60 protein-coding genes and 1 tRNA gene (1 of these 61 running past the window's edge) are annotated in these 54,695 nt (G+C 70.3%); 15 read left to right on the top strand and 46 right to left on the bottom strand.

Translation table 11 applies throughout. The features are described from left to right. Both VLF38_RS01120 and VLF38_RS01115 read right to left on the bottom strand, forming a co-directional pair. Positions 1–441, bottom strand: the beginning of a protein-coding gene (locus tag VLF38_RS01120) for an iron ABC transporter permease (protein WP_325269452.1). It extends 1,197 nt beyond the left edge of the window; only the first 441 of its 1,638 coding nucleotides appear in the window; the start codon lies at positions 439–441; its stop codon lies off the left edge, out of view. A 10-nt stretch (positions 442–451) separates the two neighbouring features. Beyond that, a complete protein-coding gene (locus VLF38_RS01115) occupies positions 452–1,483 on the bottom strand; it encodes an extracellular solute-binding protein (protein ID WP_325269451.1) in 1,032 nt (343 codons plus the stop codon). A 70-nt stretch (positions 1,484–1,553) separates the two neighbouring features. Between VLF38_RS01115 and VLF38_RS01110 the strand changes: the two genes are divergently transcribed. Together VLF38_RS01110 and VLF38_RS01105 are read left to right on the top strand one after the other, a co-directional pair. Next, positions 1,554–1,952: an adenylyltransferase/cytidyltransferase family protein gene (locus VLF38_RS01110; RefSeq protein ID WP_325269450.1), complete on the top strand. Its 399-nt coding sequence runs from the start codon at positions 1,554–1,556 to the stop codon at positions 1,950–1,952. Positions 1,953–2,013: 61 nt separating this feature from the next. Beyond that, positions 2,014–3,531 carry an MXAN_6640 family putative metalloprotease gene (locus VLF38_RS01105; RefSeq protein WP_325269449.1) on the top strand — a complete coding sequence of 506 codons (1,518 nt, stop codon included), beginning with the start codon at positions 2,014–2,016 and terminating at the stop codon, positions 3,529–3,531. Positions 3,532–3,534: 3 nt separating this feature from the next. Here VLF38_RS01105 and VLF38_RS01100 read toward each other — a convergent pair whose 3' ends face one another. The 10 genes from VLF38_RS01100 to VLF38_RS01055 form a co-directional block, all read right to left on the bottom strand. Continuing rightward, positions 3,535–3,957, bottom strand: coding sequence for a hypothetical protein (locus VLF38_RS01100; RefSeq protein WP_325269448.1), 423 nt, complete (start codon positions 3,955–3,957; stop codon positions 3,535–3,537). 90 nt (positions 3,958–4,047) lie between these two features. Continuing rightward, positions 4,048–5,304: a choice-of-anchor P family protein gene (locus tag VLF38_RS01095; RefSeq protein WP_325269447.1), complete on the bottom strand. Its 1,257-nt coding sequence runs from the start codon at positions 5,302–5,304 to the stop codon at positions 4,048–4,050. Positions 5,305–5,492: 188 nt separating this feature from the next. After that, the gene (gene pntB, locus VLF38_RS01090; RefSeq protein ID WP_325269446.1) at positions 5,493–6,917 is read right to left on the bottom strand and encodes a Re/Si-specific NAD(P)(+) transhydrogenase subunit beta; all 1,425 of its coding nucleotides are present in this window, start codon (positions 6,915–6,917) and stop codon (positions 5,493–5,495) included. Positions 6,918–6,919: 2 nt separating this feature from the next. Further along, entirely contained in the window at positions 6,920–8,446 is a 1,527-nt protein-coding gene (locus VLF38_RS01085) for a Re/Si-specific NAD(P)(+) transhydrogenase subunit alpha (RefSeq protein ID WP_325269445.1), read from the bottom strand. Between the two features lie 223 nt (positions 8,447–8,669). Next, positions 8,670–8,933, bottom strand: a complete 264-nt coding sequence (locus VLF38_RS01080) for a BON domain-containing protein (RefSeq protein ID WP_325269444.1) — start codon at positions 8,931–8,933, stop codon at positions 8,670–8,672. Beyond that, positions 8,930–9,673: a metallophosphoesterase gene (locus VLF38_RS01075; RefSeq protein ID WP_325269443.1), complete on the bottom strand. Its 744-nt coding sequence runs from the start codon at positions 9,671–9,673 to the stop codon at positions 8,930–8,932. Before VLF38_RS01075 ends, VLF38_RS01080 begins: the two co-directional genes overlap by 4 nt. Continuing rightward, positions 9,657–10,268 carry a nucleotidyltransferase family protein gene (locus VLF38_RS01070; RefSeq protein WP_325269442.1) on the bottom strand — a complete coding sequence of 204 codons (612 nt, stop codon included), beginning with the start codon at positions 10,266–10,268 and terminating at the stop codon, positions 9,657–9,659. The genes VLF38_RS01075 and VLF38_RS01070 overlap by 17 nt, the downstream gene beginning before the upstream one ends. Positions 10,269–10,272: 4 nt before the next feature. Next, complete coding sequence (locus VLF38_RS01065; RefSeq protein ID WP_325269441.1) at positions 10,273–10,740, bottom strand: DUF5709 domain-containing protein; 468 nt, start codon at positions 10,738–10,740, stop codon at positions 10,273–10,275. Positions 10,741–10,768: 28 nt separating this feature from the next. Next, entirely contained in the window at positions 10,769–11,296 is a 528-nt protein-coding gene (locus VLF38_RS01060; protein WP_325269440.1) for an SRPBCC family protein, read from the bottom strand. Between the two features lie 67 nt (positions 11,297–11,363). After that, entirely contained in the window at positions 11,364–12,293 is a 930-nt protein-coding gene (locus VLF38_RS01055; protein ID WP_325269439.1) for a LysR substrate-binding domain-containing protein, read from the bottom strand. A 75-nt stretch (positions 12,294–12,368) separates the two neighbouring features. On the opposite strand from VLF38_RS01055, the gene VLF38_RS01050 reads away from it, so the two are divergent. Continuing rightward, positions 12,369–13,703, top strand: a complete 1,335-nt coding sequence (locus VLF38_RS01050; protein ID WP_325269438.1) for an FAD-dependent oxidoreductase — start codon at positions 12,369–12,371, stop codon at positions 13,701–13,703. 64 nt (positions 13,704–13,767) lie between these two features. Here VLF38_RS01050 and VLF38_RS01045 read toward each other — a convergent pair whose 3' ends face one another. The 4 genes from VLF38_RS01045 to VLF38_RS01030 form a co-directional block, all read right to left on the bottom strand. After that, positions 13,768–14,415 (bottom strand): GTP cyclohydrolase II, encoded by a 648-nt coding sequence (locus VLF38_RS01045; protein WP_325269437.1) that lies wholly within the window; start codon positions 14,413–14,415, stop codon positions 13,768–13,770. Positions 14,416–14,497: 82 nt separating this feature from the next. After that, on the bottom strand, positions 14,498–15,277 hold the full coding sequence (locus VLF38_RS01040; protein WP_325269436.1) for a DUF3152 domain-containing protein: 780 nt from the start codon (positions 15,275–15,277) through the stop codon (positions 14,498–14,500). Between the two features lie 61 nt (positions 15,278–15,338). Beyond that, a complete protein-coding gene (locus VLF38_RS01035) occupies positions 15,339–15,782 on the bottom strand; it encodes a hypothetical protein (RefSeq protein WP_325269435.1) in 444 nt (147 codons plus the stop codon). A 64-nt stretch (positions 15,783–15,846) separates the two neighbouring features. Continuing rightward, positions 15,847–16,419 (bottom strand): hypothetical protein, encoded by a 573-nt coding sequence (locus VLF38_RS01030; RefSeq protein WP_325269434.1) that lies wholly within the window; start codon positions 16,417–16,419, stop codon positions 15,847–15,849. Positions 16,420–16,547: 128 nt separating this feature from the next. Here VLF38_RS01030 and VLF38_RS01025 point away from each other — a divergent pair, with 128 nt between their 5' ends. Together VLF38_RS01025 and VLF38_RS01020 are read left to right on the top strand one after the other, a co-directional pair. Then, positions 16,548–16,988, top strand: a complete 441-nt coding sequence (locus tag VLF38_RS01025) for a hypothetical protein (RefSeq protein WP_325269433.1) — start codon at positions 16,548–16,550, stop codon at positions 16,986–16,988. A 74-nt stretch (positions 16,989–17,062) separates the two neighbouring features. After that, positions 17,063–17,410: a DUF2200 domain-containing protein gene (locus VLF38_RS01020; protein WP_325269432.1), complete on the top strand. Its 348-nt coding sequence runs from the start codon at positions 17,063–17,065 to the stop codon at positions 17,408–17,410. 13 nt (positions 17,411–17,423) lie between these two features. Here the strand turns inward: VLF38_RS01020 and VLF38_RS01015 are convergent, their stop codons facing one another. The 12 genes from VLF38_RS01015 to VLF38_RS00960 all read right to left on the bottom strand — a co-directional run bounded on the left by VLF38_RS01015 (position 17,424) and on the right by VLF38_RS00960 (position 28,594). Next, positions 17,424–17,609 carry a hypothetical protein gene (locus VLF38_RS01015; RefSeq protein WP_325269431.1) on the bottom strand — a complete coding sequence of 62 codons (186 nt, stop codon included), beginning with the start codon at positions 17,607–17,609 and terminating at the stop codon, positions 17,424–17,426. Between the two features lie 32 nt (positions 17,610–17,641). Next, complete coding sequence (locus VLF38_RS01010; protein WP_325269430.1) at positions 17,642–18,424, bottom strand: prepilin peptidase; 783 nt, start codon at positions 18,422–18,424, stop codon at positions 17,642–17,644. Continuing rightward, positions 18,421–20,514, bottom strand: a complete 2,094-nt coding sequence (locus VLF38_RS01005; RefSeq protein WP_325269429.1) for a hypothetical protein — start codon at positions 20,512–20,514, stop codon at positions 18,421–18,423. Before VLF38_RS01005 ends, VLF38_RS01010 begins: the two co-directional genes overlap by 4 nt. Continuing rightward, on the bottom strand, positions 20,511–21,167 hold the full coding sequence (locus tag VLF38_RS01000; protein ID WP_325269428.1) for a prepilin-type N-terminal cleavage/methylation domain-containing protein: 657 nt from the start codon (positions 21,165–21,167) through the stop codon (positions 20,511–20,513). Before VLF38_RS01000 ends, VLF38_RS01005 begins: the two co-directional genes overlap by 4 nt. Then, complete coding sequence (locus tag VLF38_RS00995) at positions 21,158–21,637, bottom strand: type II secretion system protein (RefSeq protein WP_325269427.1); 480 nt, start codon at positions 21,635–21,637, stop codon at positions 21,158–21,160. Before VLF38_RS00995 ends, VLF38_RS01000 begins: the two co-directional genes overlap by 10 nt. Beyond that, a complete protein-coding gene (locus VLF38_RS00990) occupies positions 21,637–22,842 on the bottom strand; it encodes a type II secretion system F family protein (RefSeq protein ID WP_325269426.1) in 1,206 nt (401 codons plus the stop codon). The genes VLF38_RS00995 and VLF38_RS00990 overlap by 1 nt, the downstream gene beginning before the upstream one ends. Position 22,843: 1 nt before the next feature. Next, positions 22,844–24,577, bottom strand: a complete 1,734-nt coding sequence (locus tag VLF38_RS00985; RefSeq protein ID WP_325269425.1) for a GspE/PulE family protein — start codon at positions 24,575–24,577, stop codon at positions 22,844–22,846. A 5-nt stretch (positions 24,578–24,582) separates the two neighbouring features. Continuing rightward, positions 24,583–25,683, bottom strand: coding sequence for a type IV pilus twitching motility protein PilT (locus VLF38_RS00980; RefSeq protein ID WP_325269424.1), 1,101 nt, complete (start codon positions 25,681–25,683; stop codon positions 24,583–24,585). A gap of 103 nt (positions 25,684–25,786) precedes the next feature. Further along, positions 25,787–26,107 carry a prepilin-type N-terminal cleavage/methylation domain-containing protein gene (locus VLF38_RS00975; RefSeq protein ID WP_325269423.1) on the bottom strand — a complete coding sequence of 107 codons (321 nt, stop codon included), beginning with the start codon at positions 26,105–26,107 and terminating at the stop codon, positions 25,787–25,789. Positions 26,108–26,350: 243 nt separating this feature from the next. Further along, the gene (locus VLF38_RS00970) at positions 26,351–26,623 is read right to left on the bottom strand and encodes a hypothetical protein (RefSeq protein ID WP_325269422.1); all 273 of its coding nucleotides are present in this window, start codon (positions 26,621–26,623) and stop codon (positions 26,351–26,353) included. Between the two features lie 40 nt (positions 26,624–26,663). Beyond that, entirely contained in the window at positions 26,664–27,071 is a 408-nt protein-coding gene (locus VLF38_RS00965; protein WP_325269421.1) for a DUF779 domain-containing protein, read from the bottom strand. Continuing rightward, positions 27,071–28,594, bottom strand: coding sequence for an aldehyde dehydrogenase family protein (locus VLF38_RS00960; RefSeq protein WP_325269420.1), 1,524 nt, complete (start codon positions 28,592–28,594; stop codon positions 27,071–27,073). Before VLF38_RS00960 ends, VLF38_RS00965 begins: the two co-directional genes overlap by 1 nt. A 167-nt stretch (positions 28,595–28,761) precedes the next feature. On the opposite strand from VLF38_RS00960, the gene VLF38_RS00955 reads away from it, so the two are divergent. The 4 genes from VLF38_RS00955 to VLF38_RS00940 are packed head-to-tail and all read left to right on the top strand — an operon-like array spanning position 28,762 to position 32,771. Continuing rightward, on the top strand, positions 28,762–29,586 hold the full coding sequence (locus tag VLF38_RS00955) for a class I SAM-dependent methyltransferase (protein ID WP_325269419.1): 825 nt from the start codon (positions 28,762–28,764) through the stop codon (positions 29,584–29,586). Between the two features lie 14 nt (positions 29,587–29,600). After that, a complete protein-coding gene (locus VLF38_RS00950) occupies positions 29,601–30,485 on the top strand; it encodes a homocysteine S-methyltransferase family protein (RefSeq protein ID WP_325269418.1) in 885 nt (294 codons plus the stop codon). Next, positions 30,482–31,225 (top strand): hypothetical protein, encoded by a 744-nt coding sequence (locus VLF38_RS00945; protein ID WP_325269417.1) that lies wholly within the window; start codon positions 30,482–30,484, stop codon positions 31,223–31,225. The genes VLF38_RS00950 and VLF38_RS00945 overlap by 4 nt, the downstream gene beginning before the upstream one ends. 4 nt (positions 31,226–31,229) lie before the next feature. Beyond that, a complete protein-coding gene (locus VLF38_RS00940) occupies positions 31,230–32,771 on the top strand; it encodes an HD domain-containing phosphohydrolase (RefSeq protein WP_325269416.1) in 1,542 nt (513 codons plus the stop codon). Between the two features lie 62 nt (positions 32,772–32,833). Here the strand turns inward: VLF38_RS00940 and VLF38_RS00935 are convergent. After that, positions 32,834–32,910 (bottom strand) — tRNA-Met (locus VLF38_RS00935). Between the two features lie 137 nt (positions 32,911–33,047). Between VLF38_RS00935 and eda the strand changes: the two genes are divergently transcribed. Then, positions 33,048–33,692, top strand: a complete 645-nt coding sequence (eda, locus tag VLF38_RS00930; RefSeq protein WP_325269415.1) for a bifunctional 4-hydroxy-2-oxoglutarate aldolase/2-dehydro-3-deoxy-phosphogluconate aldolase — start codon at positions 33,048–33,050, stop codon at positions 33,690–33,692. 23 nt (positions 33,693–33,715) lie between these two features. Here eda and VLF38_RS00925 read toward each other — a convergent pair whose 3' ends face one another. From VLF38_RS00925 to VLF38_RS00905, 5 genes are read right to left on the bottom strand one after another with little or no spacing between them, the layout of a single operon-like run. Then, on the bottom strand, positions 33,716–36,697 hold the full coding sequence (locus tag VLF38_RS00925; RefSeq protein WP_325269414.1) for a UPF0182 family protein: 2,982 nt from the start codon (positions 36,695–36,697) through the stop codon (positions 33,716–33,718). Next, the gene (locus VLF38_RS00920; protein ID WP_325269413.1) at positions 36,694–37,248 is read right to left on the bottom strand and encodes a PPA1309 family protein; all 555 of its coding nucleotides are present in this window, start codon (positions 37,246–37,248) and stop codon (positions 36,694–36,696) included. The genes VLF38_RS00925 and VLF38_RS00920 overlap by 4 nt, the downstream gene beginning before the upstream one ends. Then, positions 37,232–38,299, bottom strand: a complete 1,068-nt coding sequence (locus VLF38_RS00915) for a YlbL family protein (RefSeq protein WP_325269412.1) — start codon at positions 38,297–38,299, stop codon at positions 37,232–37,234. The genes VLF38_RS00920 and VLF38_RS00915 overlap by 17 nt, the downstream gene beginning before the upstream one ends. Before the next feature lie 31 nt (positions 38,300–38,330). Then, positions 38,331–38,567, bottom strand: coding sequence for a hypothetical protein (locus VLF38_RS00910; protein WP_325269411.1), 237 nt, complete (start codon positions 38,565–38,567; stop codon positions 38,331–38,333). An 18-nt stretch (positions 38,568–38,585) separates the two neighbouring features. Continuing rightward, positions 38,586–39,089: a molybdenum cofactor biosynthesis protein MoaE gene (locus VLF38_RS00905; RefSeq protein ID WP_325269410.1), complete on the bottom strand. Its 504-nt coding sequence runs from the start codon at positions 39,087–39,089 to the stop codon at positions 38,586–38,588. A 24-nt stretch (positions 39,090–39,113) separates the two neighbouring features. Here VLF38_RS00905 and VLF38_RS00900 point away from each other — a divergent pair, with 24 nt between their 5' ends. Then, entirely contained in the window at positions 39,114–40,442 is a 1,329-nt protein-coding gene (locus tag VLF38_RS00900) for a zinc-dependent metalloprotease (RefSeq protein WP_325269409.1), read from the top strand. Further along, the gene (locus VLF38_RS00895; RefSeq protein WP_325269408.1) at positions 40,439–41,041 is read left to right on the top strand and encodes an NUDIX hydrolase; all 603 of its coding nucleotides are present in this window, start codon (positions 40,439–40,441) and stop codon (positions 41,039–41,041) included. The genes VLF38_RS00900 and VLF38_RS00895 overlap by 4 nt, the downstream gene beginning before the upstream one ends. A gap of 114 nt (positions 41,042–41,155) precedes the next feature. Here VLF38_RS00895 and VLF38_RS00890 read toward each other — a convergent pair whose 3' ends face one another. From VLF38_RS00890 to VLF38_RS00875, 4 genes are all read right to left on the bottom strand, one after another. Beyond that, positions 41,156–41,752: a hypothetical protein gene (locus VLF38_RS00890; RefSeq protein WP_325269407.1), complete on the bottom strand. Its 597-nt coding sequence runs from the start codon at positions 41,750–41,752 to the stop codon at positions 41,156–41,158. An 87-nt stretch (positions 41,753–41,839) separates the two neighbouring features. Beyond that, positions 41,840–42,361, bottom strand: a complete 522-nt coding sequence (locus VLF38_RS00885; protein ID WP_325269406.1) for a M48 family metallopeptidase — start codon at positions 42,359–42,361, stop codon at positions 41,840–41,842. An 18-nt stretch (positions 42,362–42,379) separates the two neighbouring features. After that, a complete protein-coding gene (locus tag VLF38_RS00880) occupies positions 42,380–43,432 on the bottom strand; it encodes a PHP domain-containing protein (protein ID WP_325269405.1) in 1,053 nt (350 codons plus the stop codon). A 303-nt stretch (positions 43,433–43,735) separates the two neighbouring features. After that, entirely contained in the window at positions 43,736–44,539 is an 804-nt protein-coding gene (locus VLF38_RS00875) for an enoyl-CoA hydratase/isomerase family protein (RefSeq protein ID WP_325269404.1), read from the bottom strand. Positions 44,540–44,693: 154 nt separating this feature from the next. Here VLF38_RS00875 and VLF38_RS00870 point away from each other — a divergent pair, with 154 nt between their 5' ends. Continuing rightward, positions 44,694–44,852, top strand: coding sequence for a DUF5679 domain-containing protein (locus VLF38_RS00870; RefSeq protein WP_165872837.1), 159 nt, complete (start codon positions 44,694–44,696; stop codon positions 44,850–44,852). A gap of 131 nt (positions 44,853–44,983) precedes the next feature. Beyond that, positions 44,984–45,904, top strand: coding sequence for a hypothetical protein (locus VLF38_RS00865; protein WP_325269403.1), 921 nt, complete (start codon positions 44,984–44,986; stop codon positions 45,902–45,904). Between the two features lie 17 nt (positions 45,905–45,921). Here the strand turns inward: VLF38_RS00865 and VLF38_RS00860 are convergent, their stop codons facing one another. From VLF38_RS00860 to VLF38_RS00840, 5 genes are all read right to left on the bottom strand, one after another. After that, positions 45,922–46,089: a hypothetical protein gene (locus tag VLF38_RS00860; RefSeq protein WP_325269402.1), complete on the bottom strand. Its 168-nt coding sequence runs from the start codon at positions 46,087–46,089 to the stop codon at positions 45,922–45,924. Between the two features lie 50 nt (positions 46,090–46,139). Further along, a complete protein-coding gene (locus VLF38_RS00855) occupies positions 46,140–46,421 on the bottom strand; it encodes a WhiB family transcriptional regulator (protein ID WP_107699031.1) in 282 nt (93 codons plus the stop codon). Between the two features lie 112 nt (positions 46,422–46,533). Continuing rightward, positions 46,534–46,692, bottom strand: a complete 159-nt coding sequence (locus tag VLF38_RS00850; RefSeq protein ID WP_325269401.1) for a hypothetical protein — start codon at positions 46,690–46,692, stop codon at positions 46,534–46,536. A 159-nt stretch (positions 46,693–46,851) separates the two neighbouring features. Further along, positions 46,852–48,903, bottom strand: coding sequence for an ATP-dependent DNA helicase UvrD2 (locus VLF38_RS00845; RefSeq protein WP_325269400.1), 2,052 nt, complete (start codon positions 48,901–48,903; stop codon positions 46,852–46,854). A gap of 10 nt (positions 48,904–48,913) precedes the next feature. After that, positions 48,914–49,216: a hypothetical protein gene (locus tag VLF38_RS00840; protein ID WP_325269399.1), complete on the bottom strand. Its 303-nt coding sequence runs from the start codon at positions 49,214–49,216 to the stop codon at positions 48,914–48,916. 64 nt (positions 49,217–49,280) lie between these two features. Between VLF38_RS00840 and VLF38_RS00835 the strand changes: the two genes are divergently transcribed. Beyond that, positions 49,281–49,526 carry a mycoredoxin gene (locus VLF38_RS00835; RefSeq protein WP_325269398.1) on the top strand — a complete coding sequence of 82 codons (246 nt, stop codon included), beginning with the start codon at positions 49,281–49,283 and terminating at the stop codon, positions 49,524–49,526. A 23-nt stretch (positions 49,527–49,549) separates the two neighbouring features. Here VLF38_RS00835 and nudC read toward each other — a convergent pair whose 3' ends face one another. The 3 genes from nudC to VLF38_RS00820 all read right to left on the bottom strand — a co-directional run. After that, positions 49,550–50,470, bottom strand: a complete 921-nt coding sequence (gene nudC, locus VLF38_RS00830; protein ID WP_325269397.1) for an NAD(+) diphosphatase — start codon at positions 50,468–50,470, stop codon at positions 49,550–49,552. A gap of 7 nt (positions 50,471–50,477) precedes the next feature. Continuing rightward, positions 50,478–53,633 (bottom strand): ATP-dependent DNA helicase, encoded by a 3,156-nt coding sequence (locus tag VLF38_RS00825; RefSeq protein WP_325269396.1) that lies wholly within the window; start codon positions 53,631–53,633, stop codon positions 50,478–50,480. Further along, positions 53,630–54,695 (bottom strand): PD-(D/E)XK nuclease family protein (locus VLF38_RS00820; RefSeq protein ID WP_325269395.1); only part of this gene is annotated, 1,066 nt, incomplete at its 5' end. The genes VLF38_RS00820 and VLF38_RS00825, both read right to left, overlap by 4 nt.

Below are 54,695 nucleotides of genomic sequence, written 5' to 3'. Positions count from 1 at the left end.
GCCGGCCGTGGTCGAGACGTCGATCGCGACGCCATCCGCCACGTGGCTGCGCAGCCACAGCTGCACGGGCCCCGCAGCGTCGAACGTCGCGAGGAAGACGAAACCGAGGATGTACGCCGGCATGGCCAGCGGCAGCACGAGCAGCCAGACCATGAGGTTGCGCAGGGGGAACGTGTAGGCGGTCACCAGCCAGGCGAGGCCGCACCCGATCACGAGCGTGCCGAGCGCGACGCCGGCCATCAGACCGATCGTCGTGAGCACCATGGCGCCCAGGTCCGAGGGCCACACGCCACCGCCGCCCTCGGCGAGGACAGCCAGGACGGGCAGCGCCGTCAGGACGGCGACCAGCACGACGAGAGCCGACCACCCCGGACGGCCACGGGTGGGTCCGCGGCGCGACCGCGCGGCCGGCTCCAGCGCAGGTGCCAGGGCCTGGGTCAACGGCTCAGGCTCATTTGTAGCCGGCCTCGGCGAGCAGCTTCACCGCGTCGGGGTTGAGCTTGCCGTAGGCCTCGGCGTCAACCGCCATCGGCGTGAAGGAGCCGAACGCCGCAGCGGCCGCGTCGACCGGCACGGTCGGGTTGACGGGGTACTCGTGGTTGCCCTCGAGCATGTCGTCCTGGCCGTCGGTGGCGAGCCACTCGAGGAACTTCTGCGCCTTCGACTTCGCGTCGCTGGTCGCGACCACTCCGGCTCCGGAGATGTTCTCGTGGACGCCGGCACCCTTCTGGGAGGCCCAGTAGAGCTCGACGTCCTCGAGCTCGCCCTCGGCCTGCGCGCGGGCGAGGTAGTAGTGGTTGGTGATGCCGACCTCGCAGGTGCCGGCGGAGATCGCCTCGAGCAGCTCGACGTCGTTGCCCATGATCTCGACGTCGTTGGCGAGCCAGCCCTCGACCATCTCCAGCGTCTTGTCGTAGCCGTGGAGGTCGATCAGGGAGGCGACCAGTGAGGTGGTGTAGGCACCACTGAGGTCGCGCATGCAGAGGCGGCCCTTCCACTTCGGGTCGGTCAGCCCCGCGTAGGTGTCCGTCGCGTCGAACTCCTTGGCGTCCACCTTCTCGGGGTCGTAGACGACCGTGCGCGCCCGGCGTACGAGTCCGAACCAGCGGTCGTCGGCGTCGCGGTACTGCGCCGGCACGGCCTCGTCGAGAACGGGGCTGGTCAGCGGCTCGAGGAGGTCGTCGTCGGCCGCGCTCCAGAGCGGGCCGGCGCTGACCGTCATGTAGATGTCGGCGGGCGAGTCGGCCCCCTCGGTCCTGACCCGCTCGAGCATCTCGGCGTCGTCGCCGCTGAGGATGTCGACCGTGATCCCGGTCTCCTCGGTGAACTTCTTGAAGACCTCCTCGGAGCCGTAGTGGCGACCGGTGTAGACCTGCAGGTCACCGGGCTCGTCACCGAGGCCGAGGAAGGAGCAGCCGGAGGCGACGGTGGCGACAGCGAGCCCGGCGGCGGTCAGGGCGGCGAGGCGGGAGGTACGGCGCATGGCGCGATTCTAAGGTGAGGCTCACCTACGGTGGGTGTGGACCGGGTCACGGACATGACAGAATCCGGACATGGCCCGCACCGTGATCACCTTCGGCACCTTCGACGTCTTCCACGTCGGCCACCTCCGCGTCATCGAGCGAGCCGCCGCGCTGGGCGACCGCCTCGTCGTCGGTGTCTCCGCCGACGCACTGAACATGCGCAAGAAGGACCGCCTCCCCGTCTTCTCCGAGGCCGAGCGACTCGCCATCGTCGGCGCCCTCAAGCCCGTGGACGAGGTCTTCGTGGAGGAGAGCCTGGAGCTCAAGCGGGAGTACATCCTGAAGTTCGGCGCCGACGTGCTGGTGATGGGCGACGACTGGGCCGGCCGCTTCGACGAGTTCAAGGACATCTGCGAGGTCGTCTACCTCCCCCGGACCCCGGCGATCTCCACCACCGCCCTGATCGAGAAGATCTCCGCGGGCAGCTGACAACAGGGCTCGACGTCGTACGCTGGACGGGTTGCTGTCGCCGTCACGTCTCGGGTCCTCCATGCTCCTGCACCGCCTCACCCCCGCCCTGCTCGGCGCAAGCCTCGCGCTCTCGCTCGCGCCGGCCCTGGTCCAACCGGCCGCTGCGGACCCCACCGCTCCCCCGGCTGGGTCCTCTCCGCATGCCGTCCATCTGCTCGACCAGGCGCAGGCGGCCCTCGAGGGGGGCCGCGAGGACGCCACCCTCGCACTCGTCGAGCTCCGCGACCAGCTGACCCACCTGGACAGCGCGGACCGCGCCGAGGCCCGGGCGCTCTTCGCCCGCCCGGACGGCACCGTCGCGGCGACCGATCCGACGGCAGCCCGGTGGACCTCCGCCGAGCGCAGCGCCGCCCGCTCCACCTGTGATGCCCCCGCGACGTACGGCAACCATCCGTTCTGTGTCCACTGGGTGCCGGAGGGCACCAGGAGTGGCCTCCTGACCCTCAGTCGCCAGATCAGCACCGATGACGCCGTCGCGAAGACGGTCCAGACGCTCACGCGGACGTGGAACACCGAGATCGGCACGCTGGGCTACCGCGTGCCCAAGGGTGACGGTTCCGCCGGCAGCAAGCAGGTGCCCACCCGGGACCGGGTAGACGTCTACCTCGCCGACACCGGACGGAGCGGCATCTACGGCTATGCCGTGCCCGAGGGTTCCGCCTCCGTCCAGACGTCCGCGGGCTACCTCGTGCTCGACAACGACTTCTCCGCCGCCCAGTTCGGTGACGCGACCCACCCCGACGCTGCGCGCCAGGTCACGGCAGCGCACGAGTTCTTCCACCTGGTCCAGTTCGGCTACGACGCCGACGAGAGCATCTGGCTGATGGAGTCCACGGCGACGTGGATCGAGGAGCGTGTCTACTCCGCCGTCAACGACAACAGGCAGTACATCGCGGCCGGATCGCTGCGGCGGCCGGGGCAGCCGGTCGACACCTTCGGCGACGGGGCCCACTACGGCACGTGGGTCTTCCACGAGCTGATCAGCCAGAGGCTCGGCAACGGCGTGCTGCGTCAGGTCTGGCGCAACGCCGCCACGGTGGCCGGCGACAACGCGCGGGCCTCGCTCTCCTCTGCCCTGCGCACGGCGGGGTCCTCGCTCCTCAACGAGTTCCGCACCTTCTCCGGAGCCTCCATCGTGCCGGCTCGCTTCTGGCGCGAAGGCCGCTACTACCCCCGCGCAGAGATCTCCCGCACGTGGACCCTGAGTCCCACGGCACGCTCGACCGGCCTGCTGTCCACGCGGATCAACCACCTGGCCAGCGTCGACGTGGTGGTCAGGCCCGCGTCGACCATGACCGGCGCCTGGAAGCTCCGGCTCAGGATCGACGCTCCGTCGAGCGCCGCGACGGCGTACGTCCTGGTCTTCCGCCGCGACGGAAGCGTCACCAAGGTGCCGCTGCGCCTCAATGCTTCCGGCAACCGCGTGTACGACGTGCCGTTCTCCGCGTCGAAGGTGCACCGTGTGGCGGTGGCGCTCGGCAACGCGTCCGCGCGCGATGGACGCACGACGACCTTCCGGGCGACCGCCTGGCGCTGAGGCCTACGCGCCGGGCTTGCCCGGCTTCTCCGCCTTCGCCGTCTGCCCCTGCTGGCCCGACTGCTCGCGCGCGACGAGCCCGAAGACAGGAGCCGTGAGGCTCTCGAGTGACTCGACCACCGCAGCGTGCCGATGTGCGAGCGACTCGACGAGGACCGCGAGGTCGGCCTGCACCGACGCGAGCTTGGCCATCGTGTCGGCGATCTCGCGCTGCCGGGTCACGAAGTCCTGCAGCGGCTGGACGCTGGCCGAGGCGAGATCGCCCACGGCGTTCGCCAGCGCGGCGAACTGGCGCACCGCCTCGTCCGGCTGCGTCGCCGTGCGGCCCACGGCCATCAGGGCGTCGAACGCGCCGGTGGTGGCGTCGAGCGCCAGCTTCTGCGACATCGTGAGGAGTCCGAAGGGGTCGAGCGGGTTGTCAGCCATGGCCCGAGGCTAGACCCGTGGGGGCGTCGGAGACCACGAAAGCCCCCGGGTTCGCACCCGGGGGCTTTCGTGTCGTGCGTGCGCTGCTGGTCAGTGGATGGTCGTGGTCGCCTTCGCAACCTCGATGACCGCACCCACCGGCAGGTCGCCCTGCGGCTTCAGCAGGGTGATGTAGACGCCGCGGATCAGCGTGCTGCACCCGTTGCGGACCTGCTGGTTGACGATCACGGTCGCCAGGTCACCGACCTTGATCGTCGTGTTCGGCGAGACGTTGATCGGGATCGCCGCTCCGGCGACCTTGAGGTTCACCAGTGTCATCGCAGCATCGCCGGAGCAGGCGTTGCTCACGCGACGGTTGTGCGCCGTCACCTTGATCGCGTCGGCCGTCACCAGGCCACCCAGGACGTTGACCCGGGCCGTCTGGTTGGTGTTGCGGATGTCGGCATCCAGGAGGTTGGGGCCGAAGGTGGACGAGGTGCTCGTCGACTCCACCGCACCGAGGGTGATCAGACCGGCGACGTTGATGCCGGCGGTCGTGCTCTTGAGCGTCGCGCCGTTGCTGCCACCCGGCGGGGTGCGCAGCATCGCCGTCTCGGGGACCTCGGCGGAGACGCCGTCGCCGACCTTGGCCTGGACCTTGGAGCCGTAGGCGTGTCCGCTGAAGAGTGCCTCGGACGGGGTGGCCGGGACGACCGACTGGTAGACCGGGTTCACGATGATCGTGGCACCGGCCGGGACGTCGCCCTGCGCCTTCAGCAGCGCGACACCGAGAGCCCAGCCCTGGGTCGCGGAGGCGCCACCGTGCGTGCCGGAGGCGTAGGCGTTGAGGGTCACCGTGGCGATCCCGGGGATGGTCACCGTGTAGTTGCGCGGGATGTTGATCGGGAGGTTGATGCCCGCGATCTTGATGCCCACGAACTGCGTGCCACCGGTGACGGTCTGCGTGCCGTCAGGCCGGGCGACGGTCGTGAGGTTCGAGGTGACCGCGTCGGCGGTGATCAGCCCGTTGAGCACGTTGACGCCTGCCGTGCGGCCCCACGACTTGATCTCGATGCCGCCGAGGACCGCCTTGGCCGTCGCCGCCGTCTCGACCGCGCCGGTGCGGAGCACGCCACTCGCCGCGACGGTGGCGACCGACTGCGTCGAGGAGTTGGGAACGGCGGTGCCGGTGATGCCCGACTGGGCGGTCTGGCTGCTGATCAGCAGGCCGGAGCCTGTCTTGATCATGGTGCCACCAGCGGTGGCGACGTAGCCCCACTGCGTGGCGGCGCTGGCCGGCGCCTGGAGGCCTGCCAGGGCGAGCAGCGTCACCAGTGGCAGGAGGAGAATACGAAGCGTTCTGGTCATGGGCCCCATCCCAGAGAAGAGTTACGGAAAGCACCGATTGCCAAATGCAATGGTTCGTACCATCGTACCCCCGCATCGGGGCCGGAAACCCCAGTTCAGCACCCTTGGACCAGTGACGCACAACGCCCCGGGCCAGATGGCCCGGGGCGCTGCAGCGCAAGGTCGACGGAGCGATCCCGACGGGTGCCTCAGAGGTGCCGGAGGATGTCCTCGACGCGGTCCTTGGCGTCACCGAAGAGCATCGCCGAGTTGTCGCGGAAGAAGAGCGGGTTCTGCACACCGGCGTAGCCCGAGGCCATGGAGCGCTTGAAGACGATGACGTCCTTGGCGTTCCACACCTCCAGCACGGGCATGCCCGCGATCGGCGAGCTCGGGTCCTCGGACGCGGCCGGGTTGACCGTGTCGTTGGCGCCGATGACCAGGACGACGTCGGTCTCCGGGAAGTCGTCGTTGATCTCGTCCATCTCGAGCACCACGTCGTACGGCACCTTGGCCTCGGCCAGAAGCACGTTCATGTGGCCCGGGAGACGACCGGCGACCGGGTGGATGCCGAAGCGGACGTTGACGCCCTTCTTCCGCAGGTGCGAGGTGAGCTCCGCCACCGGGTACTGCGCCTGGGCCACCGCCATGCCGTAGCCGGGCGTGATGACGACCGAGGAGGCGTTCTTGAGCATGTCGGCGACCGTCTCGGCGTCCACCTCACGGTGCTCGCCGTAGTCGACATCACCCGACGGACCGGCCTCGATGCCGAAGCCACCCGCGATGACGGAGATGAACGAGCGGTTCATCGCCTTGCACATGATGTACGACAGGTACGCACCGGAGGAGCCGACGAGGGCACCGGTCACGATCAGCAGGTCGTTGCCGAGCAGGAAGCCCGACGCGGCCGCGGCCCAGCCGGAGTACGAGTTGAGCATGGACACGACGACCGGCATGTCGCCGCCACCGATGGAGGCGACCAGGTGCCAGCCGAGCAGCAACGCCAGGGCGGTCAGGCCACCGAGGACGGCGACCTGCGCCGTGGACTGCTCCTCGAGGAGCACGTAGACGACGGTCAGTGCGGCGAAGAGGACCAGCGAGCCGAGGTTGATGAGGTTCTTGCCCGGCAGCACGAGCGGCGCCGACTTCATCTTCGCCGACAGCTTGAGGTTGGCGACGATGGAGCCGGTGAAGGTGACCGCACCGATGAAGATGCCGATCGCGACCTCGGCCTCGTGGATGTTGATGAGCGAGGCGATGTCGCCCGGAGCGGCGTGCTCGAGGTGCGGGCCCTCGAGGTGGCCGTTCCAGCCGATGAGGACGGCGGCGAGGCCGACGAAGGAGTGCAGGAGCGCGATGAGCTCCGGCATGCCCGTCATCTCGACGATCTTCGCGCGCCACAGGCCGATGAGGGCACCGACGGCGACGGCACCGGCGAGCAGGCCCAGGTTGAGGGCCGCGGAGGTGTCGTCGATGACCTCGGCGATCGTGGCGACGAGGGCCACGGCCATGCCGACGATGCCGTAGGTCAGGCCGTTCTTGGCCGACTCGTGCTTGGAGAGCCCTGCCAGCGACAGGATGAACAGCAGGGAGGCGACGATGTACGCCGCACCGGTGATCGAGGTGATGTCCATGGTCAGTTCCCCTTGCTGAACATCGCGAGCATGCGACGGGTGACCGCGAAGCCACCGAAGACGTTGATCGACGCGAGCAGGATCGCCAGCGCAGACAGGCCGATGACGAGGTTGTCGTCCGACTTGATCTGGACCAGGGCACCCACCACCACGACGCCCGAGATCGCGTTGGTGACCGACATCAGCGGCGTGTGGAGGGCGTGCGCGACCTTGCCGATGACGTAGTAGCCGATGACGATCGAGAGCATCAGCACGGTGAAGTGCTGCGGGATCTCACCCGGTGCAGTCGCGTTGACCAGCCAGAAGAGCGCGATCGCCGCGAGGACCAGGCCGACCTTCGTGCCGGCCGCCATCGGCGCCTTCGGCTCCTTGGCCTCGACCGGAGCAGCGGCTGCAGCGGCAGCCGGGGCGGCCGAGACGGCGACCTCCGGCGGCGGCCAGGTGAGCTCGCCGTCGCGGACGACGGTGATGCCGCGCTGGACGACGTCCTCGAAGTCGAGGACGAGCTGGCCGTCCTTGCCCGGCGTCATCAGCTTCATCAGGTTGACCAGGTTCTGGCCGTAGAGCTGCGAGGCCTGGGCGGGCAGACGACCGGCGAGGTCGGTGTAGCCGATGATGGTCACACCGTTGTCAGTGACGACCTTCTCGCCCTTCACGGTGCCCTCGACGTTGCCGCCGTTCTGCGCGGCCATGTCGACGATGACCGACCCCGGCTTCATCGAGGCGACCATCTCCGCAGTGATGATGCGGGGAGCGGGACGGCCCGGGATCAGCGCGGTGGTGATGATGATGTCGACGTCCTCGGCCTGCTGCGCGTAGAGCGCTGCCTCCTTGGCCTTGTAGTCGTCACCCATCTCCTTGGCGTAACCCGTGGTCGAGACCTCGGTGTCGTCGGAGACGGAGAGGTACTCGCCGCCCAGCGACTTGACCTGGTCGGCGACCTCGGGACGCGGGTCGGTCGCGCGCACGATCGCGCCGAGCGAGCCGGCGGCACCGATCGCCGCGAGGCCGGCGACGCCGGCACCCACGACGAGGACCTTGGCCGGCTGGACCTTGCCCGCGGCCGTGACCTGGCCGGTGAAGAAGCGGCCGAAGGCGTGCGAGGCCTCCACGACAGCGCGGTAGCCCGCGATGTTGGCCATCGAGGAGAGCACGTCGAGGGACTGCGCGCGCGAGATGCGCGGCACCGTCTCCATCGCCAGCGCCGTGATCGGACGGGCGGCGAGGTCGTCGACCAGCTCCGCGTCCAGGCGCGCGTTGAGGATGGCGACCAGGGTCGCACCCGACTTGAGGCCGTCACGCTGCGCCGCCGTCGGCGCGTTGACACCGAAGACGATGTCGCCGATCAGCGGGTCGCCGATGCTGGCCCCCGCCTCGACGTACGCCTCGTCGGCGAAGCTCGAGAGCTCCCCCGCGCCGGACTCGACCACGACGTCGTAGCCGAGCTTCAGGAGCTGCGCCACGGTGGCGGGAGTCGCGGCAACGCGCGTCTCACCCGCCTGGGCCTCCTTGAGAACTCCGATGATCATGCGATCTCCGTTTCGCTGTGGATGCGGGCCCGAGGAGCAACACTGCTCCGGGCCCGTAGCGGGCCTGATCCTAACGACCGCACAGCCCCACCGGCAGGGTTGCCGAGTGTTGGGACTCGTGGCACCTGTCACAGGTTTTGCGCGCCTGAAGACCCGCTTTCGTCATCCACCCAGAACGCGCAACGAGACCGGCCGGCCATGGGCCGACCGGTCTCGCGTGCGGTCACTGTAGGGGTGGCGTGATCCGCTCGTGCCCCGACGGCGGTGACGCATCGGGCGTCGCGAGGGTCAGCTGGTCGGCGACCGGCAAGCCGGGCTCGGCCTCGCAGATCACCGCGATCACCGCCTGGCGTCGTTCCTCGCTGGCGACCTCTCCCGAGGCGACGACGCGCCCTCCGGCCACCACGACCCGCACCCCCATCTCGTGGGTGCGGTCATCGTCGATCAGCGCGCGTTCCAGACGGCGTTCGAGCTGGATGTCGTTCATCGGGCACCTCCAGGGACCACGTCGTAGACCCGGTACGCCGTGTGGATGACGGGCTGGGCGACGTTGCGCACGGGCACTCCACCCGGGGTGATCCCCTTCTCCACCCCGGCGTGGGCGTGCCCGTGGATCGCCAGGTCGGCGCCCGCCTCGTCGATCGCATCACCGAGCAGGTAGTTGCCGAGGAAGGCCCAGATTTCCGGCGGCTCCCCGCTGAGGGTGTCGACGACCGGCGAGAAGTGGGTGAGCCCGACCCGCACCGGAGCGTCGAGGCCCTGGAACGCCTTGCGGAGCAGCTCGGCGCTGTGCTGGCCGTGGCCGGTGAACGCCTTCATCTGCGGCTCGCCGAAGTAGGAGGCCCGGCGTCCTGAAAAGCCGAGGCAGAAGCCCTTGGCGCCGGCAACGCCGACGTCCCCGGCGGGCGTGGGAATGACGACGCCCTCACCCTCGAGGACAGTGATGCCCGCGTCGCACAGGACCTTGCGGATCTTCAGCTCGAGGTCGGCGTGGTAGTCGTGGTTGCCCAGCACCGTGACGACGGGAACCCCGAGGTCGGCGAACTCCTCAGCGAAGACCTCAGCCTCCTCGACGAGTCCGTGCTGGGTGAGGTCGCCTGCGACAAGGAGCAGGTCTGCGTCGTCAGGCAGGGCCGCCAGGGCAGGGCGGTAGCGCCCGCGGATGTCGGGACCCATGTGGACGTCGCCGACCGCCGCTATCCGGACCGCGTCAGGCGATGCGCTCATGGGTGCCTCCATCGACGCTGCCGGTGACTCCCGGCCTGTTCTCGATCCGGTGTCCTGTCACGTCGAGCGCCTCCAGCAGCTGGAGGAACGCCGCGGCGAAGGGGTTCTGCTCGGTGCGGTCGCGCACGAGCTCCCAGTCGACCTGCTCCCGCAGCGCCCGGGCGAAGCTCAGCACCGGGCCGAAGTCGCACGAGTGCTCGGTGAAGGCGAGCATCCGGCAGGTCAGCAGGTCGGTCGCGCACATGACCGGCATCCGCACGGAGTCGACGCTCCGCTCGTCACAGCGCGCCAGCAGCGCGTCGTCGACGTCCCCGATCGGCAGGCGGTGGATCAGGTCCACGACGATGTCGTCGAGGGAGACCTTCATCAGCCAGTCCTCGGAGTTGGGATGCGGGTCGTGCCCGGCCGCGTGGAGCGCCTGCACGGCGTCGTCGATCCGTGACGGCGGGATCACGAAGTCCACGTCGTGGGTGCTCTCGGGGCCGCCGCGCGACCACACGGCGTACCCGCCGGCGAGCGCGAACGGGATGCCCGCGCGCTTCAACGTGGTCGCGACCGACTTGAGCAGCTCGCGCTGCGACTGGAAGTCCCTCATGTGCTCAGTCCGGCGGCTCGGACGCCGGCTCTCCCTCCTCTGTCGTGGTGTCGCTGACGACGTGCACCGCGGCTTCCTCGGCACTGGCCGCGCCGCCGTCGATGCCGACATCGCGGGCCACCTCGTCCTTCTCGGCGTCGTCGCCCAGGCCCTGGTCGGGCGCGACCAACCGGCCGGAGCGCTCGTCGCCGACCGACCCGGCGGGGGCGGGATCGACTTCGGGTCCGTCGTCGACCTCGTCCTCCGCCAGGCCGTAGGCCACGTGGGCGGCGGGGTCGTCCTCCTCGCGCGCGATGCGCTGGTCAAGGGACTCCCCCGTCTCCTCCTCGTACGGCGTGGTGCCGAACTCCTCGACGCCGCGTGGCTTCTCGGGTGGCGAGACCCCCTCGTCCAGGACGTCGTCGACGCCCCGGTCGACGAGGGTCTCTTCCGGCTGCAACTGTCCGCCGTTGTCCATGTCGCTGTCACTCATGGACGGGCGGTACCCGGGCAGCCGGTCGTCACACGGGCGGCAGGCCGCCGTCCTGTCGACCGGTCGTGCCCATGCTGCCCAGGCCGCCGCGGTCGACGTCGCCCGGCTTCACCTCGCCGCGCCAGCCACCCGTCGCCGTACCGGCGTGCTCGATGAACTCCTTGAAGCGGTCGAGGTCGCCGCCGACGCGGCTCTGCACGATGTGCAGCATGTCGCCGGCCTTCTCGGCGAAGCCCTCCGGCTCGAAGTCCATCCGCAGTGTCACCCGCGTGCACTTCCCGCCCTCGACCGGTGCGAACGAGACCGTGCCGTCGTTGCGGGCACCGTCGGTGGCGCGCCAGGTGATCCGCTCGTCCGGGGTCTGGTCGACGATCTCGGCATCCCACTCGCGCTCGACGCCCGCGATCTGCGCCTTCCAGTGCAGGTGGGTGTCGTCGAGCTGGCGAACCTCCTCGACGCCTTCCATGAACTTCGGAAAGGACTCGAACTGCGTCCACTGGTCATAGACCTCGTGGACGGGGACGTCGACCGTCACGCTCTTCTCCATGGTCGTCATGGTGATGTTCTCCTCTCTGTGGGCATGACTCGCGACGTACCCAGCCTTCGAGGAGCTACACACGAGATCAGTCGGTGCCACCTCGCGCCGCGGCCCAGTTGACGAGGTCGCGGGCGGGCCCGGCGGGCGGCTCGTGGTCACCCGACCAGACCGCGTGCATCGGGCGGGTCAGGTCGACACCGCTCACCTTGATCGCCACCAGGCGGCCCGAGGCGAGGTCGTCGCGGACGGCGTAGCGGCTCAGGGCGGCGGGGCCGGCACCGGCCGCGACCGCGGAGCGCACCGCGGCGGTGCTCGCCATCTCGAACGCCGGCGGCACGGTCGGCAGGTCGCCGAGGGCCCGCTCGAGCACGACGCGCGTGCCGGAGCCCGCCTCACGGGAGACCAGCTTGGTGCCGGCCAGCATGGCGGCACTGATCGTGCGGTCGGGCCGCTGGGCCCAGGGATGCCTCGCCGCGACCACCACGACCAGCTCGTCGACCGCCACCAGACGCCGCTGGAGCCCCTCGGGCGCCTCAGGACCCTCGACGAAACCGAGCGCGACCTCTCCGGAACGCACCAGCGTGGCGACCCGCTCACTGTTGGCCGCGGTCATGGTGAACTGCGTCGGCGGTATGCCGGCGCGCGCCTGCTGGGTCCGGACGGCGACGAGCCAGCCGGGCAGGAGGTACTCCGCGATGGTCAGGCTGGCCGCCACCTCGAGGTGTCCACGCCGGTCCGACCGCAGCGCCGCGATGCCGGCGTCGAGCTGCTCGGCGGCGTCCAGGATCCGGCTCGACCACTGCACGACCAGCTCTCCGGTCTGCGTGAGGTGTGATCCTCGTCGCGTCCGGGCGAGCAGCGGGGCACCCACCATCGCCTCCATGGTGCGCAGCCGCGAGGAGGCCGCCTGCTGGGAAATGCCCAGTTCAGAGGCGGCGGACGACAGCGAACCGGCGCGCGCGACGACCACCAGGAGCTCGAGGGCGCGGAGGTCGGGAACGTGAGGACTCAACACTCCCACAAACTAGCCTTGTGACCACACAACCACAACCTCGTTCTGTGGATCTTCGTTCTCCTCCACACTTGAGTCATGACTCTTCGCGTTGCAGTCGTGGGTGGCGGCCCGGCCGGCATCTACGCCGCTGACATCCTGACCAAGTCCGACGTCGACGTCGCCGTCGACATCATCGAGCGCCTCCCCGCGCCGTTCGGCCTCGTGCGCTACGGCGTCGCACCGGACCACCCGCGCATCAAGGAGATCATCAAGGCCCTCGACCGCGTTCTGGACAAGCCGGAGATCCGCTTCCTCGGCAATGTGACCTTCGGCGTGGACGTGAAGCTCGAGGAGCTCCAGGAGTTCTACGACGCCGTCATCTTCTCCACTGGCGCGAAGTCCGACCGCGACCTCGGCATCCCCGGCGAGGAGCACTCGATCGGTGCCGCCGACTTCGTCTCCTGGTACGACGCGCACCCCGACGACGCCCCCACCTGGGACTTCGAGGGTGCGACCTCCGTCGCCGTCCTCGGCGTCGGCAACGTCGCACTCGACGTCGCCCGCGTCCTCGCCAAGACCGCCGACGAGATGCTCGTGACCGACATCCCGGCGCAGGTCTACGAAGGCCTCAAGACCAAGCAGATCACCGACGTGCACGTCTTCGCGCGCCGCGGCCCGGCGTACGCGAAGTTCTCGCCGCTCGAGCTCCGCGAGCTCAACCACTCGCCCAACGTCGAGGTGATCGTCCACCCCGAGGGCTTCGACGTCGACGAGCACGGCATGGAGCACATCGGCAAGCACAAGTCGCAGAAGATGGTCCTCGACACCCTCGCCAACTGGGTCGGTCGCGACCCGGTCGGCAAGCCGCACCGCATCCACCTGCACTTCTGCGAGTCGCCGGCCGAGATCGTCGCGGTCGACGGCAAGGTGACCACCTTCAAGACCGAGCGCACCCACTCCCCCAACGCCGACGGCAACGTCGAGGGCACGGGCGAGATCACCGACTGGGAGGTCCAGCAGGTCTACCGCGCGATCGGCTACAAGTCCGACCCGCTCCCGGGCCTGCCGTGGGACGAGCGCAAGGCGGTCATCCCCAACGATGGCGGCAAGGTCCTCGACCTCGACGGCAACCACATCCCCGGCCTCTACACGACCGGCTGGATCAAGCGCGGTCCGGTCGGCCTCATCGGCCACACCAAGTCGGACGCCGCCGAGACGGTCGGCCACCTCCTGGAGAACACGACGCAGACCGCGCCGCAGCGCTCCGACGAGGCCGTTGACGCGTTCTTCGCCGAGCGGGGTGCCAACGTCTTCACCCACGAGCACTGGCTGAAGCTCAACGAGCACGAGGTCGCCCTGGGCGAGGCGCAGGAGCGCCTGCGCGTCAAGGTCCCCACCCGCGAGGGCATGCTCGACGCCGGTCAGGGCTGACGCTCCACCTTCGTCGTACGGCGGTCCGGGTTCGCCCCGGGCCGCCGTACGACATTTCGGGGACTCAGCCGAGTGCGCCCAGGTCGAGCGTGTGCGCGGTGTGGTCGCGCTTCGCGACGAGGTACCGCTCGTTGGCCTCGGAGAGGTGGACGCCGGTCGCCTCCTGCGCGACGACGGTGATGCCGTAGGCGTCGAGCTGGACCGCCTTGTCGGGGTTGTTGCTCAGCAGCCGGATCTGCGGGTGGCCGAGGGCGCGGAGCATCTGGGCGGCGGCGGTGTAGTCGCGCTCGTCCTCGCCACGCCCCAGGGCCCGGTTCGCCTCGTAGGTGTCGAGGCCCTGGTCCTGGAGGGCGTACGCGTCGAGCTTCGCGTACAGGCCGATGCCGCGGCCCTCCTGGCGCAGGTAGAGCAGGAAGCCGCCGGCCTGCGTGATCCGCTCGACGGCCTCACGCAGCTGCGGACCGCAGTCGCAGCGCTGCGAGCCGAAGACGTCACCGGTCAGGCACTCGGAGTGCGGCCGCACAAGAGGGACGTCGGCGTGCTCCCAGTCGCCGAGGCCGAGCGCGAGGTGCTCCTTGCCATCGGCCAGGCCCCGGAAGGTGAAGACGTCCGCGACGGTCTCGTAGCCGTCGGCGAACCGCAGCGGAACCCGGACCCGGGTGCGGACCGCGAGTGACGGGCAGTCGGGCAGGATCGGTGCTTCGGCAGTCATGGAGGCTCCCGTCGGTGGTCAGCAGAAGATGACGGGTCAACCATCTGCCGTCCGACGGATATTCCGGAATGCCCGGATCGAATCAGTCGACCTCGGCGTCGGTGGGCCAGGGGTTCGCACGGCAGCCGCGCAGCCCCAGGGTCTGCTGCAGCATGACCGGTGCCGGGTCGCCCGCGCCCGTGCACGGCACGTGGCCGTGCCCGAGCCCGTGGCCGACCTCGTGGTTGACCACGTAGATCCGGTACGCCGCGAGGTCACCCGCGTAGCTCGCCGCACCCTCGGCCCAGCGCCAGGCGTTGATGACGACGTCCTCGCCGTTACGGCACGAGACCTTGCCGCGCGTGTCCAACGGAGCACAGAGCCGGTCCGTGGTGCGCGGGGACGCGAGCACGATCCGCAGGTCTGCCTCGCCCTCGACGCGGACCAGCGGCTCGCCCGTGCGCCCGGACCAGCTGCGCGGGTCGCCCAGCGTGCGATCCACCGCCCGGGCGAACCCAGCCGCCCGGAACGGCAGGCCGCGCTCCACCTCGACGCGGTAGGTCACGGCACCGTCGGGGACCTCGGAGTCGGGCGCCGCGGCGACGGCGTACGTGCCGGAGGCCTGCTGGGGCACGACCGGGCCTGCGGAGGCGATGACGGGCCGGACGCCGGGCACGGGAAGCCGTCCCCCGCGTGCCTCCGACTCGACCGATCCAGCAGCGGCCTCGGCCGGCTCCGCGAGCAGGTCCGGAGAGGCGAAGGACGACTGCTCGCCCTCCCCTGCGGACTGCAGCGCCATCGGCAACGCTCCGATCAGCCCGAGGTGGGCGACCACCAGGAGGACGAGGAGCAACGGCCGCGAGGCGCGGGAGCGACGGCGCACGGGGGCGGCTCGGCGCCGCCCTGCCTGTGTCCCTCGCCGTTGCATCCGACGAGTCTAGACATCACCCGTGGGGTCGGGCACCACGTTGCATGACCTCGGCCTCCTTGCGCAGTGCACGCGCTGCACCCGGGGTGATGAGCGGCTCGTCGGTCGCCTCGGCGACGGGGGCAGGCTCGTCGTCCTCGACGAGTTCCTCGGTCCAGTCATCGGCGTGGCGGCCCGGCGAGCCGCCGTGTGCATCCGCGCGCGAGGAGGCGCTGGGTTCGTGGGCGACCGCGGGGCGCAACGGTGCGGGCTCCGGTCGGGGCACGGGGTCAGTCTTCGGCGGGGCCCAGGCGCCGGCGCGAGCTTCCTGGGACTCGTGGCTACCGCTTCCGGTCACGGCCCGGGCGACGCCGCGGACCGCGCTCCTCACCACACCCGGCACGGGGACCGCGTCGACGGTGCGGGCCGCGAGGCGCGTGGCCGAGGACGTGAGGGAGATGAGGCTGTCACCGAGGGACATCAGGATTTCCTTTCGAGCACGGGGTCTTCGCCACCCGGTGCCCGTGGAGCAGTGATCCATGCCGTCAGCGACGAGCCGCGCCCTGCTTCGCCGGACGAGCCTTCGGACGCGTCGTCGTACGCCGCTTCGTCGTGCGCCGCTTGACCGCTCCAGCCGCCTTCCGACTGCCCTTGGCGAGCTTGAGGCCCCACCACAGCAGGAGCCCGACCAGCACGACCGTCGCGGCGGTCGGCAGCAGGCGACGGATCCAGTCGTCGGTGAGCCACTTGCCCGACGCCACGGCGTACGCGACGAAGACGCCGAGGAAGTTGATGGCGTACTTGCTGACGTTCCTGACGATGATCGAGCGGACGACGCTGCCGGAGATCTTCTTCGACATGCCACGCGCCTTGCCGGCGATCTCCGCGAGGGCGGCTTCCTCCTCCTCGCGCTCGCGCTTCTGCATGACGTTGCGGTAGGCGATGACGCCCCGCTCGAGCTGGCGCGCCTCCCAGGCGATCTGCGCATCGTGGCGCGAGGCGTAGTGGAACGGGTCGCCGCCGAGCGCGCAGGCGTCGCCGTCGGTGCACCTGTTGGGCCGGCCGGTGGCGGGGTTGACGTGGAAGCGCTCCGCGCTGCCCTCGGTGACCGGCTCCATGGCCCGGATCCTAGGCGAGCGGCGCGGGAGGGCGGCGTACGGCGGGTGGGTAGTTCTGCCCATTCCGGAGGGTGTCCTGCACCTCCTAGCCTCCCTGCATCGACCTCACCACCCGAAGGGACGCCGCCATGATCCGGATGCTGACCGCTGTACTCCTCACGCTCCTGAGCACGTTCGCCGTCGTGGGCGCCTCGACCACCTCGGCAGACGCAGCCACCGTCTGCGGCGGCAAGGAGATCTGGGCCAAGACGAAGTACTACGACGGCCAGGCGATCGGCCGCCTGCGGGTCTTCTACAACGCGACCTACGGCACCAACTGCGCGCAGTTCGACCACGCCGGCGCCACCTGGGGCGTGAAGCGGTTCACCGGTGTCGGCCTCGACCGCTGTACGCAGACCTCGCCGGGTCGCGGCTGCTCCATCTCGACGTTCGACTCGGACTATGGCTACTACTCGTACTACGCAGGCCCCGCGAAGGTGAAGGCACCGCGCAACTGCGTGCGCGCGGACGGGCTCATCTACTGGCGAGGCGCCTACCGCACGATCACCTCTCCGGTCATCGGCTGCTGACCCTGCTCCATCCCGAAGCCCCGTCCGGTCCGTCCGGGCGGGGCTTCGTCGTGCCCCGCTCCTAGGCTGGGGTCATGAGCCACCGGATCTTCACCACGCCGTTCGCCGCGGTCTATCCGCACTACGTGACGAAGGTCGAGAAGAAGGGGCGCAGCGAGGCCGAGCTCCGCGAGGTCATCACCTGGCTGACCGGCCACGACGACGCATCGATCGACCGGCAGCTCGGCGCGGAGACGACGTTCGAGGAGTTCTTCGGTGCCGCGACCCTCAACCAGGGTGCGTCGCTGATCACCGGCTCGGTCTGTGGGGTGAAGGTGCAGGAGGTCGAGGACCCGTTGATGCGGCAGATCCGCTACCTCGACAAGCTCGTCGACGAGCTGGCGAAGGGCCGGCCGATGGCGAAGATCCTGCGCGAGGCGTGACCGCGAGGCGTGATCAGGGGCGCTTCGGCGCCAGGGTGACCCACATCAGCGCGACACCGAGGCCTGCTGTCACCGGACCGACCGTGGCATACCAGCTCGCGCCGTCGCCGGCCTCGCCGAAGAGCCCGAGGCCGATGCCGGTCATGAAGGCACCGAGCACGAAGAGGACCAGCCCGCAGCCGGCTCCGAAGAAGCGCATGCGCGCAGCGTAGTGCCCCGCCGTGGCCTGCCTCAGGCGAGTGCGTTGAGGTACGCGTCACCCAGGCCGCCGGCGCCGAGGATCGCGCAGACGGCACCGAGGATCATGAACGGCCCGAACGGCACCGCCGTACGCCGCCCCGCGCCGCGCGCCACGATCAGCACCACCCCGACGGCTGCCCCGAGGACGAACGCCCCGAACGCGCCCGTCAGCAGCGTGCCCCACGACAGGTAGGCCATCATCGCCCCGATCGGCGCCGCGAGCTTCACGTCGCCCCACCCCATCGCTCCGGGCGCGGCGAAGGCGATCGCCAGGTAGATCGCCCCCAGCACCGCTCCCCCGGTCACCGCGCGCAGCAGCGACTCGAGGTCGCCGTCGACGGCCAGCAGCACCGGCAGCACGACGTACAGCGGCAGGACGATGACGTCCGGCAGGCGGCGTACGTCGAGGTCGATGAGCGAGAGCGCCACACCGCCGGCCGCGAAGGCGAGGTACGCCGGCAGCAGCGCCGGGCGGTCGGCGAGCCGCAACGCGATGACCGCGAAGAGCAGCGCTGTGCCCAGCTCGACCAGCGGGTAGCGCGCGCTGATCGGAGCACTGCAGTCACGGCAGCGGCCGCGCAGGAGCAGCCATCCGAGCACGGGCACGTTGTCGCGCGCCCGGATCTCGTGCCCGCACGCCGGGCAGGCGCTGGGCGGACGCACGATCGACTCGCCCCGCGGCACCCGATGGATGACGACGTTGAGGAAGGAGCCGATGAGGAGTCCAAGGACTCCTGCCATCGCGGCCCAGGCCGCCGCGGGCAGCTCGGTCACTTCTGCTCCGCCCAGGTGAGGACCTTGATCTGGCGCTTGCCGGGCACGGGCGCCCCGCTCGCGCCGTACGGCGGATCGGTGATCTGGACGCGAGCCGTCAGCGCGTGGGTGCCGCCCGAGGTGCAGGAGCCTGCCTCGACGCAGACGTGGACCTTCAGGTCGACGATGGTCACCTTGGGACCGAGTCCCGTGCCGGGGTCCGGGATGGAGACGAGCGGGTAGCCGAACTGCTGCGGCGGCTGCGCCTTGAAGTCCACGCCGAGCGCGACCAGGCCCCAGCGGAAGGCGACCAGCGCCTGGTTGTCCGAGCCCGGGTCGAGCGAGACATAGCCGTGCGGGGCCCAGGTCGCACCCTGGACCACGAACTCGCCGGCGAAGTTGCTACCCGAGATCAGTCCGACGAGCGTGACGTCCGTGGCCGCCCGGAGCGACGGCGGCGTGTAGGTCAGTGACAACTGAATGGCGTCGATCGTGACGACCGCGTCCTTCGGGGCGTCCTTGAGCCGCAGCTCGAGCGTCGGAGTCGTCGAGGTGAAGGCGCCGTCCTGAAGGGCTGCGCGGAGCTGTGCGGCGATGTCGGCACTCCCCCAGCCGGTGCCATCGGGTGCGGCGACGACAGCGTTGGCGGGTGTCGCGTCCTTGACGGTGACGGTGAGGTTCTTGCCTGTCGGGTTGGTGTACTTCACCCGGAGCTGGGCCGAGCTGATGTCGGAACCCGCGGGGATGCCGGTGAGGCCCGTGAAGTCCTGCAGGTCGAGGCCGATGTCGTCGTTGTTGCCGGCGATCGTGTACGTGAGCAGGGAGGTGTCGGCCGAGGAGACCGCGTCCTTGGGTGCAGCGCCAACCGGTGTCCGCACGCTGGTGGTCCACTTGTCACCACCCGCGTTGCCGCTCTTCTCCGTCACGGTGGCCGCGCTGCGGTCGTTCAGCGACGAGGCACTCGTCGTCGTGCCGGTCGACTGCTGGTAGATCGTCAGGGGCGGCTCACCGCTGTTGGACTTCCCGCAGAGCTCGACGTGGGCACTGTCCCCCACCGCCATCCGGCTGTCAGCGCCGAAGACGAACTCCACCCCTGCGACCGGGTCGAAGAGGATCGGGCTCTTGCACGCACCCGGGATCGAGGTGCCGAGGAACTCGCCGCCGATGACCGTGGTGTCGATCTCCCAGACGTTGTCACCACCGTGCTCGTCGTCGACGAAGTCGAAGTAGTACTGGCCGGAGACGAACTTCGCCGTCGTGCAGCCGTTGACGGTGTCGCTGAGGACCTCTGCGTTGTTGTAGAAACCGGGCTGGAAGGTGCAGGTGCCGGCGTAGTCGGCGGCGTCGCGATAGGTCGGCACCGAGGTCAGCGGAGACGTCGGCGTGGTCGGCATGGGCACCGATCCCGCAGCGTTGCACTGCTTGGCGGGCACGCTGATGATCAGGCCGGTGCAGGACCCCTCCGCCTTGACGTAGCCGTTGGTGACCAGTGCCCCGTTGTCGACGTCGACGAAGGACTTCGACGCGACACCTCCACGCATCGGCATCGGTGCCTCGTTGCCCGTGCCGAGTGGCTTCAGCGTCACCCCGTGCAGACCGGACGTGCCGACCGTCGTCAGGGCACGCGCGAAGGCGTCGGTCGGGTCCGGATCCTCCACGCCGATGCCGCCGCCGGGCGCGAAGATGCCCGTGCCGGGCACCACGGTGCACTCGACCCGTGCGGAGGTGGCACCCGACTGGTCACCGGACGCGGGCTGGACATTGTTCAGGTCGAGCACGTCGTCGGGAGCGGTGCCGACGGCTCCGAAGCAGCCCGCGCCGTCCGCGTTGTTCGTGTAGACCCAGTCGCCCCACACGCCCGGGAACGTCGGCGCGGTCCATCCCGGCGCATCGGCTCCCAGCCGGAGGTTGTTGATCGCGATCTTCGCGGCCGTGTCAGAGGCGTAGGAGGTCCCCGCGACACCGCGCAGGGCGACGGTGGCCCGGAAGTTGGTGCTGCTGTGCTGCAGGATCGCTCCGCTGACCAGCGCGATCGCGGTCACGATCAGGAGCGCGAAGATCAGCGAGGCTCCTGTGTCGTCGTTGCGGATGCGACGCATCGGGTTGCTCATCCCTGCCTCCGGTCTGCAGTCACCGTCGTGGTGTAGCCGATCGACGAGGTCGATGTGGCGACGTCGCGCACGGTGAAGGTCATCGAGATCGATCGCGGCAGCGTGGCGCCGGTCGGGCACGGGTCAGGGTCGCACGCGACGACGGGCGCGCCGTCGAGGTTGTGGGCCATCCGGAGCGGGCTCTCCTCCACACCTCCGCGGCAGCGGACGCGGCTGAGCTCTGTCCCCGACTTCACGTACGCCGCTTCGTGGGCAACGCTCGACCAGGCAAGGGCCGGGTCGGAGGCTCCCACCTCGAACTCGGTCCACGAGAAGCGGACGACGACGGTGCCGGCGGAGGAGCCACAGCCGGTCACCGGGCCGAACTCGACGGACGTCGCCGAGGGCACCGGGTCGGTCGCTCCCGGGGCGAAGGAGCGCTTGCCCAGGCTGCTGACGTCCTGCTGCCAGTACGTCGAGATGAACTGCTGGTCGGTGGACTCCGAGAGTCGGGCCCTGGTGTCGGCGTCGACCAGGAAGTACTCGATCACTACACCGGTCAACGGCACGATGATGATGCCGAGGATCGACACGGACATCACCAGCTCGATCAGGGTGAAGCCCTCGTCGCGACCACGACCAGGACCACGACGTAGCTTGTCGATCAGGCGCATGGGTCGGCCCCCGTTGCTGCCGCAGATCCGTTGCAGGGCTTGCGGAGCACGACGACGAGGTCCTCGGTGGCCTGCCGTTCGCCGGTGCCCGTGCTCACCACCCGCACGGTGATCCGCTGGATGCCGTTCGCATCGCAGCCACCCCACGTCGACCCGGACCACGACTGCACCGCCACCACCGAGCGCGTGTACCCGCTCGGGAGGTTCGGCACCGCCACCCCGCCGTACGTCGAGAGCGCGCTGCCGCACGACGCATAACCACCATTGGTGTCGACCGACTTCTGGATCGCCTCGGCGAAGCTGCGCGCGTAGGCGCTGCTCGTGGACTGCTTGCGGCCGACGTCGGAGGAGAAGATCCCGAGGAGCATCGCCCCGAGGATGGTGACAGCGGCGACGCCGAGGATCACCACGGTCACGAGGAGCTCGACCAGCGTCTCCCCTCGTTCGTCCGGTGTCGCCGGCGCCGGCATCAGATTTCCACCTGGTTGAAGATGCCGTACATCGCCGAGACGAGCGCGACCGCGACGAAGCCCACGATCGCACCCATGGCGATGATGACGGCCGGCTCGAAGAGCGCGGTCAGCTTGGCGATCTTGTAGTCGAGCTCCACCTCGTAGTACTCCGCCGTGACCTCGAGCTGGGTGTCGAGCGAGCCGGTGTCCTCGCCGACCCGGAGCATCGAGGTCGCGGTGCCGGGGAAGAGCCTCGTGCGGGCGAGCGGGCCAGCGATGCCCTGTCCCTCGAGCATCTGCTCGCGCACCTCGGTGAGGCGCCGCACGAAGACCCGGTTGCGGAGTGCGTCGGTGGTGACCGTCAGGGCGTCGGTCAGGTTGACGCCGGCGGAGACCATCGAGGCGAGCACTCGGCAGAAGCGTTCGACCAGGGCGTACTGGATCGTCTCCCCGAGCACGGGGACCTTGAGGAAGAAGGCGTCGCGGGCGTACTTGCCCTTCTCGAAGCGGGTCACGATGAAGATGAGCAGGATGAAGACTCCGAGCCCCGCGAGGAGCGCCCACCACCAGGCCGTGAGGAAGTCCGTCGTGTGCATCAGCATGCGGGTCGGCAGAGGCAGGTCGGCGTCGAGGTTCGCGAAGAAGTCCTTGAACTTGGGCAGCACGTAGGCGGCGAGGATGACCACGGTCACCACCGACAGCCCCGCGACGACGAGCGGATAGGTCAGCGCCGTCTTGATCTTGCGACGCGCCTCGAGATCACGCTCGATGTAGCGGGCCAGGCGCAGCAGGACGGTGTCGAGCTCACCGGTGAGCTCCGCCGAGCGGACGATGCCGCGGAAGAACGGAGGGAAGACCTTCGGGAAGCGGTCCAGGCAGTCGGAGAACCGGTCACCCGACCGGAGGCCGTCCTCGATCTCGTACATCATCCGGCGCAGCGAGGAGTTGTCGCTCTCGGCACCGATGGTGTGCACCGCCTCGAGGATCGGCAGACCGGCGCGGAGGAAGGCAGCGATCTGCCGCGACAGGTGCATGACGTGGTCACGCTTGATCCGCGGTCCGGAGATCTCGAACTGCAGGATGCTCTTCTTCTCGGTGACGCGCAGGTCGCGCACCTGCTGCTGGAAGAGGGCCACCTCGGCGTCGCCGCGGCTCTCGGCCTTCTGCGTGCCCTTGACCGGCGCCCCGGACATGTCGACTCCGACATAGGCGAACTTGGGCATCTCAGGCTCCTGCCACGTAAATGGAACGCATGACCTCGGCCGGGGTGGTCAACCCGTCCGCAACCAGCCGGGCACCCTGCTCCTGCAGGGTGCGCATGCCCTGGCTGCGCGCGAGCTTGCGCATCTCGTCCTGGGGCACCCGGTCGATGATCTGCTCACGCACCTCATCGGTGACCGCCAGCAGCTCGTAGACGCCGATCCGGTCGAGGTAGCCGGTGTGGGCACAGAAGTGACAGCCGACACCGTGGACGAAGCCGTGCGAGGGCTCGTCTCCACCGACGGCGCGCATGAAGCCGATCTCGTCAGCCGTCGGCTGGTAGGTCTCCAGACAGTTGGTGCAGTTGCGGCGCACCAGGCGCTGGGCCATCACCGCACTCACCGACGACGCCACGAGGAAGGCCTCGATCCCCATGTCGAGCAGGCGGTAGAGCGCGGAGACAGCCTCGGTGGCGTGCAGCGACGAGAGGACCATGTGGCCGGTGAGCGCACTCTGCACCGCGATGCGCGCGGTGTCGACGTCGCGGATCTCACCGATCAGGATCACGTCGGGGTCCTGGCGCAGGATCGACTTGAGCCCACCAGCGAACGTGATGCCGGCCTGCTCGTTGATCTGGATCTGGTTGATCGAATCGAAGGTGTACTCCACCGGGTCCTCGATCGTCATGATGTTGCGGTCGACGGTGTCGAGCTCACCCAGGGAGGCGTAGAGCGTGGTGGTCTTGCCACCACCGGTGGGGCCGGCGCAGACGATCATCCCGTAGGGCTGGTGCACCAGCCGGCGGAAGCGGTCGGCGGTGTCGTCGGGCATGCCGAGCTGGGCGAGCTTGAAGAGCGGACGGCTCTTGTCGAGCAGCCGCATGACCACCTTCTCGCCGCCGACGACGGCGGTCGTGGCGACGCGGATGTCGACCTCGCGGCCCTCGACGTTCATCGAGATCTGGCCGTCTTGGGACCGGCGCCGCTCGACGATGTTCATGCCGCCCAGGATCTTGAGGCGGCTGATCAGCGCCGGGCCGATCGACCCGGGCAGGTCGAGGACGTCGTTGAGCGCACCGTCGATGCGGAAGCGGATCCGCACCCGATCGCCAAAGGGCTCGATGTGGATGTCGGAGGCCCGGTCGCGCAGCCCCTGGGTGATCACCTTCTGCACGACCTGGACGACGGGTGCGTCCTCGTTGACCTGTGCGCTGTCCTCGAAGGCGTCACGGCGCAGGACGTCCCGCGCCTCGAAGGCCTCGACGTGCGAGCCGAGCTCGCTGGTGGCCTTGTACTCGGAATCGAGCGCCTGCGTGAGCGTCCGGTGCGTCGCCACCAGTGCGGTGACCGGACGACCCACGGCCTGCTGGATCAGATCGAGGTGCTCGCGCGACGGGTCGAGGACGACGACCGTGACCCCGGCGTCGTCCACGGAGAGCGGGACTGCCTGGAGCTCCCGCGCCCGGTCCCGCGGCATGAGGGCGACGGCTTCCGGCGACGGATCGACGGCGCGGAAGTCGACGACTTCACACCCGTAGTGCTGGGCCACGAGCGCCGCCAGGTCGTCGGCACTGACCGCACCGGTGCGCACCACCTCGTCGGCGAGGATCGCCTCAGGTGCGGCGACGCGCAGGGCGTCGAGCTGGTACGGCTCCAGACGGCCGGCGGCCACCAGGACACCGGCGACCATGTCGTCGTACGACTGCTGGCGCGGCGCGGGCGCGGCCGGCGCCTCCCGATGACGTCCTGCGAAACGCATCGCGGTCAGCCCCGGAGAGGCGCAGCGGCGCGAGGCCGCGGGACGACGTCGTTCGGGTAGAGGCTGCGTGCGCGCGCGTCCTCCTCGGTGATGACCCCTTCCAGGACCAGGTCGGAGAGGGATTGCTCGAGCGTCGACATGCCGTCGCGCATACCCGTGACGAGCGAGTTGCGCAGCTGGTGGGTCTTGCCCTCCTTGATCAGGTTGCGCACCGCGGGCGTGGCGGTGAGCACCTCGTACGCCGCCACCATGCCGCCGCCGATGCGCGGGACCAGGCGCTGGTAGACGACGCAACTGAGGGCGGCGGCGAGCTGGACCCGGATCTGCTCCTGCTGGCCGGCCGGGAAGACGTCGATCATGCGCCCGAGGGACTGGGCGGTGTCGTTGGTGTGCAGCGTCGCGAAGACGAGGTGGCCGGTCTCGGCGACGGTGAGCGCGAACTGGATCGACTCCAGGTCACGCATCTCGCCGACCAGCAGGACGTCGGGGTCCTCGCGGAGCACACTGCGCAGCGCGTCGTGGAAGCCGGCGGTGTCGGTGCCGACCTCGCGCTGGTTGACGGCCGAGCGCTTGTGGTCGTGCACGTACTCGATCGGGTCCTCGATCGTGATGATGTGGGCGCCGCGGTTGTCGTTGATCAGGTCGATCAGGCTCGCCAGCGTCGTCGACTTGCCCGAGCCGGTCGGGCCGGTCATCAGGATCAGCCCCTGGTGCTTGAGGGCCGCGTCACGGAGCGGCTGCGGCAGGCCGAGGTCGTCGGGGCTCGGGATCGAGCGCGGGATCATGCGGAGCGCGACGGCCGTCTGGCCGCGCTGGGTGAAGGCGTTGCCGCGGATCCGGGCCTGGTCACGCCAGGAGAACGAGAAGTCGAACTCATGCCGGGCCTCCCACGCCTTCACCTGGTCGCTGGTGAGGATCTCGGCGAGCAGGGCGTCGGTGTCGGCCGCGGCCAGGGCGACAGCACCGTCCACCGGGGCGAGTGACCCGTCGACACGGATCATCGGGGGCAGGCCGACGGTGAGCAGCAGGTCGCTGCCGCGCTTGCTCCACAGCACCGCGAGGAGGTGGTCGATCGTTGCGCCGAGCTTCGTCTGTTCGATGTGCATGGGTGCCCTCGGTGGGTCGTGACCGGTTGGGAAATGGCCGGGTGGGAAATGGCCGAACGCGGGAGGGTCGTCGTACGGCGACCCTCCCGCGGTGGTCAGAGGATCAGCAGGGCGACGCGGTGACGGAGGTCGCGTCGACGGCAGTGACGTAGACCGGAGCCGAGCGCAGGAACTTGTACGGCGCGGCCTGGAGCTGGGCCAGCGTCGGGGCCGTCGCACCCTTGGCGATGGCGGCCTCGTAGGCGGTCTCGACCGCGCGAACCTCGGCCTTGCACGCGTTCATCTCCGCGTCGTTGTTCAGGCCGTTGACGGAGAAGACCACGACCGCGGCGAGGATGCCGAGGATGATGATCACGATGAGGAGCTCGATGAGCGTGAAGCCGTCGTCGTTGTTCTTGCGACGGGCGTCGAGGGAGAGTGCCATGAGAGCGGGTCCTTCTGGTGGGAGGGAGGGGACCCCGAGATGTCCAAAGAGACAACGCCAAGTCCACGGCATCGCGCGAGGCCGTGGGGGCTTATTGGTACTAGTCACTTTCGGACTGGGGATCCACCCCAGTTCACTGGGGTAGCCGACCCCAGAAGTCACCCGACAACGGCCGATGCCATCCGGAAATGGGCTAGCGCCCGGATCCGTGGTGGATCCGGGCGCTGGCGGTGTGCTGCGTGATCAGCAGGCGCTGCAGCGCGGGCTCGAGGCGTGCGCATCGGCGAGGGCGACCTCGCGACACGCGCCACAGAGGTCGGGCAGGACGCTGTCGGCCGGCACCCGCCAGAAGACCTGCCAGCCCAGGCTCACCACGCCACAGGCGGTCTTCGGCTCGCCGAGTCGCTTGACGTGGACGGCACCCCAGGGCCGCGGCTCGCCGTACGGCCCGGGCTGGCGCTGGCGCGCGGTGACGAACCAGCCCTCGAGGCGGGAGCCGGTGGCACGGACGGTCATCTGCATCTCCTTGTCGTGGAAGGGCTGGCGAGGAAAGACCTCAGACGGCGTTGCCGGCGCCGTCCGAGACAGCCACGAGCGCGGCGTGCTCCTCGTCGGTGAAGACGCGCGAGCGGGTCAGGAAGCGGACGCCGTGCGGCGACTCGAGCGAGAAGCCGGCGCCACGCCCCGCCACGACGTCGATCGTCAGGTGCGTGTGCTCCCAGTAGGCGAACTGGGCCTTGCCCATCCAGACGGGGACGGGCCGGTCGAGACCGATCTCCAGGTCTCCCAGGTGTACGTCGGACGCTCCGGTCAGGAACTGGCCCTGCGGGTAGCACATGGGCGCGGAGCCGTCGCAGCAGCCGCCGGACTGGTGGAACATCAGCGGGCCGTGGTCCGCGGTGAGGCGGCGGAGGAGCTCCGCCGCCTCACCGGTGACGTCGACCCGCCGGGGGCCGACGTCCATCAGAAGAAGCCGAGCGCGTCGGGCGAGTAGGAGACGAGGAGGTTCTTCGTCTGCTGGTAGTGGTCGAGCATCATCTTGTGGTTCTCGCGGCCGATGCCCGACTGCTTGTAGCCACCGAAAGCGGCGCCTGCCGGGTAGAGGTGGTAGCAGTTGGTCCACACGCGACCGGCCTCGATCTCGCGACCGGCACGGTAGGCCTGGGCACCCTCGCGGGACCAGACACCGGCACCGAGCCCGTAGAGGGTGTCGTTGGCGGTCTCGAGCGCCTCGCCCTCGTCGGCGAAGCGGGCAACGGAGACGACCGGCCCGAAGATCTCCTCCTGGAAGATGCGCATCTTGTTGTGGCCCTCGAAGATCGTCGGCTTCACGTAGTAGCCGTCGGCGAGGTCGCCCTCGAGGACGTTGCGCTCGCCACCGGTGAGGACCTTGGCGCCCTCGGCCTTGCCGATCTCGATGTAGGAGAGGATCTTCTCCAGCTGGTCGAGCGAGGCCTGCGCGCCGATCATCGTCGCGTCGTCGAGCGGGTTGCCCTGGATGATCTTCTCGACCCGGACCACCGCGTCGGCGAGGAACTCGTCGTAGATCGACTCCTGGATGAGCGCACGCGAGGGACAGGTGCAGACCTCGCCCTGGTTGAGGGCGAAGAGCGCGAAGCCCTCCTGCGCCTTGTCGTAGAAGGCGTCCTTCTGGGCTGCGACCGACTCGAAGAAGACGTTGGGGCTCTTGCCGCCGAGCTCGAGCGTGACCGGGATCAGGTTCTGGCTCGCGTACTGCATGATCAGGCGGCCCGTGGTGGTCTCACCGGTGAAGGCGATCTTCGCGATCCGCGGGTTCGACGCCAGCGGAGCGCCGGCCTCGACACCGAAGCCGTTGACCACGTTGACCACACCGGCGGGGAGCAGGTCGGCGATGACCTCCACCAGCTTGAGGATCGACCACGGCGTCTGCTCGGCCGGCTTGAGCACGACGCAGTTGCCCGCGGCGAGTGCCGGGGCGAGCTTCCAGACCGCCATCAGGATCGGGAAGTTCCACGGGATGATCTGGCCGACGACGCCGAGCGGCTCGTGGAAGTGGTAGGCGACGGTGTCGCCGTCCAGCTCGCTGCTCGAGCCCTCCTGGGCGCGGATCGTGGCCGCGAAGTAGCGGAAGTGGTCGACGGCCAGCGGCAGGTCGGCGGCGAGCGTCTCGCGCACCGGCTTGCCGTTGTCCCAGGTCTCGGCGACTGCGAGCTCGGTGAGGTGCTCCTCGATCCGGTCGGCGATCTTGTTCAGCAGTACGGCGCGCTGGGTGCCGGTGGTCCGGCCCCAGGCGGCCTTCGCCGCGTGGGCGGCATCGAGGGCCGCCTCGATGTCCTCGGAGGTGCCCCGAGCGATCTCGGTGAAGGGCTTGCCGTTGACCGGCGAGATGTTCTCGAAGTACTGACCCTTGATCGGGTCGACCCACTCGCCACCGATGAAGTGGCCGTAGCGGGGCTGGACGGAGACGAGCGAGTCCGGCTGGCCGGGAGCTGCGTAGACGGTCATTTTCTGCTCCTGCGAAGGTGTCGGGGACGTCGGCTGTGACGCCGTTCACACACGCTAGGAGCCGTCACGTTGCAGCAACGTTGCCGATCTTTGAGGCATCTGCCCCATGTGGAGGGGCGCCTTGCGGGCCAATGCTGGAGCCGTCACCAACCAGGGAGAGGTTCCCCATGACCACGACAGTGTCGAACCCCAACAAGGACCTTTGGGAGAAGGGCGACTTCACCCGCGTCGCCGAGACGATGCGCAACGCCGGCGAAGCCCTCGTCAGCCAGCTGGGCGTCCGGCCCGGGACGCAGGTCCTCGACCTCGGCTGCGGCGACGGCACCACCGCCGTTCCGGCCGCCCGGCTCGGCGCCGACGTCGTCGGCGTCGACATCGCCAGCAACCTGGTCGCCGCGGGGAACGCGCGTGCCGCAGCCGAGGAGCTGGAGAACCTGCGCTTCGAGGAAGGCGACGCCAGCCACCTCGACAACCTGGCCGACGACTCGTTCGACCTCGTCGTCACCGTGTTCGGAGCGATGTTCGCGCCGCGTCCCTACGACGTCGCCAAGGAGATGGTTCGCGTCACGCGACCGGGCGGCCGCATCGTGATGGGCAACTGGATCCCCGGCGACCCCACGCTCGTTGCGCAGATCCTGCGGATCGCCAGCTCGTACTCGCCGCCACCGCCTGAGGGCTTCGTGAGTCCGATGACCTGGGGGGTCGAGGACGAGGTGGTACGGCGATTCGCGGCGGCGGGCATCGCCGCGGAGTCGGTGTCGTGCGAGCGGCGCGAGTTCCGGTTCGAGAGCGAGGGTCCGTCCGCCGAGTTCCTCGGGCTGTTCCGCGCGTACTACGGGCCGACCATGAATGCCTATGCAGCCGCCGAGGCCGCCGGCCGGGGCGACGAGCTCGACCGCGAGCTCGCGGATCTGTTCGCCAGCCAGAACGAAGGCGGCCCGGACCGGACCTCGATCGGGGCGACGTTCCTCCTCGTCACTGCGACGAAATAGGCGGAGCGGCTCCCATGCGATTCGTGACCGACGGCGGCATCGAGACCGACCTCATCTTCAACCGGGGCGTTGACCTGCCTGCATTCTCGGCGTACCCCTTGCTCGACTCGGCGTCTGGCCGCACGGTGCTCATGGAGTACTACATGGCGTACGTCGAGATCGCGGGCGAGGCGGGAGCCGCGTTGCTGCTGGAGACCCCGACGTGGATGGCGAACGCAGATCGGGCTGCGCCGCTCGGTTACGACGCCGTGGCTCTCACCCGGGTCAACACGGACGCGGTGGACTTCCTCCGCCAGGTCGGCCGAGCCAGCGGGCTGGCCGCATGGGAGGTCGGCGGGATCGTCGGCCCGCGCGGTGACGGCTACCAGACGAGCGGTCCCATCGATCCGGACCAGGCTGCCGACTACCACCGCCCGCAGCTCGCTGCGTTCGCTGCAGCGGGTGCGGACCGGGCCTCGGCGCTGACGCTCAACGAGGTGGGTGAGGCGATCGGCATTGCGCGCGCCGCCTCCGATCTGGGCCTGCCTGTGGCCATCGGCTTCACGGTGGAGACGGACGGTCGGCTGCTCAACGGGACATCCCTGGCCGAGGCGATCACCGCGGTGGATGCCGTCGCGCGGCCCGCGCACTTCCTGATCAACTGCGCACACCCGACGCACATCCTCAAGGGCTTCGAGCCGGGGCCGTGGCAGGAGCGGGTCGGCGGACTTCGGGTCAACGCGTCGACGATGAGCCATGCCGAGCTCGACGAATCCGAGGTTCTCGATGCCGGTGATCCGGCGCAGCTCGCTGTGGATCAGCGTCCCCTGTTGGACATGTTCACCAACCTCGAGGTGCTGGGCGGGTGCTGCGGCACCGATGCCCGGCACGTCGCGGCGATGTGGAAGGAATCGAGATGAGCAAGAAGCTGACTCCGCGCGAGGCGGCCACCTCGATGGAGATCGCCCGAGTCCTGCCGCCCGGCGACGATGAGCGAGCCATCGGTTACGGCGTGATCGGGCTTCCCTTCAGCGGTGGCGACTACCTGGTGCTGCGCGACTTCCACGCCGCGTCGTTCGGCCCGCCGTACCGGTCCGTCTGGCATCGCAATCCGGCGGGCGAGTGGCGGGTCTACACGACCGGCAGGCCAGAGGAGAGCTGCCCGCGGTACATCAGTGCGGATCTCGTCGAACCCTCGACCGTCACCCCGATCGACGTCACCTGGCTCGACGACTTCACGATGCGCGTCTTCATCGACGATGTTCTCGACTGGACGGTCGAGTGCCGAGCCACCGCGCTGACGACGATGATGTCGGCGATGAGCATCGCCATGCCGATGGGAGCGTGGACCAACAAGGGCTTCCACGCCGTCATGGGCCACATGGCCACGGCCATGATGGGCGCTGGGCGCATGCGGCTCAGCGGCACGCACCTGCCGAACGGCCAGTCCTTCATGGCGGCGCCGAGGCGCATCTGGGAGGTCACGCGAAGTACGGCGCTGATCAGCGGGCGTGACGCCGGCGTGATCGGACCGCTGGTGGAGCAGGAATTCTGCGGCGACTTCCCGCTGCCGCAGAAGGGCTACCTCTTCGCCGACGGATTCGGGCACTTCGAAAACTTCGATCCGACGCGCCACACCCTGCCGACCACGGCACGATAGGGGAATGGCCCAGACCCCGCCGCGTCGCTCCGAGCTGCTGGCAGCGCTCTCGCTGGCGATCGACCTGGGGCTGGGCCAGCCGGCCGAGCACATCCTGCGCTCGGCGCTGTCGTCCGTTCGCCTCGCCGACCGGCTTGGCCTCTCCCCCGCGCAGCGCGACGCCACCTACCTGACGACGATGCTGATGTGGGTCGCGTGTCACGTCGATTCGCGAGAGCTGAGTGCGAGCTTCGGCGACGACATCCAGATCCGCGGCGATGCCTACCTCGTCGACTGGTCGGGGCTGCCGTACATGCGGTTCATGGCGAGCAACCTGGCAAAGGGATCGCCGCTTCCCAAACGCATCGGGCTGATGGCGCAGATGGCGGTGACGGGCAGGAGGCAGCAGGTCGAGCGCTATCACGGCCACTGCGCCGCCGCTGGCCTGCTGGCTGCCGAGATGGGACTCCCGGCATCGGTTCAGAACGCTGTCAGCTTCTCCTTCGAGCGGTGGGACGGCTCGGGCGGTCCCGTGGGCGTGAGCGGCGAGGAGATCCCGATCGAGCTGCGGGTCGCGATCGTCGCCGACGTCGCGGAGGTGTTCTCGCGGGTTGCCGGGGTCGCCGGGGCAGTCGCGATGGCCAAGGAGCGGCGAGGCAAGCAGTTCGACCCCGCGGTCGTGGACGCGCTCGTCGCTGATCCCGACGGGATCCTTGCGCAGCCCGACGACGTGTGGGCCGAGGCCCTGGCACAGGCGCCGGCCGGTGACGAGGTGCCGACCGACGCCCACGTGGACCAGATACTGGTCGCTCTCGGCGACTTCGCCGACATGAAGTGCCCCTTCACCCTCGGCCACTCGCGTGCGGTCGCCGCGCTGGCGGCCTCAGCGGCGGTGCGCTCCGGCATGTCGGACGAGCAGGTACGCGACCTTCGTCGGGCCGGGCACGTGCACAACCTGGGCCGGATCGGCGTCTCCAGCCAGATCTGGGAGAAGGCGGCGGTGCTCTCACCGGCGGAGGTCGAGCGGGTGCGCCTGTACCCGTACCTGACCGGACGGGTGCTGGAGCGTGTCGGGGGGCTGGAGGCAGTCACCCGCCTTGCGATGAACCATCAGGAACTGCTCGACGGGTCCGGATATCCGCGCGGCCTCACCGCGGCACAGCTCGGGCAGGGCGACCGGATCCTGGCCGCCGCGGTCGCCTACGAGTCGGCGTTGGAGCCGCGTCCGTACCGGTCGGCGCGGACGCCCGAGGAGGCAGCCGACCGCCTGCGACGGCGCGCCTCGTCCGGCCTGCTCGATGGCGCGGCCGTCGATGCGGTCCTGGCCGCCGCGGGGCACGCGACGACGCGGTCCAGGCAGCGCGAGGACGGGCTGACGCCGCGCGAGGTCGAGATCCTGCTGCTCGTCGCCCGCGGTGCGAGCAACAAGGAGATCGCGCAGCAGCTGGTGCTCTCGGAGAAGACCGTGCGCAACCACGTTGAGCGGACGTACGCGAAGCTCGGCGTCAGCAATCGCGTCGGAGCCAGTCTGTATGCGCTGGCGCACGGGCTCGTCGCCCCGACCTGACACCCGCTCGCGCCCCGAAATGCTTTCAGGCCCGGAATCCGAAGATTCCGAGCCTGAAAATTTGGTAGCGGGGACAGGATTTGAACCTGCGACCTCTGGGTTATGAGCCCAGCGAGCTACCGAGCTGCTCCACCCCGCGTCGGTGAACACAACCTTACGGCATCCCTCATGACGCTCCAAATCGGCCCCCTTCGCAACGTCGCCGACGGCGGGATTACGCCAGATTGATCCCTACTTATGCTTGCTTCGCGCGCAAAAGTGGACGATCGTAGTCCCATGACCATCCTGACCAGCCCTGTCATCCCCGCAGTCGTTCTCGAAGACCCGAGCCGCGCGGTGGACGTCGCCCGTGCCCTCCTCGACGGAGGCATCGGCGTTGTCGAGGTCGCGGCGCGCACCAGCGCCTCCCTCGTCAGCATCGAGCGGATCGCCACCGAGGTGCCGGACATCGTCGTCGGCGCGGGCACCATCACCCGCACCTCGCAGGCCGTCCTGGCTGCCAGCGTCGGCGCGGCCTTCGTCGCCTCCGCGGGCCCCACCCCCGCCCTGCTCGACGGCATCCTCGCAACCGGCATCCCCTACCTCCCCGGCTGCTCCACCGCCGGCGAGGCCATGGAGCTGCAGGAGCGCGGTCTCACCGAGGTCCGCTTCTTCCCCGCCGAGGCGGCCGGCGGTCCGGCGTACCTCGGCGCGCTCAACGGGCCACTCCCCCGGCTCCGCTTCTGCGCGACCGGCGGCATCACCCTCGACAACGCCGCCCGCTACCTCGCGCTGCCGAACGTCGACGCCGTCGGCGGCACCTGGATCGCTCCGGCCGAGCTGATCCGCACGCACGACTGGCAGGCAATCACCGCCAACGCCCGTCAGGCGATGGCGACGGTCAGCGCGCTCACGACCGAGCCGCAGCCGCTCAGCGCCTGACCTTCGTCAGCGAGTGATCCTCCTCAGGGCTTGGCCGAGGCGGACGGCGACGGCGAGGCAGACGGGGCAGCCGACGGCGACGGCGTCGCCTGGGCAACCTCGAGCGCCCGGCCGACGAGGCGCTCTGCCTCGACCGTGTGCTCCTGGTACCCCGCCAGGTCACCGTCGCTGAGTGCCTGTTTCGCCTGCGCGAACTGGCGGTCAGCGCGCTGGAGCAGGGAGACGACCTCGTCATCGAGGACAGGACCGCCGGGGCCGTCGTCCGGTCCTTCACCGCCTCCGCTCGGGCGGTCATCGTTCTCGACCCGCAGCACCTCGGCGATCGCCTCGGACATCGTCGTCGCGATCGCCAACCGGTCGCCGAAGGAGACCAGGACGAAGTTGAGGACCGGGAAGTTGCCGGAAGTCTCGGCGCCCGCCTTCTTCGTGTAGAGCGGCTGCACGTAGAGCAGGCTGTCGCCAACCGGCAGGGTGAGCAGGTTGCCGTAGACCTTGCTGATGTTCTGGCTGACGTTGAACTGGGTCAGCTTCGCCTGGATGGCAGAGTCGGTCGCGAAGTCGTTGGCGATCTGCGACGGACCACGGACCGGCCCGGTGGAGGGGAGCTCCAGGATCCGGATCTTGCCGTAGCTCTCGCGCGACGCGTCGCCGTCGACCGAGACGAACGCCGCCAGGTTGCTCTTGTCCTTCGGCACGAAGGTCGAGGTCAACGAGAAGACCGGGTCGGCCGCATCGCTCGTGCGCACCGAGAGCCGGTACGGCGGCTGCAGCTGCTTCGCAGCGTTCGCAGGCGCATCCACCGTCGGATCCGCCGGCACCTCCCAGCGTTCCTTGCCCGCGTAGAAGTTGTCCGCGTTGGTCACGTGATAGCGCTGCAGCTGGTAGCGCTGCACCTTGAAGAGGTCCTCCGGGTAGCGCATGTGGTCGAGCACCTCGGCCGGGATCTCGTCCTTGTCCTTGACCGTGCCCGGGAACGCCTTGCGCCAGGACTTCAGGATCGGGTCCTTCTCGTCCCACGCGTAGAGCGTGACCGTGCCGTCGTACGCGTCGACCACGGCCTTCACCGCGTTGCGCATGTAGTTGATCTCGTCGGTCGGCAGCGTCCGGAACTCCGTCGGGCTCGCCAGCGAGTCCGAGGTCATCTCCTCGTACGAACCGTGCTGCGAGAGCGGGTACTGGTCGGTCGTCGTGTAGCCATCGAGGAGCCAGACCACCTTGCCATCGACGATCGCCGGGAACGGGTCGCTGTCGACCGTCAGCCAGGGCGCGACCTTCTCCACCATCTGGCTCGGCTTGCGGTCGTAGAGGATCTTCGAGGTGTCGTACACCCGACCCGACAGCGCGATCGTCGGATCACCGTACTTCCACGCGTAGAGCAGCTGACGGAAGGTGCTGCCGATGGCGACGCCCGCCTTGCCGTCGTAGGTGCTGGTGGCGTCCTCGTCGCCCTCGGACGGCTGGTCGAGCTCGACGTCGCGGGCGTCCTTCGAGGGCTTGCCGACGATGGAGTAGTCCGGTGACTGCTCACCGAAGTAGATCTGCGGGCGGTAGCCGTCCGGCGCGAGGTCACTGGACGCGTCGGATGCACCCTTGCCGGCCCACTCCGGGTTGTCAGGGAGCTCCTGCTCGCGGAAGTCGGCGTCGCGCTGATTGCCGTACGCCGCGATGACGCCGTAGCCATGGGTGTAGACGGTGTGGAGGTTCGACCAGTTCTTGGCGTCGTCGGGGATGCCGGTCTGGTCGATCTCGCGGACGCCGAGGACGATGTCGCGCTCGCGCCCGTTGACCTGGTAACGGTCGACGTCGAGGACGTCGGCGACGGAGAAGTACTTGCGGAGCTGCTGCTGGTTCTCGAACGCCGAGCGGATCAGCTGCGGGTCGACCAGACGGATCCCCGGGGTGTTGCCCAGCTCGTCGCGCTGCTCCTGCTGGGTCAGCGCGCTCTTGCCGGCGTACGGCGTCACCTCGGCATCGGCGATGCCGTATGCCTCACGTGTCGCCTCGATGTTGCGGGCGATGTATTCCCTTTCCTTGTCGGGCTGCGAAGGGCCGACCTGGAACTGCTGGACTGCTCCGGGCCAGATCAGACCGAGCAGGATCGCGGAGAGCAGGAGCAGGGCCAGACCCACCGACGGGAGCATCCAGGTCCGCCGGACGACGTTGGCGAAGAAGAGCAGCGCGCAGATGATCGCGATCGACATCAGGATCGTCTTCGCCGGCATGACTGCGTGGTCGTCGGTGTAGGTGATGCCGTCCACGACCCCTCCCCCGCTGTTGAGAAGGTCGTAGCGGTCGAGCCAGTAGTCGGCTGCCTTCACGAGCACGAAGAGGCCGAGCAGCACCGAGATCTGGGCAGCCGCCGGACCCGAGAGCCGGTCACGGGTCGCCTGCAGCCGGATCCCGCCGTACAGGTAGTGCACGACGAGGGTGACCAGCAGGGAGACGACGAAGACGGCCATGGCGAAGTCCACGACGTGGTGCAGCCACGGGAGCTCGAAGACGTAGAAGCCCTTGTCCTTGTTGAAGTAGGGGTCCTTGCTCCCGAACGGCACCTGGTTGCGCCACAGGAGGTAGTCGCGCCAGGCGTCGGCGCCTGCGCCGCCGGCGAAGGCGCCCGTCACCACGGCGAGGCCGAGCAGCACCCAGAGGCGCACCGGGGCGATCGCCTGGCGGTAGCGGTCCAGGCCGACCTGCTCCGGGCTCGCCGGGCGGAAGAGCGGACGCAGGCGGTAGGCGACCACGGCGTTCGCGGTGACCGTCGCGGCCATGATGCCGCCGAAGACGAGGAAGAGCCCGATCTTGGTGATGATGAGGTGGCTGAAGACCGAGCCGAAGCCGGTCGAGTCGAACCAGAGCCGTTCGGTCCAGAAGCCGGTGAAGCTGCTCATCGCGAAGAAGAGCACGATCAGCACCACTGCCGTGATCAGGACGCCACGGGCCCAGCCAGGCCTGCCCGCCGCCGGTGCCGGAGCGCCGCCCGGATTGTCATCGAAGATCGAGCTCATGCTTCATCCTCCAGTGTGCCGTGCAGCAGCGCCAGCAGCGCCGGGACCAGGTCGACGCCACCGATGACGTCCTCGGTGCGGTCGTGCTCGCGCAGGCGCAGCGTGCACCAGCTCGCGCCAGCACGGTTGACGCCGGCCACGATGCGCACCTCCTGGCGATCGGGGTGGTCCGCCGCGAAGGCCCGCGCCTCCTCGAGACCCTCGGGGACCTCGCCCTCGACCGCCGGCGGCAGAACCAGCCGCTCGACGACGACCGCGCAGCCGGCGACCTCCTCGGGCCAGCCGATCTGCTCCAGCACCTGCTCCAGCTGCTGGCCCGGCTCGAGGTCCTGCTCGACCGGCGTGAGCCCCTCGGCAGCCGCGTCGAGTCCGAGTGCCTCGGCGAGCGCGGGCTCGGCGGCCGCCAGGGCCTGCGTGTCGACGAGTGCGAAGAGGCGGGCCTGACCGTCCCAGCCCGCCTCGGCCGCGTGGTCCTCGATCTCGACGACCGCCTCGGCGAGGGCGCGGTCGAACGCGCCCTCGGGGGTCGGCTGGTCACTGGGCTGCGTCACGGAGCACCTCTTCGCAGGTCGGGAGCTTGGCGCGGTGGTCCGCGGCATAGGTGGAAACGATCTTCTCGGCCTCGGTCAGGGTGGCGACCGGCGCGAGCCGCATCGCACCGGGCCTGGCCAGCACGGCCTCGTCGCAGTTGGCGACGGGCACCAGGAAGAGCTCGGCGCCGGCCTCGCGCGCACCCGCGATCTTCTGCTGGATGCCTCCGATCGCGCCGACGCGGCCCTGCGGGTCCGCCATCTCGCCCGTGCCGGCGACCCGACTGCCACGCGTCAGCGATCCGGGGGTCAGCGTGTCGACGACCGAGAGCGCGAACATGAGGCCCGCGCTCGGGCCGCCGATGCCGTCGGGCAGGTGGATCTCCACCTCGAACGGCATCTTGAAGTCGAACGCCTGGCGTACGCCGACCACGGTGCGGCCGTCGATGCGGCGCGGGGTCACCGGAATGGAGAGCTGCTTGCCGTCGCGCTCGACCACGAAGGTGAGCGGCTTGCCGGGCCGGGCGCGCGAGACCACGCGCACCACGTCGTCCCAGCTGCGGATCGTCTGGCCGCCGATCCGCACATAGCGATCGCGCTCGACGAGGGCGCCGTCGGCAGGGAGCCCCGGCTCGATCGGGCCGACCACCGGGACCATCGGGACCTTGATGCCGAGGTGGATCATCGCCGCCGCGACCGCGACGTCCTGCGAGGTGGCCATCTGGATCGAGGCCTGGCTCTGCTTCGAGACAGCGGTGTCGCGCTCGCCGTACACGTCGTCGTACGGCTTGACGGCGTCACTGTCGGCGAGCCAGCCGCTCATCGCCGAGAGCAGCGAGATGCCGGACTTGGGCTGGGTGGCCTTGACGGTCGTCATCCGCAGCTCGCCCCCGTCGGCGTAGGACTCGTGGCCGTGCACCTCGATCCGCTCCGTGCCCCGGTCCTCGGAGAGGAGGTCGACCGTCGTGCCGGGCTCGAAGCGGACGTACGGCATCGGCAGCACGGTCGCCGCGATGACGCCGACGACCGTCACCAGGGCGGCGACAGCGATCGCGAGGGTGTGGCGGCTCATCCCGGGGCCGTGGGCATCGGGCGCCGCGGGCTCACTCACCGCGGGACGGGCGCACGGCGATGCCCGTGCTGCGGTCGCGCGGGCGCGTGGCAGCCGGACCCTGCACCTTCTGGCCGGGGTGCTCCTTGCGCAGCGCACGCGCCATGCGCTCGGCGGCGACCTCCGGGTCGACGGGGCCGCGCTCCTCCCCCGCCCAGACCACCCAGGCGATGGCAGCGAGCGTGACGACGACGGGCGGAGCCAGCCACCACAGGATTCCCAGGTCCACGACAGGCAGCCTACGGGGTCAGGGGGTACCGACCCACTCATCCGAGCCGTCGGCGAAGCGCTGGTGTTTCCAGATCGGCACGTCGGCCTTCAACGTGTCGATCAGGTCGCGGGTCGCTGCGAAGGCCTCGCCCCGGTGCGCAGCAGCCGTCGCGACGATCACGGCGGTGTCGCCGATGACCAGCTCGCCGACCCGGTGGACCGCCGCCAGCGCCCTCACGTCGTGGCGCGCAGCCACCTGCTCGCACACCTCACGGAGCCGCTCGGCCGCAGTCGGGTGGGCGGAGTAGCCGAGACCCTCGACCTCCACGCTCTCGCCGTACGCCGCGTCGCCCTCGCCGCCGCCGTCCTGGTGCTCATGACCACAGCCGCCGCGCCGGTCATGGTCGCGGACCCGGCCCACGAAGAGGTTGAGCCCACCGGCGGAGTCGTCGCCCAGCGCGTCGAGGACCTCCGTCACGTCGAGCGCGGTGTCGCGGATCGCGACGAGCCGCACGACCCCCTCCACACGTCCGTCCGTCATGCGCGGAAGGGTACCGTGATCGGCATGAACGACACCCCCGGACAGGGCGATCAGGACGACCCGAAGAACCCCTTCGAGGGCACGCCCTTCGAGCAGTTCTTCGGCCAGGCATTCGGACAGGGCGGTGCCCAGGGCATGCCCGACCTCGGCGCCCTGTTCAGCCAGGTCCAGGCGATGATGCAGCCGTTCGACGGGCCGGTGAACTGGCAGCTCGCGACCGACCTCGCCCGGCGTACGGTCGCGGCCTCGCCCGACCCGTCACCCGACTCGGCGCAGTCGACCGCAGTCGCCGACGCCGTCCGCCTCGCCGACCTCTGGCTCGACGAGGCCACCGACTTCGACAGTGGCGTCACGTCCACCGCTGCGTGGAGCCGCGCCGAGTGGATCGAGTCGACCCGCGAGGTCTGGCAGCGCCTGGTCGAGCCCGTCGCCGAGCACGTCGTCGGCGCGATGGGCAAGGCGATCCCCGGCGAGGCCGCCGCGATGGCCGGACCATTCCTCGGGATGCTCACCCAGATGGGCGGCGCGCTCTTCGGCAGCCAGATCGGCACCGCGATCGGGGGCCTGGCCTCCGAGGTGCTCACCGCCTCCGACATCGGCCTCCCCCTCGGTCCCACCGGCCGCGCGGCCCTGCTGCCGACCAACATCGCGTCGTTCGCCGACGGCCTCGACGTCTCCCTCGAGGACGTGACCCTCTACCTCGCCCTCCGCGAGGCCGCGCACCAGCGCCTCTTCGCGCACGTGCCGTGGCTGCGCGAGCACCTCCTCACGGCCGTCGCCGACTACGGCCGCGGCATCACGATCGACACCGCCGGCATCGAGGAGCAGCTGCGCAGCCTCGATCCCTCCAACATGGAGGAGATCCAGTCCGCGCTCGAGGGCGGCCTCTTCGCTCCGACGAAGACCCCTGCCCAGGAGGCCGCGCTGCTCCGGCTCGAGACCACCCTCGCCCTCGTCGAGGGCTGGGTCGACGAGGTCGTCGGCCAGGCCACCGCCCACCGGATGCCCTCCGCGTCCCGGCTCCACGAGGCCGTACGCCGCCGCCGCGCCGCCGGCGGTCCCGCTGAGGAGACCTTCGCCGCCCTGGTCGGCCTCGAGCTGCGCCCGCGCCGGCTCCGCGACGCCTCCACCCTCTGGGGTGCCCTGCGCACGCGGCAGGGCCTCGAGGCGCGCGACGCGGTCTGGCTCCACCCCGACCTGCTCCCGACTGCCGACGATCTCGATGACCCGCTCGGCTTCCGCGAGGGCCTCGACATGCCGACCGAGGAGATGTCGGCTGAGGACTTCGACGCCGCGCTCCAGCAGCTGCTCGACGGGCCGGGCGACGGCGAGTCGGACGAGCCGCGGGCGTGAGCCTGCACGCCGACGCGAGCCGCGTGCTCGCGCAGTGGAACGCGCCCACCGCGGCGCAGAAGGCGCTCAGGAAGCGGTACCTCTCGGTCCTCGAGCGGTCTCCTGATGCGATGACCCGAGCCTGCCGGCCGGACCACCTCACCGCCTCGACGCTCGTGTTGTCGGCCGACGGGTCATCGGTGCTGCTCACGCTGCACGCGAAGGCGCAGGCGTGGTTCCAGTTCGGCGGACACTGCGAGGAGGACGACGCCACACTGGCTGGAGCCGCGCTGCGGGAGGCGCGCGAGGAGTCGGGACTCCTCGGCCTGTCGCTCGACCCGGTCCCCGTACAGCTCTCCGAGCACGCGGTGCCGTTCTGCGGTGGCCCGCTGACCGCGGCCGAGTCCGGCGGCGACTCCGCCCGCCAGGTGCACCACCTCGACGTCCGCTTCATGGCCGTCGCGCCGGAGGGTGCTGCGCATGCCGTGAGCGAGGAGTCACTCGACGTGCGCTGGTGGCCGGTTGACGCGCTGCCGACCAAGGACGAGGACATGGTGGAGCTGGTCGCCCTCGCGCAGGCTCGCCTCGGCCGTCGAGTGGGCACCGCCGCTCTTGATTAACCTTCATTAATGCGCGCGTGCCCTTGGGAAGAGCGACGTGGCCACGAGGTCCGGGCGACTCGAGCGACCTACGTCCGGCACAAGCAGGGGCTGGGTTCATACGCCCCAGGCCCCTTAATGAACGTCAAGTAAGCGCGCGAGCACCCTCTGCGCCGCGCCGACCAGCGCTGGGTCAGGAGCAGGTAGGAACGCGAGGTAGATCCGCACACCCTGGAGCACCACCCAGAACTCCTCGAAGTCACCGTCAGTGGCGGCGGCCCTGGCCGTGGGCAAACGCGTCCACCACGCCTCCCAGTTCGCACGGTCCGCTGCCCACCCGAGGGCCAGTGCCTCTGCAGGGCGCTCGTCGCCTGCCGCCGCTCGTGTCCGCGCCAGCTCGCCGGCAAGGAGCCAGGCGCGGACGCCGAGTGCCTCGGCCTCCGTCGCGGGCAGCGGTGTCGGGAGCATGCCCTGGCCCTCAGGCACCCACACCGGCGTTGCCCACCGGCGCCATCGCTCCGCCATGGCCACCGCGATCAACCGCAGAGTCTCGGCCTTCGATGCCCGCTGCGCGACTGCGGCAGCGGACACCTTCATCCACCGAGCAAGCGCGGCCATCGAGAAGGCGTCGAGCCCCGTGTCCGACAGGATCCGAATGAACCCGTCGGTGACGATGTCCTTGTGGAGCGCTGACGAGTAACGCAGGAAGGGATCGCGCTCGAGATTCCACATGCGACCACCGTGCCGCGGCGTACGCCGGGACGCGACCGGCCCTCCACAGGGGCAGCCCCGGGCTCAGCGGGCCGGCGGGCGTGCGGGTCAGTCCGCGTCGTGCGTGGGCTCCAGGCGGGCGCCGGCGGAGTAGCCCTCGAGGTAGCCCTTGGCCTTCTCGGCCTGGGGGAAGTTGTGCACCCACGCCCAGAACTCGTCGCTGTGGCTGGGCTCGATGAGGTGCGCGAGCTCGTGGACGAGGACGTAGTCGACCACCCAGCCCGGCATGCCCTGCAGTCGCTCGGAGAGACGGATCGTGCGCTCACCCGGAGTGCACGAACCCCACCGGGAGCGCTGGTTGCTGACCCAGCGCACCGACTCGGGGCGGGCGAGACCGCCGAGGTAGGCATCGGAGAGCTGCTTCGCACGCTTCATCAGCTCGTCGTCGGTCGGACGGCGCCGTGGGGCGCGCGCGAGGAGCTTCGCCACCATCTGCTCGACGGCGTTGCGCTCCTGGGCCTTCGTGTACGCCGCGGGGATCATCACGATGATCCGGTCACCCTCGAGGCGCGCCTGGATCGTGCGACGCCGCTGCTTGGAGCGGCGTACCTCGACCTCCGGAGTCCCCATGGACAGGCACCGTAGCGGTCAGACGCCCGAACGTGGCGCAGCCCACTCCAGCAGCCGTGCGAGTGGCCAGGTCGTCACGATGCGGTCCGGGTCGATGCCGGCGGCCTCGGCGCGAGCGGCGCCGTACGCGAGGAAGTCGAGCTGCCCGGGTGCGTGGGCGTCGGAGTCGATGGAGAACACGCACCCGATCTCGCTGGCCAGCTCGAGGAGCTTCGTGGGCGGGTCACGCCGTTCGGGGCGCGCGTTGATCTCGACGGCGACGCCGTGCTCGGCGCACGCCTCGAAGACCGCTCGAGCATCGAACTGCGACTGCGGACGCGTCCCGCGGCCGCCCGTGACCAGCCGCCCCGTGCAGTGGCCGAGCACGTTCGTGAACGGATTGCGCACCGCATTGACCAGGCGCCGGGTCATCGCGTCGCGGTCCATGGCCAGCTTGGAGTGCACGCTGGCGACGCGTACGTCGAGGCGTGCGAGCATCTCGTCGGTCTGGTCGAGCGCGCCGTTGTCGAGGATGTCGACCTCGATCCCCTTGAGCAGCGTGAAGGCGCCGCCGAGGTGGGCGTTGACCGCATCGACCACGTCCAACTGGCGTGCCAGCCGCTCCGCAGAGAGCCCGTTCGCGATGGTCAGGCGGGGTGAGTGATCGGTGAGCACCTGGTACTCCCGGCCGAGCTCCATGGCGGTGATCGCCATCTCCTCGATCGGTGAGCCACCGTCGGACCAGTCGGAGTGGCTGTGCAGGTCACCGCGGACCTGCGCCATGAGCGCCTCTCCCCCGCTGACCAGCGGGCCACCGTGCCGCTCCTCGAGGTCGACGAGGCGGTCGGGCTTCTCGCCGCGGACCGCCTGCTCGATCACCTTGGCGGAGGCCGGCCCGACCCCGGACAGCCTCGTCAGCGTGCCGGCCGCCACCATCGCCGCCACCTCGTCGGCAGGCAGCGGGAGCAGCGTGGCAGCCGCCGAGCGGAACGCCTTCACCTTGTAGGTGTCCTCGCGACCCCGCTCGAGCAGGAACGCGATCCGGCGGAGCGCCGCGACCGGACCGCCCGACCAGGGCTCGGGTGCGCTCACTTCTTCTCCTCCACAGGCTGGGGAATGAGGTTCCCGCTGGTCACCCCGGCACGTGCATCGCCTTCCGGGCGTGTCGCCCACAGGCTCGTCCCGAGACGTTCCACAGTCAACCGCACCCGTTCAACAGCTTCTCCACATCCTTGTCCACAGGCTGTGCGTAGCGATCGGCCACGAGCCATTGACCCACCCGTGGGCGGCTCCTAGCGTCGTACCCATGCGAGGCCTCCGGGCTCCGCCGCCGCGCAGGTAAGGGGAAGGCAGGCGCGATGGCGCGAGGCCCGGGGGCCTCCGCTGCATCTGTCGCTACTTCCCCGTGAACGTCGGCGAGCGCCGCGCCTGGACTGCGGCGATGCCCTCCTGCAGGTCCTCGGTGCCGAAGGTGATCGGCTGGGCCAGCGCCTCGACCTGCAAGGTCTCGTCGAGCGAGGTGCGCTGGCGGCGCAGCGTGACCTTCGCGTAGCGCGTCGCGAGGGGCGCATTGGCGGCCACCTGCGCGGCGGTGGCGAGCACCTCGTCCAGGAAGCCGTCACGCTCGATGACGCGCGAGACGAGGCCGAGCCGGAGCGCCTCGTCGGCCTCGACCAGGCGGCCGGTGAGCAGCAGGTCGCGTGCCGCGGCGTCGCCGACCACCTCGGGCAGGAGGTAGGAGATGCCCATGCCGGGATGGAGCCCGAGCTTCACGAAGGAGGCGCCCAGCTTCGCGCCCGCGGCGGCGTACCGGATGTCGCAGGCGAGGGCGATGCCCAGGCCGGCACCGACCGCGGCACCGTTGACGGCGGCGATCGTGGGGACCTCGAGGTCGCGGACGGCGAGCCAGGTCCGGTAGAAGGCGAGCATCTGGTCACGCAAGGCCGGCGTGGGCAGCGCGCCGCTCTCGGCCAGCCACGTGGTGTTGCCGCCCGCCGAGAACGCACGCCCGGCGCCCGTGACCACGACACAGCGGACGCTCGCGTCGGTCCTCAGGTCGGCGATCGCCGCTGCCCAGGAGCGGGTCATCTCGTCCGACATGGCGTTCATCTGGTCGGGGTTGTCGAGAGTCACCAGGGCGACTCCGTCGACGGGCCGCTCGATCCGGAGGTGGGCGAGGCTCTCAGGCGCGGAAGACATGGCGGCACCCTACGGCGTGGCGCCTCCCACGTTCACGCTCACGCGTGGTCTAGGGTCGCGGTGGTTGCGCGGACAAACTGTGCGTGCGATCCCGGCGGGCTTCCCCACCCTCCCCGTCGCGACGACCAAGTAATACATAGGCAAGGAGGCCGTCATGGCGGAGACCTGGAGCGGCGAGTTCTACTGCGTGAAGTGCAAGGAGAAGCGCGAGGCCACGGGCGAGATCCGTGTCAACGAGAAGGGCACCAAGATGGCCAAGGCCGTCTGCCCCGTGTGCTCGACCAACCTGAACCGGATCCTCGGCAAGGCCTGAGACCGGCGCGCGGCAGCTGCCGCACACTGACTCCGACCCCTGGACCCCTCACCGGGTCCGGGGGTCGCGTCGTCTCCCGGGCCTGTGGAGGACGTACGCCGCCAAGCCCGGCCGCGTGGCAGCCTGCGGACATGCCGCACCAGCCGAGCACCCATCACCCGGGCTTTCCCGCCCGCGCCGCGCTCCGCCCCGGCGTACGGGTGGTGCGGAGGTCGGCGACGGAGCTGCAGGTGGGACTTGCCGCCGAGCATGCGGTGGTGCTGCCTGACGACCCGGCCGTGCACCTGCTTCTGCGCGGGCTCGACGACGGCCATCCTCCGCCACCGCCTGATCTCCTCTCGCCCGCAGCGCGCCACGCCTGCGACCTGCTCCTCGCGTGCGGTCTCGTCGTCGACGCAGATGTCTGGAGCTCGATGCTGCACGGTCTCGACGGAGCCGCGGCCGCCGCACGGTCCGCGCTGGTAGCGGAGGGCAGCGACGACGCACGCGCCCGCCTCGCCCGCAGGAGTGGCGTGCGCGTGGGCATCGACGGTGGCGGCCTCGGCGAGGCAGCGGCCCACCTGGAGGCGCTCCTGACAACGGCCGGCCTGGCGGTCACGCGGCCGGGGCGGGCGGATGTCGTCGCCGTGCTCACCGAGGGTGAGCCCGAGCGGACGCTCCTCGACGGGCTGGTCATCGCCGAGCGCCCTCACGTGCTCCTCGTGGTCTGCGAGGGGCGGGTCCGGCTCGGGCCGTTCGTGCACCCGGGGCTGACGGCGTGCCAGCGCTGCCTCGATGCCCGTGTGGCGGAGGTCGACCCCCGGCACGCGCTCGTGCTCGAGCAGTATGCAGGCGTCTCCCGCCCGCTGTGGGGCCTGCCGCCCGCGGTGCCAGCCGACCTGGTCGCTCTCGCGACCGCCCTCCTCGCCCGTGACCTCACGCGCTGGGCAGACGTGCTGCAACCGGCCACCTGGTCGACGACGATCGAGGTCGATGCTGCTCTGTCACTCCCCCGAAAGACGTGGAGCCGCCACGCAGCCTGTGGTTGCAGCAGCAACCTCAGGTCCGCGTGACGGCTCCGGCGCCGGGCTCACGCGCCGACGCGGGCGAGGGCGAGACGCGCGTCGTACGCCGCCTGCTCGGCCTTGCGGCCCAGGCGGGCTGCGCTGGCCAGCAGGCGCCGGCGACGCTCGCGTTCGGCCTCGGCGAGGCGCGCGGCGACGAGCTCGCGCGCCAGTGCTTCGCTGTGGAGGTACATCTGGGTGCTCCGATCGATTTCAGGTGAGGGGACGGACGTGGCGGCCGGGGTCATGCGGCCACCGCGTCCTTGCGCGGACGACCGCGCGGGCGCTTGCGCGGGATGACCACTCCCTGGAGGAAGAGCTCACCGCCCCACACGCCCCACGGCTCGCGCCGCTCGAGTGCACCGGCCAGGCAGGCGGCCTGGATCGGGCACGACTGACAGAGGGCCTTGGCGTACTCGACATCGCCGGGCTGCTCGGCGAAGAAGAGCTCCGGGTCATTCACGTGACACGGGAACTCGTCGTCGACCAGCTGGGCGGTGCTGCGCTCGAGAACGCTGGTGGTCATCTGTGTTCACCTCCTGCGGTGCGGACCTGTAGGTCCTGGATGGTCTGAAAAATGAGAAAGGCCGCGGAACCCGGGTTTCGGGTTCCGCGGCCTGGAGAGCGCCGGCACTGACTCAACAGTGCGGTGGACTCCAGACCGGAACACCCGGGACGTGCTTGGCATTGCGCGTGGCGACGAGCCAGACGCGCGCGCCACCGAAGGCAGCGGCGGACGGCATGGCGAGACGACGCGGCTTTACAGCGCACGTCGTGATCGGGGTCGTGATCTCCATGGGTGTCCACCTCCTTCGGGTGTCTCGGGTTTGATGCGGGACGGCGACGTTTCGGTCGCCTTGCAGACGACCGTAACGTGTCTCAGTTGTAAGGGGCAAACCATTTATTGACGAATGTCGTCGAAATGCTGCCAAACAGCCGATGGCTCGGCGAGGAGGTCAGTCAGCGGCGACGATGGCGAGAACGTCCTCGCCGAACTGCTCGACCTTCTTGGCACCGATGCCGGCGATGCGCAGCAACGCTGCGGGGCCGTCGGGCCGGTGCTCGGCGATGAGCTCGAGCGTCTTGTCCGTGAAGACGACGTACGCCGGCACCTTGGCCTCGGCGGCACGCTCGAGACGCCACACCTTGAGGCGCTCGAACAACGCCTCGTCGTAGGCCGCGGGGCAGCCCTCGCACCTCCCGGTCTTGCGCTCGCCCGCGCTCGAGAGCGGCTTGCCGCATGTGCGGCAGTGCTGCGCGCGGCGGGCACCGGTGACGCTGGGGCGACCGCTGTTCGAGGAGCCCTCCGGCCGGAGGCCGTCGAGGAAGCGCGAGGGCTTCCTGCTGCGCCGCTGACCGGGGTTGCGCGCGGCAGCCCAGCTGACCCGGAGGTGGAGCCTGGCGCGGGTGAGGCCGACGTAGAGCAGCCGGCGCTCCTCCTCGATCTCGGTGGGCGTCTTCGCGAACGTGATCGGCAGCGAGCCCTCCTGGACACCGCAGACGAAGACGGCATCCCACTCCAGACCCTTGGCGGCGTGCATCGTCGCGAGGGTCACGCCGCCGGCGACCGGCGCATGCTGCTCGCTGGCACGGCGGTCGAGATCGTCGACGAAGGCCCCGAGGCGGCCCGGGTGCTCGACGGCGTAGGCCTCGGCCTGGGAGACGAGCGCCTGAAGCGACTCCCAGCGATCGCGGGCGCTGCCGCGTGCGGTGGGCGGCTCGGGGGCCCACCCCAGACCCGAGAGGGTGCCCTTGACGGCGTCGACGAGGTCGTCGGGATCGCCCTGCGACCGCGCGGTGCCACGCAGCAGGGTGATCGCCTGGCGCACCTCCTGGCGGTCGAAGAACCGCGCAGCACCACGGATCACGTACGGCACGTTGCGCGCGGCGAGCGCGTCTTCGAACGCCTCCGACTGCGCGTTGATGCGGAAGAGGATCGCGATCTCGCTGACGGGCGTGCCCCCGGCGACGAGCGACGCGATCTCGGCCGCAACCGCCTCGGCCTCGGCGACCTCGTCGTCGTACTCCAGGTAGCGGACGCTGGCGCCGGACGGTCGCTGCGCACGGAGGTCGACTCCACGCGAGCTGGTGCCGGCGAGGAGCCCGTTGGCAGCCGCGACGACCTCCGGGGTGGAGCGGTAGTTGCGGACAAGCTCGACCTTGGTCGTGCCCGGGAACCGCTGGGGAAAGTGACGCAGGAAGTCGGCGTCGGCGCCCGCGAAGCTGTAGATCGTCTGGGCTGGGTCACCGACGACGCAGAGCTCGTCACGGCCGCCGAGCCACAGGTCGAGCAGGGTCGACTGCAGCGGCGAGACGTCCTGGAACTCGTCGACGACGAAGAACTTGTACTGCCGCCGCACCTGCGCGGCGACCCGCTCGTCGTCGGCCAGCAGCCCCGCGGTGAGCAGGAGGACGTCCTCCATGTCCATCCGGCCCGACGAGCGCTTCACGTCCTCGTAGGAGGCATAGGCCCGCGCGACCGTCGCCGCGTCGGCACCGTTGACCTCGCGGCCCCGGGCGGGCGCGACGACGACGTAGTCGTCGGGGCTGACGTTGCTGACCTTCGCCCACTCGATCTCGCTGGCGAGGTCGCGCAGGAGCCCCTGGTCGGTGCCGATGCGCAACCGGCGGACCGCCTGCGCCATCAATCCGAGCTTGGACTCGGTCAGCTGGGGCAGCTCGGTGCCGTGGATCGCGGGCCAGAAGTAGCGCAACTGGCGCAGGGCGGCCGCGTGGAACGTGCGCGCCTGCACGCCGGGCGCGCCCAGCTCGCGCAGCCGTGTGCGCATCTCCCCCGCCGCGCGTGTGGTGAACGTGACCGCCAGGACCTCGGTCGGCTGGTAGACCCCCTCGGCGACGCCATGGGCGATGCGGTGCGTGATCGCGCGGGTCTTGCCCGTGCCGGCACCCGCGAGCACCTGCACCGGGCCCCGCAGCGCCTCAGCCACGCGCCTCTGCTCGGGGTCGAGTCCGGCGAGCAGGTCGCCACGGAGGTCGGGTCGAAGCATGGCGGCAAGACTAGAGGCGGCCACCGACACGTCGTACGCGCCACCACGCGAGCGGGACACCGACGGCGAGGAGGACGGCGAGACCAGTGACCAGCAGTGACCCGAGCGCCGCGCGGCCTCCGTCGCACGACGAACGCGTGCACAGCGGCAGGTCGAGCACCACGAGCACGAGGAAGAACGCGAGCGGGACCGAGGCGACCATCCAGGCCCACAGGCCGAGCGCCGCCGCGCGCGACGTCGTACGGGCCACGTGGCTGTCCGCCAGACGTGACCGTGGCCGGTGTCCCGGACTCCAACGCTTCGGCTTCACCACGGCGACACCGTACGCCGGGCCCGCAGGCGGGAATGCAGAACGGTGACGCTCCGTTGGGCACCGCATGAGCGCCGTCACGATGTACAGCACCCAGTGGTGTGGCTACTGCCACCGCCTGAAGAGCCAGCTCGACCGCGAGGGCATCGCCTACGAGGTCGTCGACATCGAGAGGAACGAGGACGCCGCGGTCATCGTGATGCAGGTCAACGGAGGCAACCAGACCGTCCCGACCCTGGTGTACGCCGATGGCTCGGCGCAGACGAACCCCTCCCTCGCCCAGGTGAAGTCCAAGCTCGCGTCGCTCGGCTGAGCACAGCGGCTCCGGGCCGCGACTCACCAGTGGCCCGGGAGCTCCCCGCCGTACCAGTGCTCGATCAGGGTGCGCGAGATGGAGATGCCGCGGCCCGGCAGGGCGATCTCGCCGCTCTCGGTCTGTGCCTCGAGCTCGGCGCGCGTGAACCACCGGGCGTCGGCGAGCTCGACGGGGTCCACGTCGATCTCGGTCGAGAGCGCCCGTCCGAAGAAGCCGAGCATGAGCGAGCTCGGGAACGGCCAGGCCTGGCTGCCGAACCAGGTCACCTCGCCGACGACGACACCTGCTTCCTCACGCACCTCGCGGCGCACGGAGTCCTCCAGCGACTCCCCCGGCTCGGTGAAGCCCGCCAGCGTCGAGAAGCGGGTCGGGCCCCACTGGTGCCCGCTGCCGAGGAGGCACCTCTCCTCCGCTGACCCCGGCTCGCCATGCGTGATCAGCATGATCACCGCGGGCTCGATCCGCGGGAAGTGCTCGCGTGAGCAGTCCGCGCAGCGCAGGACGTGACCGGCCAGCTCCGGGACGAGCGAACCCCCGCAGCGCGGGCAGAAGCGGGTGCGGGTCAGCCACTCGGACATGCCGAGCGCGTGGAAGACGAGCCGGGTGTCCCAGCCGTCCTGGACGAAGTGCCGACCGAGCTCACGCATGCCCGCCCACGTGACGTCGTCGCCCCGGCGGGCGACGTGCAGCGCGAAGTGGTGGGCTCCGTCGTGCTCACCGAGCAGGATCCGCGTGCCCTCGCCGACCAGGTCAGCGGCGTCTGACGGGGAGAGCCAGGCCGGAGCGTCGTCGCGCGCCAGCATCCAGCCGCCGCTGACCGGCAGGACGCGTGTCGCAGGGTCAGCCCAGAGAGCGTCGAGGCGGCTCGCGTCGCCCCGCAGGTGTCCGAGGCGGTCGTGGCTGGTCAGGCCCGGCTGGACGGGTGCGGTCTCGTCGCTCACGCCCCGATCATGGCAGGACGGCCCCCGGCGCGAGCAGGGCCGCCAGCTCCTCGCGGCCCGGCAGGTCGTCGTGGACGACGGTCCGGCCGGTGCGCACGTAGTGGAACGCTGCCCGCACCTGGTCGACGCCGACCCCCATGAGCTCCGCCCACGCGACGCGGTAGACCGCGAGCTGCAGCGGGTCGGCGGCTTCCGCCTTGTTGGTCTTCCAGTCGATGACGAGGTAGCGATCGGGGTCACCGAGGTGCTCCCCCGGCTCGAGATAAACCGCGTCGATCCGGCCGCGGATCACCTGGCCAGCGCCCGCACCGCCCAGCACCAGCGCGAACGGCGGCTCCACGACGTGGGGCACGCGATCGGCGAAGGGCCCGCTCTCGAACGCCGTGACCAGCTCGCGCAGCTCGGCCTCGTCGATCTCGGCATCGCCCGCGCCCGGAAGGTCGTCGAGCCCGATCAGCTGCTGCTGCCCGAACCGCGCCTCGACCCACGCGTGGAAGCGCGTGCCGAACCGCGCCGACGAGGACGGGCGGCGTGGCATCGGTCGGGCCAGGTCACGCGCGAAGGACTCGGGGTCGTCGCGCAGCCGGCTCAGCGAGGTGGCCGAGAGCGAGCTCGGGAGGGGCACCTCGACGACCTCCGCGAAGTCGCGCGCCGCCTCGGCGAGCAGACGCGCGATCTCGTCGTCCCATCGGGCGATGGTCGGGTCGTCGGAGGGCACGACCGGCCCGGCCTCACGCACCCGGCGGGCTGCCTCGGTGCGTCGCTCCACCTCGGGGGTCACATGGCTGATCGGCCAGGGCAGCTCGACGGTCTCGTCGGCGTAGGGCGACGGCTCCTCCTTCAGCGGCGCGTCCAGCCAGGCCTCCGGGATGGCACCCCACTCTCCGATCGCGTCACGCGTCGCAACGGCGTACGGCGAGGGGCCGAGACCGTTGACCAGACCGCGCCGGTAGCGCCAGGCGGACACGACGAGCTCGTGCCGGGCACGGGTCCAGCCCACATAGCCCAGGCGCAGCTCCTCGAGTGCCTGGTGCTCGCGGCGCTCCGCCTCGTAGGCCTTCAGGGCAGCCGGGTCGTGACCGCGCAGGGCGGGCTGGTCGATCGCGTCGCCACGCAGGACGGCGGGCAGCACGCCCGCGGCGACCAGGGGGTTGGAGCGGAGCGTGGTGACGGGGAACTTCTTCTCGACCACACCGGGCAGGAAGACGACGTCCCACTCCAGGCCCTTGGACCGGTGGACGGTCAGCAGCTTGACGGAGTCGGCCTCGGTCGGCACGGCGACGTCGAGGCCCTGGCCGATGTCGTCCTCTGCCTGGAGCCACGCGATGAGGGCGCCCAGGTCGGTGCGCCCGTCGAGGCCGACGAACTCGGCGATCGCCTTGACGAAGAGGTCGAGGTTGTCGCGCCGTGCGGCTGCGGCCGGGCTGACCGAGGAGGCCAGCTCGACGTCGATGCCGCAGGCGTCGATGATCCGGCGGACCAGGTCGAGCACGGGCTCCCCCGCTGCGGCCCGCAGGCGACGCAGCTCGTGGGCGAGCAGGTCGAACCGCTCGAGGGCCTCGGCGGAGTAGTCGGCCTCACCCGGTGACTCGAGCGCGTCTGCCAGCGCCGGAACCTCGAGTGGGTCGCCCGCGGCCACCGCCTGCACGAGCTGGACGTGCAGCTCCTCGGGCGTCGCCTTGCGGGCACCGGCGAGCTCAGTGGCACGACTGCCGAGCAGGGACAGGTCACGCAGGCCGATCTGCCAGCGGGGGCCGGTCAGCAGCGTGAGGAGGGACGCGTTGGCGGTGACGTCCTGGACCAGCGTGAGCATGGCCAGCACCTCCGCGACCTCCGGAAGCCGCAGCAGGCCCTTGAGGCCGACGATCTCGACGGGGATCTCGGCACCGGTGAGCACGTCGAAGACATCGGCAGCGTGGCGGTTGTCGCGCACGAGGACGCCGATCTCGCCCCACGCCGTGCCGCGCTGGTGCGTCATGGCGACCTGCTCGGCGAGCCAGGCCAGCTCGTCGTCGTAGGTGTTGTGGATGCGCACCCGCACGTCGCCCTCTGCGGCTCCCGGCGCAGCAGCGAGGCGCACGACGTTGCGCGTCGTGGAGTAGAGCGGTGCCGCGAGGTGGTTGGCCACCGCGAGGATGCGCCGGTCCGAGCGGCGGTTGACCGCGAGCTGGTAGGTCGCCGCCGGCCCGTCTGCATCGGGGAAGTCGAGGTTGAACTGCAGGATGTTGGAGACCGAGGCTCCACGCCAGCCGTAGATCGCCTGGTTGGGGTCACCGACCGCCATCACGGCGTGGCCGTCACCGAAGATCCTGCGCAGCATGCGCGCCTGCGCGACCGAGGTGTCCTGGTACTCGTCGAGCAGCACCACCTTGTACGCCGACCGCTCGGCCTCGCCGACGGCAGGATGCTCCTCGGCGAGCCGGGCGACCAGAGCGATCTGGTCGGAGAAGTCCATCAGGCCCAGCTCCGTCTTGAGGGCCCGGTAGCCCTCGACGAGGCCGATCAGCTCCTCACGCTTGGCGATGCCGGCCAGGCACTTCTTGATCTCGGCCTGGGCGCGACTCGTCGCCAGCGCGGCGGTGAACCCCTCGACATCGCGCCGGTGCTGCTCCCGGAGACGCTCGATCGAGCAGAGGTGCTCGGAGAGCTCCGCATCGAGCGAGAGCAGGTCGCCGATGACCGTGTCGGGATGATCGCTGAGGACCTCGACGGAGCCGCGGTGCCGCGCGACCGCCTTGGCCGCGAGCTGGTAGCGCTGGGCGTCGGTGATCAGCCGCGTGTCGGGCTCGTGGCCGATGCGCAGGCCGTGCTCGCGCAGCAGGTTGGCGGCGTAGGAGTGGTAGGTCGAGACGGTCGGCTCGTCGCGCTCCTCGCGCTCGCCTCCGAGGAGGCCGGCGTCGGCCAGGCCCGCGCGCACACGCTGCTGGAGCTCGCCTGTCGCCTTGGTCGTGAAGGTGAGGCCGAGGACCTCCTCCGGGCGCACCAGCTCGTTGGCGACCAGGTAGAGGACCCGAGCCGCCATGACCGCGGTCTTGCCCGAGCCGGCCCCGGCGATGACCACAGCCGGAGCCAGCGGTGCCGTGATCGCCTGGAACTGCTCGTCGCTGAAGGTCCACTCGACGCCCATCAGGTCGCGGAGCTGCTCGGGAGTCCGGATCCTCACGACAACACCGATCCCGAGGCGAAGCCGGGGCAGATCGGCTGGAACGAGCAGAACCGGCAGTGACCGTTGTTGGGGTCGACGGGACGCACCACGAACTCCTCCCGCCGCACCGCGGCGGCCGCCTCCGCGAGCTGCTCGCGGATGAGGTCGGGCGCGGCCTGGGCGTCGATGCGCGGCTGGTCCTTGCCCAACCGGAGCTGCCACAGCTCGGCGCCGCCGGAGACCGCGCCGGGGACGAGGTCGTCGACCGCGCCCGCGTCGACCGCTGCCTGGTAGAGGCCGAGCTGGGGATGCTCCTTGATCTGCTTCGCGGTCGGACCGTACTTGCCGGTCTTGAGGTCGACGACGATCACCTTGCCGTCCTCGTCGAGCTCGAGCCGGTCGGCCTCACCGGTGAGCGTCACCTGGGTGCCGTCGTCGAGGGTCACCGTTGCCCGGAGCCTCTGCTCGGTCGCGATCACGACGCGTGCACCCGGCCGGGTGTGCCAGGTCAGGAAACGCGCCAGGCAGTCACGGATGGCGGCCCGCTCGCGCATGCTGCTCCAGGGCGTGCGGAACTCCATGCGACCCCACACCTCGTCGACGTGGACCATGAGCTCGTCGAGGTCGGGCAGCACCTCGCCCTTGTGAAGCCGGTCGGCGAGCGCGTGGACGATCAGGCCGAAGCCCTGGCTGGTCGAGCTGACCCGCGAACCCCCGGCCTCGCGCTCCAGGAACCACTTGGCCGGGCACTCCAGCAGCGCCGAGAGGGCGCTGGCGGACAGCGCGACCGGCTGCTCGTCGGGCCGGATCGGCACGACGGACCGGGTCGCGGCGCGGAGGCCCCACCACGTTGACGGATCGGCCTGAGGCGCGACAGCACGCCCGCGGACCTCTGCAGCCGCGAGCTGCTTGAGGCGGCTGGCGGCGGCATCGCGCAGGTGCTCGTCTCTGGCGGGATCGGCGAGCACCTGGCGCAGCTCGGAGACCAGGCCGGCCAGCGAGAGCGGGCGGCGTGGTCGGCCGATGACGTGGCGGGCCGTCTCCTGCTCCTGGGTCGCCGGCTCGAGCTCGCCGAGGAAC

Origin of the sequence: Nocardioides sp., from assembly GCF_035481145.1 — a bacterium.
GTDB lineage: Bacteria > Actinomycetota > Actinomycetes > Propionibacteriales > Nocardioidaceae > Nocardioides.
This window is presented reverse-complemented; position numbering and strand designations above follow the sequence as displayed.

Coding starts and splice junctions, on each gene's coding strand:
- VLF38_RS01115 (WP_325269451.1), bottom strand. CDS start 1,483: ATGCGCCGTACCTCCCGCCTCGCCGCCCTGACCGCCGCCGGGCTCGCT.
- VLF38_RS01110 (WP_325269450.1), top strand. CDS start 1,554: ATGGCCCGCACCGTGATCACCTTCGGCACCTTCGACGTCTTCCACGTC.
- VLF38_RS01105 (WP_325269449.1), top strand. CDS start 2,014: ATGCTCCTGCACCGCCTCACCCCCGCCCTGCTCGGCGCAAGCCTCGCG.
- VLF38_RS01100 (WP_325269448.1), bottom strand. CDS start 3,957: ATGGCTGACAACCCGCTCGACCCCTTCGGACTCCTCACGATGTCGCAG.
- VLF38_RS01095 (WP_325269447.1), bottom strand. CDS start 5,304: ATGACCAGAACGCTTCGTATTCTCCTCCTGCCACTGGTGACGCTGCTC.
- pntB (WP_325269446.1), bottom strand. CDS start 6,917: ATGGACATCACCTCGATCACCGGTGCGGCGTACATCGTCGCCTCCCTG.
- VLF38_RS01085 (WP_325269445.1), bottom strand. CDS start 8,446: ATGATCATCGGAGTTCTCAAGGAGGCCCAGGCGGGTGAGACGCGCGTT.
- VLF38_RS01080 (WP_325269444.1), bottom strand. CDS start 8,933: ATGAACGACATCCAGCTCGAACGCCGTCTGGAACGCGCGCTGATCGAC.
- VLF38_RS01075 (WP_325269443.1), bottom strand. CDS start 9,673: ATGAGCGCATCGCCTGACGCGGTCCGGATAGCGGCGGTCGGCGACGTC.
- VLF38_RS01070 (WP_325269442.1), bottom strand. CDS start 10,268: ATGAGGGACTTCCAGTCGCAGCGCGAGCTGCTCAAGTCGGTCGCGACC.
- VLF38_RS01065 (WP_325269441.1), bottom strand. CDS start 10,740: ATGAGTGACAGCGACATGGACAACGGCGGACAGTTGCAGCCGGAAGAG.
- VLF38_RS01060 (WP_325269440.1), bottom strand. CDS start 11,296: ATGACGACCATGGAGAAGAGCGTGACGGTCGACGTCCCCGTCCACGAG.
- VLF38_RS01050 (WP_325269438.1), top strand. CDS start 12,369: ATGACTCTTCGCGTTGCAGTCGTGGGTGGCGGCCCGGCCGGCATCTAC.
- VLF38_RS01045 (WP_325269437.1), bottom strand. CDS start 14,415: ATGACTGCCGAAGCACCGATCCTGCCCGACTGCCCGTCACTCGCGGTC.
- VLF38_RS01035 (WP_325269435.1), bottom strand. CDS start 15,782: ATGTCCCTCGGTGACAGCCTCATCTCCCTCACGTCCTCGGCCACGCGC.
- VLF38_RS01030 (WP_325269434.1), bottom strand. CDS start 16,419: ATGGAGCCGGTCACCGAGGGCAGCGCGGAGCGCTTCCACGTCAACCCC.
- VLF38_RS01025 (WP_325269433.1), top strand. CDS start 16,548: ATGATCCGGATGCTGACCGCTGTACTCCTCACGCTCCTGAGCACGTTC.
- VLF38_RS01020 (WP_325269432.1), top strand. CDS start 17,063: ATGAGCCACCGGATCTTCACCACGCCGTTCGCCGCGGTCTATCCGCAC.
- VLF38_RS01015 (WP_325269431.1), bottom strand. CDS start 17,609: ATGCGCTTCTTCGGAGCCGGCTGCGGGCTGGTCCTCTTCGTGCTCGGT.
- VLF38_RS01005 (WP_325269429.1), bottom strand. CDS start 20,514: ATGAGCAACCCGATGCGTCGCATCCGCAACGACGACACAGGAGCCTCG.
- VLF38_RS01000 (WP_325269428.1), bottom strand. CDS start 21,167: ATGCGCCTGATCGACAAGCTACGTCGTGGTCCTGGTCGTGGTCGCGAC.
- VLF38_RS00995 (WP_325269427.1), bottom strand. CDS start 21,637: ATGCCGGCGCCGGCGACACCGGACGAACGAGGGGAGACGCTGGTCGAG.
- VLF38_RS00990 (WP_325269426.1), bottom strand. CDS start 22,842: ATGCCCAAGTTCGCCTATGTCGGAGTCGACATGTCCGGGGCGCCGGTC.
- VLF38_RS00985 (WP_325269425.1), bottom strand. CDS start 24,577: ATGCGTTTCGCAGGACGTCATCGGGAGGCGCCGGCCGCGCCCGCGCCG.
- VLF38_RS00980 (WP_325269424.1), bottom strand. CDS start 25,683: ATGCACATCGAACAGACGAAGCTCGGCGCAACGATCGACCACCTCCTC.
- VLF38_RS00975 (WP_325269423.1), bottom strand. CDS start 26,107: ATGGCACTCTCCCTCGACGCCCGTCGCAAGAACAACGACGACGGCTTC.
- VLF38_RS00970 (WP_325269422.1), bottom strand. CDS start 26,623: ATGACCGTCCGTGCCACCGGCTCCCGCCTCGAGGGCTGGTTCGTCACC.
- VLF38_RS00965 (WP_325269421.1), bottom strand. CDS start 27,071: ATGGACGTCGGCCCCCGGCGGGTCGACGTCACCGGTGAGGCGGCGGAG.
- VLF38_RS00960 (WP_325269420.1), bottom strand. CDS start 28,594: ATGACCGTCTACGCAGCTCCCGGCCAGCCGGACTCGCTCGTCTCCGTC.
- VLF38_RS00955 (WP_325269419.1), top strand. CDS start 28,762: ATGACCACGACAGTGTCGAACCCCAACAAGGACCTTTGGGAGAAGGGC.
- VLF38_RS00950 (WP_325269418.1), top strand. CDS start 29,601: ATGCGATTCGTGACCGACGGCGGCATCGAGACCGACCTCATCTTCAAC.
- VLF38_RS00945 (WP_325269417.1), top strand. CDS start 30,482: ATGAGCAAGAAGCTGACTCCGCGCGAGGCGGCCACCTCGATGGAGATC.
- VLF38_RS00940 (WP_325269416.1), top strand. CDS start 31,230: ATGGCCCAGACCCCGCCGCGTCGCTCCGAGCTGCTGGCAGCGCTCTCG.
- eda (WP_325269415.1), top strand. CDS start 33,048: ATGACCATCCTGACCAGCCCTGTCATCCCCGCAGTCGTTCTCGAAGAC.
- VLF38_RS00925 (WP_325269414.1), bottom strand. CDS start 36,697: ATGAGCTCGATCTTCGATGACAATCCGGGCGGCGCTCCGGCACCGGCG.
- VLF38_RS00915 (WP_325269412.1), bottom strand. CDS start 38,299: ATGAGCCGCCACACCCTCGCGATCGCTGTCGCCGCCCTGGTGACGGTC.
- VLF38_RS00905 (WP_325269410.1), bottom strand. CDS start 39,089: ATGACGGACGGACGTGTGGAGGGGGTCGTGCGGCTCGTCGCGATCCGC.
- VLF38_RS00900 (WP_325269409.1), top strand. CDS start 39,114: ATGAACGACACCCCCGGACAGGGCGATCAGGACGACCCGAAGAACCCC.
- VLF38_RS00890 (WP_325269407.1), bottom strand. CDS start 41,752: ATGTGGAATCTCGAGCGCGATCCCTTCCTGCGTTACTCGTCAGCGCTC.
- VLF38_RS00885 (WP_325269406.1), bottom strand. CDS start 42,361: ATGGGGACTCCGGAGGTCGAGGTACGCCGCTCCAAGCAGCGGCGTCGC.
- VLF38_RS00875 (WP_325269404.1), bottom strand. CDS start 44,539: ATGTCTTCCGCGCCTGAGAGCCTCGCCCACCTCCGGATCGAGCGGCCC.
- VLF38_RS00870 (WP_165872837.1), top strand. CDS start 44,694: ATGGCGGAGACCTGGAGCGGCGAGTTCTACTGCGTGAAGTGCAAGGAG.
- VLF38_RS00865 (WP_325269403.1), top strand. CDS start 44,984: ATGCCGCACCAGCCGAGCACCCATCACCCGGGCTTTCCCGCCCGCGCC.
- VLF38_RS00860 (WP_325269402.1), bottom strand. CDS start 46,089: ATGTACCTCCACAGCGAAGCACTGGCGCGCGAGCTCGTCGCCGCGCGC.
- VLF38_RS00855 (WP_107699031.1), bottom strand. CDS start 46,421: ATGACCACCAGCGTTCTCGAGCGCAGCACCGCCCAGCTGGTCGACGAC.
- VLF38_RS00850 (WP_325269401.1), bottom strand. CDS start 46,692: ATGGAGATCACGACCCCGATCACGACGTGCGCTGTAAAGCCGCGTCGT.
- VLF38_RS00845 (WP_325269400.1), bottom strand. CDS start 48,903: ATGCTTCGACCCGACCTCCGTGGCGACCTGCTCGCCGGACTCGACCCC.
- VLF38_RS00835 (WP_325269398.1), top strand. CDS start 49,281: ATGAGCGCCGTCACGATGTACAGCACCCAGTGGTGTGGCTACTGCCAC.